The organism is Fusibacter tunisiensis (assembly GCF_016908355.1).
Lineage (GTDB): Bacteria > Bacillota > Clostridia > Peptostreptococcales > Acidaminobacteraceae > Fusibacter_D > Fusibacter_D tunisiensis.
This window is the reverse complement of the sequence record NZ_JAFBDT010000006.1, coordinates 56,981-114,651: the sequence shown is the minus strand read 5'-3', so window position 1 is coordinate 114,651 and position 57,671 is coordinate 56,981. Positions and strand designations below refer to the sequence as shown.

The 57,671-nt window shown below is 38.7% G+C and carries 56 protein-coding genes and 1 riboswitch (1 of these 57 cut by a window edge); of the genes, 53 read left to right on the top strand and 3 right to left on the bottom strand.

Translation table 11 applies throughout. From position 1 onward, the window contains the following. A protein-coding gene (locus JOC49_RS05855; protein WP_204663359.1) for an L-lactate MFS transporter crosses the window boundary here: on the bottom strand, positions 1–229 show its beginning. Its footprint begins 986 nt before the window's first position; 229 of the gene's 1,215 nt are visible here — the first part of the coding sequence; its start codon is at positions 227–229; the stop codon falls past the left edge of the window. A 149-nt stretch (positions 230–378) separates the two neighbouring features. On the opposite strand from JOC49_RS05855, the gene JOC49_RS05850 reads away from it, so the two are divergent. Next, positions 379–630: a hypothetical protein gene (locus tag JOC49_RS05850; protein WP_204663357.1), complete on the top strand. Its 252-nt coding sequence runs from the start codon at positions 379–381 to the stop codon at positions 628–630. A gap of 78 nt (positions 631–708) precedes the next feature. On the opposite strand, the gene JOC49_RS05845 is transcribed toward JOC49_RS05850, so the two are convergent. Then, complete coding sequence (locus JOC49_RS05845; protein ID WP_204663355.1) at positions 709–1,410, bottom strand: coenzyme F420-0:L-glutamate ligase; 702 nt, start codon at positions 1,408–1,410, stop codon at positions 709–711. A gap of 172 nt (positions 1,411–1,582) precedes the next feature. Next, positions 1,583–1,690, top strand: a riboswitch (glycine riboswitch). 66 nt (positions 1,691–1,756) lie between these two features. Between JOC49_RS05845 and JOC49_RS05840 the strand changes: the two genes are divergently transcribed. The 12 genes from JOC49_RS05840 to JOC49_RS05785 all read left to right on the top strand — a co-directional run bounded on the left by JOC49_RS05840 (position 1,757) and on the right by JOC49_RS05785 (position 14,528). Continuing rightward, positions 1,757–2,122, top strand: coding sequence for a GrdX family protein (locus JOC49_RS05840; RefSeq protein ID WP_204663353.1), 366 nt, complete (start codon positions 1,757–1,759; stop codon positions 2,120–2,122). 47 nt (positions 2,123–2,169) lie between these two features. After that, positions 2,170–2,487: a thioredoxin TrxA gene (gene trxA / locus JOC49_RS05835; protein WP_204663351.1), complete on the top strand. Its 318-nt coding sequence runs from the start codon at positions 2,170–2,172 to the stop codon at positions 2,485–2,487. A gap of 27 nt (positions 2,488–2,514) precedes the next feature. Continuing rightward, positions 2,515–3,801 (top strand): glycine/sarcosine/betaine reductase component B subunit, encoded by a 1,287-nt coding sequence (locus JOC49_RS05830; protein ID WP_204663349.1) that lies wholly within the window; start codon positions 2,515–2,517, stop codon positions 3,799–3,801. A gap of 27 nt (positions 3,802–3,828) precedes the next feature. Then, a complete protein-coding gene (gene grdA / locus JOC49_RS05825) occupies positions 3,829–4,305 on the top strand; it encodes a glycine/sarcosine/betaine reductase complex selenoprotein A (protein WP_204663347.1) in 477 nt (158 codons plus the stop codon). 21 nt (positions 4,306–4,326) lie between these two features. Then, positions 4,327–5,637, top strand: a complete 1,311-nt coding sequence (gene grdB / locus JOC49_RS05820) for a glycine reductase complex selenoprotein B (RefSeq protein ID WP_204663345.1) — start codon at positions 4,327–4,329, stop codon at positions 5,635–5,637. A gap of 74 nt (positions 5,638–5,711) precedes the next feature. Further along, complete coding sequence (grdC, locus tag JOC49_RS05815; RefSeq protein WP_204663343.1) at positions 5,712–7,250, top strand: glycine/sarcosine/betaine reductase complex component C subunit beta; 1,539 nt, start codon at positions 5,712–5,714, stop codon at positions 7,248–7,250. Positions 7,251–7,265: 15 nt separating this feature from the next. Beyond that, positions 7,266–8,438: a glycine/sarcosine/betaine reductase complex component C subunit alpha gene (grdD, locus tag JOC49_RS05810; protein WP_204663341.1), complete on the top strand. Its 1,173-nt coding sequence runs from the start codon at positions 7,266–7,268 to the stop codon at positions 8,436–8,438. A 136-nt stretch (positions 8,439–8,574) separates the two neighbouring features. After that, positions 8,575–8,850, top strand: a complete 276-nt coding sequence (locus JOC49_RS05805) for a DUF5320 domain-containing protein (protein ID WP_204663339.1) — start codon at positions 8,575–8,577, stop codon at positions 8,848–8,850. An 88-nt stretch (positions 8,851–8,938) separates the two neighbouring features. Further along, complete coding sequence (locus JOC49_RS05800) at positions 8,939–9,715, top strand: ABC transporter ATP-binding protein (RefSeq protein WP_204663337.1); 777 nt, start codon at positions 8,939–8,941, stop codon at positions 9,713–9,715. Positions 9,716–9,725: 10 nt separating this feature from the next. After that, on the top strand, positions 9,726–10,931 hold the full coding sequence (locus JOC49_RS05795; protein ID WP_204663336.1) for an ABC transporter permease: 1,206 nt from the start codon (positions 9,726–9,728) through the stop codon (positions 10,929–10,931). 45 nt (positions 10,932–10,976) lie between these two features. Continuing rightward, positions 10,977–12,407 (top strand): extracellular solute-binding protein, encoded by a 1,431-nt coding sequence (locus JOC49_RS05790; protein ID WP_204663334.1) that lies wholly within the window; start codon positions 10,977–10,979, stop codon positions 12,405–12,407. A 15-nt stretch (positions 12,408–12,422) separates the two neighbouring features. After that, positions 12,423–14,528, top strand: a complete 2,106-nt coding sequence (locus JOC49_RS05785; RefSeq protein ID WP_204663332.1) for a sensor domain-containing diguanylate cyclase — start codon at positions 12,423–12,425, stop codon at positions 14,526–14,528. A 52-nt stretch (positions 14,529–14,580) separates the two neighbouring features. Here JOC49_RS05785 and JOC49_RS05780 read toward each other — a convergent pair whose 3' ends face one another. After that, positions 14,581–15,144 (bottom strand): nitroreductase family protein, encoded by a 564-nt coding sequence (locus tag JOC49_RS05780; RefSeq protein WP_204663331.1) that lies wholly within the window; start codon positions 15,142–15,144, stop codon positions 14,581–14,583. A gap of 243 nt (positions 15,145–15,387) precedes the next feature. On the opposite strand from JOC49_RS05780, the gene fliB reads away from it, so the two are divergent. From fliB to orr, 40 genes are all read left to right on the top strand, one after another. Further along, a complete protein-coding gene (gene fliB, locus JOC49_RS05775; RefSeq protein WP_204663329.1) occupies positions 15,388–16,476 on the top strand; it encodes a flagellin lysine-N-methylase in 1,089 nt (362 codons plus the stop codon). A gap of 4 nt (positions 16,477–16,480) precedes the next feature. After that, the gene (locus JOC49_RS05770) at positions 16,481–17,197 is read left to right on the top strand and encodes a lysophospholipid acyltransferase family protein (protein ID WP_204663327.1); all 717 of its coding nucleotides are present in this window, start codon (positions 16,481–16,483) and stop codon (positions 17,195–17,197) included. Next, on the top strand, positions 17,181–18,482 hold the full coding sequence (locus JOC49_RS05765) for an amidohydrolase (protein WP_204663325.1): 1,302 nt from the start codon (positions 17,181–17,183) through the stop codon (positions 18,480–18,482). The genes JOC49_RS05770 and JOC49_RS05765 overlap by 17 nt, the downstream gene beginning before the upstream one ends. 14 nt (positions 18,483–18,496) lie before the next feature. Next, positions 18,497–19,543 carry an S-methyl-5-thioribose-1-phosphate isomerase gene (gene mtnA / locus JOC49_RS05760; RefSeq protein ID WP_204663323.1) on the top strand — a complete coding sequence of 349 codons (1,047 nt, stop codon included), beginning with the start codon at positions 18,497–18,499 and terminating at the stop codon, positions 19,541–19,543. A 3-nt stretch (positions 19,544–19,546) separates the two neighbouring features. Next, positions 19,547–20,317: an S-methyl-5'-thioinosine phosphorylase gene (locus JOC49_RS05755; RefSeq protein ID WP_204663321.1), complete on the top strand. Its 771-nt coding sequence runs from the start codon at positions 19,547–19,549 to the stop codon at positions 20,315–20,317. A 14-nt stretch (positions 20,318–20,331) separates the two neighbouring features. Beyond that, positions 20,332–20,985: a class II aldolase/adducin family protein gene (locus JOC49_RS05750; RefSeq protein ID WP_204663319.1), complete on the top strand. Its 654-nt coding sequence runs from the start codon at positions 20,332–20,334 to the stop codon at positions 20,983–20,985. A gap of 4 nt (positions 20,986–20,989) precedes the next feature. Beyond that, a complete protein-coding gene (locus JOC49_RS05745) occupies positions 20,990–22,183 on the top strand; it encodes a trans-sulfuration enzyme family protein (protein ID WP_204663317.1) in 1,194 nt (397 codons plus the stop codon). A gap of 375 nt (positions 22,184–22,558) precedes the next feature. Further along, complete coding sequence (locus JOC49_RS05740; RefSeq protein ID WP_204663315.1) at positions 22,559–24,301, top strand: ABC transporter ATP-binding protein; 1,743 nt, start codon at positions 22,559–22,561, stop codon at positions 24,299–24,301. A gap of 19 nt (positions 24,302–24,320) precedes the next feature. Continuing rightward, entirely contained in the window at positions 24,321–26,171 is a 1,851-nt protein-coding gene (locus JOC49_RS05735) for an ABC transporter ATP-binding protein (protein WP_204663313.1), read from the top strand. Between the two features lie 111 nt (positions 26,172–26,282). Beyond that, positions 26,283–26,531: a PspC domain-containing protein gene (locus JOC49_RS05730; protein ID WP_204663403.1), complete on the top strand. Its 249-nt coding sequence runs from the start codon at positions 26,283–26,285 to the stop codon at positions 26,529–26,531. Between the two features lie 88 nt (positions 26,532–26,619). Continuing rightward, positions 26,620–27,222 carry a Holliday junction branch migration protein RuvA gene (gene ruvA / locus JOC49_RS05725; RefSeq protein WP_204663311.1) on the top strand — a complete coding sequence of 201 codons (603 nt, stop codon included), beginning with the start codon at positions 26,620–26,622 and terminating at the stop codon, positions 27,220–27,222. Between the two features lie 16 nt (positions 27,223–27,238). Beyond that, complete coding sequence (gene ruvB / locus JOC49_RS05720) at positions 27,239–28,276, top strand: Holliday junction branch migration DNA helicase RuvB (protein ID WP_204663309.1); 1,038 nt, start codon at positions 27,239–27,241, stop codon at positions 28,274–28,276. Next, a complete protein-coding gene (locus tag JOC49_RS05715) occupies positions 28,276–29,967 on the top strand; it encodes a SpoIID/LytB domain-containing protein (protein ID WP_204663307.1) in 1,692 nt (563 codons plus the stop codon). The genes ruvB and JOC49_RS05715 overlap by 1 nt, the downstream gene beginning before the upstream one ends. An 11-nt stretch (positions 29,968–29,978) precedes the next feature. Next, positions 29,979–31,001: a tRNA preQ1(34) S-adenosylmethionine ribosyltransferase-isomerase QueA gene (queA, locus tag JOC49_RS05710; RefSeq protein ID WP_204663305.1), complete on the top strand. Its 1,023-nt coding sequence runs from the start codon at positions 29,979–29,981 to the stop codon at positions 30,999–31,001. 17 nt (positions 31,002–31,018) lie between these two features. Continuing rightward, positions 31,019–32,143, top strand: a complete 1,125-nt coding sequence (gene tgt / locus JOC49_RS05705) for a tRNA guanosine(34) transglycosylase Tgt (protein WP_207754690.1) — start codon at positions 31,019–31,021, stop codon at positions 32,141–32,143. 65 nt (positions 32,144–32,208) lie between these two features. Next, positions 32,209–32,508: a preprotein translocase subunit YajC gene (yajC, locus tag JOC49_RS05700; RefSeq protein WP_204663303.1), complete on the top strand. Its 300-nt coding sequence runs from the start codon at positions 32,209–32,211 to the stop codon at positions 32,506–32,508. Positions 32,509–32,621: 113 nt separating this feature from the next. Continuing rightward, entirely contained in the window at positions 32,622–32,762 is a 141-nt protein-coding gene (scfA, locus tag JOC49_RS05695; RefSeq protein WP_204663301.1) for a six-cysteine ranthipeptide SCIFF, read from the top strand. Between the two features lie 57 nt (positions 32,763–32,819). Then, the gene (gene scfB, locus JOC49_RS05690) at positions 32,820–34,172 is read left to right on the top strand and encodes a thioether cross-link-forming SCIFF peptide maturase (RefSeq protein ID WP_204663299.1); all 1,353 of its coding nucleotides are present in this window, start codon (positions 32,820–32,822) and stop codon (positions 34,170–34,172) included. A gap of 15 nt (positions 34,173–34,187) precedes the next feature. Next, a complete protein-coding gene (locus JOC49_RS05685) occupies positions 34,188–34,688 on the top strand; it encodes a gamma carbonic anhydrase family protein (RefSeq protein WP_204663297.1) in 501 nt (166 codons plus the stop codon). A gap of 21 nt (positions 34,689–34,709) precedes the next feature. Further along, positions 34,710–36,005, top strand: coding sequence for a protein translocase subunit SecD (gene secD / locus JOC49_RS05680; RefSeq protein WP_204663295.1), 1,296 nt, complete (start codon positions 34,710–34,712; stop codon positions 36,003–36,005). A 6-nt stretch (positions 36,006–36,011) separates the two neighbouring features. Continuing rightward, a complete protein-coding gene (gene secF, locus JOC49_RS05675; RefSeq protein WP_204663293.1) occupies positions 36,012–36,899 on the top strand; it encodes a protein translocase subunit SecF in 888 nt (295 codons plus the stop codon). A 75-nt stretch (positions 36,900–36,974) separates the two neighbouring features. Beyond that, positions 36,975–37,382, top strand: coding sequence for a LapA family protein (locus JOC49_RS05670; protein WP_204663291.1), 408 nt, complete (start codon positions 36,975–36,977; stop codon positions 37,380–37,382). Beyond that, the gene (gene recJ / locus JOC49_RS05665) at positions 37,379–39,712 is read left to right on the top strand and encodes a single-stranded-DNA-specific exonuclease RecJ (protein WP_204663289.1); all 2,334 of its coding nucleotides are present in this window, start codon (positions 37,379–37,381) and stop codon (positions 39,710–39,712) included. Before JOC49_RS05670 ends, recJ begins: the two co-directional genes overlap by 4 nt. A gap of 1 nt (position 39,713) precedes the next feature. Beyond that, complete coding sequence (locus JOC49_RS05660) at positions 39,714–40,232, top strand: adenine phosphoribosyltransferase (protein WP_204663287.1); 519 nt, start codon at positions 39,714–39,716, stop codon at positions 40,230–40,232. 109 nt (positions 40,233–40,341) lie between these two features. Next, positions 40,342–42,516 carry a RelA/SpoT family protein gene (locus JOC49_RS05655; RefSeq protein WP_204663285.1) on the top strand — a complete coding sequence of 725 codons (2,175 nt, stop codon included), beginning with the start codon at positions 40,342–40,344 and terminating at the stop codon, positions 42,514–42,516. Between the two features lie 10 nt (positions 42,517–42,526). After that, complete coding sequence (dtd, locus tag JOC49_RS05650) at positions 42,527–42,976, top strand: D-aminoacyl-tRNA deacylase (RefSeq protein WP_204663283.1); 450 nt, start codon at positions 42,527–42,529, stop codon at positions 42,974–42,976. A 14-nt stretch (positions 42,977–42,990) separates the two neighbouring features. After that, entirely contained in the window at positions 42,991–43,620 is a 630-nt protein-coding gene (locus JOC49_RS05645) for an MBL fold metallo-hydrolase (protein WP_204663281.1), read from the top strand. Positions 43,621–43,622: 2 nt separating this feature from the next. Next, the gene (gene hemZ, locus JOC49_RS05640; protein ID WP_204663279.1) at positions 43,623–45,083 is read left to right on the top strand and encodes a coproporphyrinogen dehydrogenase HemZ; all 1,461 of its coding nucleotides are present in this window, start codon (positions 43,623–43,625) and stop codon (positions 45,081–45,083) included. Positions 45,084–45,095: 12 nt separating this feature from the next. Continuing rightward, the gene (gene aspS, locus JOC49_RS05635) at positions 45,096–46,901 is read left to right on the top strand and encodes an aspartate--tRNA ligase (protein ID WP_204663277.1); all 1,806 of its coding nucleotides are present in this window, start codon (positions 45,096–45,098) and stop codon (positions 46,899–46,901) included. After that, entirely contained in the window at positions 46,894–47,340 is a 447-nt protein-coding gene (locus JOC49_RS05630) for a SoxR reducing system RseC family protein (RefSeq protein ID WP_204663275.1), read from the top strand. Before aspS ends, JOC49_RS05630 begins: the two co-directional genes overlap by 8 nt. A gap of 14 nt (positions 47,341–47,354) precedes the next feature. Beyond that, positions 47,355–48,755 carry a sigma-54 interaction domain-containing protein gene (locus JOC49_RS05625; protein ID WP_243423614.1) on the top strand — a complete coding sequence of 467 codons (1,401 nt, stop codon included), beginning with the start codon at positions 47,355–47,357 and terminating at the stop codon, positions 48,753–48,755. 110 nt (positions 48,756–48,865) lie between these two features. Further along, positions 48,866–49,081, top strand: coding sequence for a hypothetical protein (locus tag JOC49_RS05620; protein WP_204663273.1), 216 nt, complete (start codon positions 48,866–48,868; stop codon positions 49,079–49,081). Further along, positions 49,053–49,514, top strand: coding sequence for an EAL domain-containing protein (locus JOC49_RS05615; RefSeq protein WP_204663272.1), 462 nt, complete (start codon positions 49,053–49,055; stop codon positions 49,512–49,514). Before JOC49_RS05620 ends, JOC49_RS05615 begins: the two co-directional genes overlap by 29 nt. 236 nt (positions 49,515–49,750) lie before the next feature. Beyond that, the gene (gene ord / locus JOC49_RS05610; protein WP_204663270.1) at positions 49,751–50,803 is read left to right on the top strand and encodes a 2,4-diaminopentanoate dehydrogenase; all 1,053 of its coding nucleotides are present in this window, start codon (positions 49,751–49,753) and stop codon (positions 50,801–50,803) included. Positions 50,804–50,824: 21 nt separating this feature from the next. Continuing rightward, complete coding sequence (ortA, locus tag JOC49_RS05605; RefSeq protein WP_207754689.1) at positions 50,825–51,136, top strand: 2-amino-4-oxopentanoate thiolase subunit OrtA; 312 nt, start codon at positions 50,825–50,827, stop codon at positions 51,134–51,136. Further along, positions 51,126–52,544: a 2-amino-4-oxopentanoate thiolase subunit OrtB gene (gene ortB, locus JOC49_RS05600; RefSeq protein ID WP_204663268.1), complete on the top strand. Its 1,419-nt coding sequence runs from the start codon at positions 51,126–51,128 to the stop codon at positions 52,542–52,544. The genes ortA and ortB overlap by 11 nt, the downstream gene beginning before the upstream one ends. A gap of 16 nt (positions 52,545–52,560) precedes the next feature. Further along, a complete protein-coding gene (locus tag JOC49_RS05595; protein ID WP_204663266.1) occupies positions 52,561–52,938 on the top strand; it encodes an ornithine aminomutase subunit alpha in 378 nt (125 codons plus the stop codon). Next, complete coding sequence (gene oraE / locus JOC49_RS05590) at positions 52,938–55,154, top strand: D-ornithine 4,5-aminomutase subunit OraE (RefSeq protein ID WP_204663264.1); 2,217 nt, start codon at positions 52,938–52,940, stop codon at positions 55,152–55,154. The genes JOC49_RS05595 and oraE overlap by 1 nt, the downstream gene beginning before the upstream one ends. A 53-nt stretch (positions 55,155–55,207) precedes the next feature. Beyond that, the gene (locus JOC49_RS05585) at positions 55,208–56,587 is read left to right on the top strand and encodes a GlmL-related ornithine degradation protein (protein WP_204663262.1); all 1,380 of its coding nucleotides are present in this window, start codon (positions 55,208–55,210) and stop codon (positions 56,585–56,587) included. 9 nt (positions 56,588–56,596) lie between these two features. Beyond that, positions 56,597–57,655: an ornithine racemase Orr gene (gene orr / locus JOC49_RS05580; protein WP_204663260.1), complete on the top strand. Its 1,059-nt coding sequence runs from the start codon at positions 56,597–56,599 to the stop codon at positions 57,653–57,655. Positions 57,656–57,671: the final 16 nt, after the last annotated feature.

Here is a 57,671-nt window from a genome sequence, read left to right as displayed (position 1 = left end):
TTACAACCCATCTTGGCCCGATACGATCCTGAAGTCTGCCAGCAGGAACCATCATAATTGTGAACATAATAATTGCTACGGTGTATGGAATTGAAGACTCTGTTTTACTCCAACCCAAGGTTTCTTGAAGTTTTGCCCCAAAAATACTCCATGCATACAGCACACCGAAAGCCAAGTTGATTCCAGCACCTGCTAAAACCACAACCCATCCTTTTTTGTTTGAATTCAAAATATTTCCCCCTTATTAAAGTTTGTAAAATTGCTCAACGATTCATTATAACTTTTATTTTTTTGAGACTCAAGAAAATCATATCCTCAAAAATAGACAAAAAAGTAATAATTTTTAAGATGATTGTTCCACTGATTCTTCTATATACCGTGAACTTTGCTATTAGTACATTTGTTGCAACAAAATGGTTCAACTATGAAGACGGTGTTGCCTTAATATATGGGACAGTAATGCGAAATCTCTCTGTATGTTTGGCAGTTGCAATGACGGCATTTGGAGATAAGGGGGCTGAAGCTGTGATTATCATCTCTCTTGCATATGTTATTCAGGTGCAAGCAGCAGCTTGGTATGTTAAATACAGCAATCGTAAAAATGGGATTTTTATAACAGAGAATGCTTGATAAGCGGACATGAAAAAACGTGACTTCTATGGAAAATGAGGTCACGTTTTTTGCTTTACTATAATGAAAAATGAAATATCACTTAATTTCTCGTACAATACCAAGTGGGGTTTGTTCATGATTTTGGCCAAGTGGGTTGTCTTTTAAAATGGCAACCAGCAAGTTTTTATCAATGGTATTATGAGATACGCCGAGAATATCACCATCTAAATCATTGATATCCACTACGGCTACTTTTGCCCCTCCAAGCGCCTCGCTAATTTCTTTTGCAACTTCATTTGGTCGATTAGGTCCTAAAACGACATAGCGGTTGTAGGGGGGGATTGTATTTCCAGTGGGTCCGTCTATAGATTTTGCCTTATAACCTGCAAGGTCATAAAAAACACCTTTTTTTCCAAAAAGTTTTGTAACTGCACTTGCAGCTGCAGCAAATAAGATGCGTGGAATGCCACATTCTTGTAATGCCATTTCCATAGTCTCAGGCATGCCAAGACCAATTCCAGCGGGTGTTTTTGTCACAAATTTTGACAGCAGATAGGCCAGTTTTCTAGGTGAAATTTCTTCAAGTGGAATGGCACGCCCTTGTGTAATCGCTACAACTTTTTCAGTGACAAAGAGAATATCATCCGATTGGAGTGTATCTTTTGAATAGTTCAGAATCGTATCTATTAAAGGATCGTCTTTCATAATTAAATGGGTCTTAATGGGAATTCTTAGGTAGGTTGTGCCATCTATTTGTATTTCTGGATGTTTTTTTCTTTGAGTGTTATTTGTACGCATACTTGCCTCCATCATTGACTTTACAAGGTAACACCTTGTGATTTTCATCTCATTATAACACTTTGGAGCGGGGACACAAAATATTAATTTATATTAATATTATTTGAGAAACCAAGGGTTGAAATTTCGTTAAACTTTAGATAAACTAAACGTATAAATAACGAACTTCTGAATGAAAAGCTGCTGAGAGTACTCAGATAATTTCTGAGTCGCCGAAGGGACAAGTTTGAACATGCCGTGTTTAAACGAAATTTTCAGGCAAAAGGAAGTAGCTTTGACAGAACTCTGGATTAAACAGGGGAACAGGCATATGTTCTTCTGTTTTTTTTGAAAAGGTGAGACTTTTATGATTGTAATAACCAATAACCCAAAGGTACGTGCGTATTTTAACACGTGTGATGTTCAATTTGTCGATGGAAATTACGAAGCGGTTTTAATTAAGACGCGAGATCTTGTCCATCAAAATTATAAACTTTTGACACACCCATTGTCTGGGAGTGTTAAGCCTAATGAAACACCTTATAAATCAATTGCTTTGGAAGTTTCAAACGCACTTGATGTGGCAGGGCTTTTATTAATTGAAAATGCAATAGAAGTCTATGGTAAACTCCAGAAAGATGCGCGAACCCCAAACTGGACTGAACGTATTCTCTTGGATTTTATGGTTATTGATTTTGATTTGTTTAAAAATGCTGTGGTCAAAGCAATCTGATTTTTTTGAGATTGATTGATAATAAAATAACAAAAGGAGGAGGGCGCATGCTGGCAGTTGATAAAGAAACTTTTGAAAATGAAGTTTTAAAAAGTGAAACGCCTGTGTTGGTTGATTTTTGGAGTGAAGGGTGTGAACCATGTAAGGCACTTATGCCTGATATTGAAGCTTTGGAAACACAGTACGGTGAAACAATTAAGTTTGTAAAATTGGATACTACTAAAGCAAGACGTCTTGCAATTAAAGAACGCGTGTTGGGACTTCCAACAATTGCAATTTACAAAAATGGTGAAAAATCGGATGAAGTTACAAAGGAAAATGCAACAAAAGAAAACGTTGAAAAAATGATTCAAAAATATATCTAACGAAATCGTTGGAGAGGAGGTGTTTCCATGCGTCTGGAAATCGGGAACATTATGATTAAGGATATTCAATTTGCCAGTAAAACAGAAGTAAAGGCATCGACTTTATACATTGATAAAGACGCCCTAATTTCTGCTGTTTCTGGAGATGATCGTCTAAAATCTATTGATGTAGAACTTGTGAGACCAGGGGAAAGTGTTCGAATTACACCAGTTAAAGATGTTGTTGAACCGCGTGTTAAAGTTAGCGGTGGTGGTGGAATTTTCCCAGGATTCTTAAGCAAAGTTGATACAGTTGGAGAAGGCCGAACACATGTCTTGAAAGGCGCTGCAGTTGTAACAACGGGTAAAATCGTTGGCTTTCAAGAAGGTATTGTGGATATGACAGGCCCAGGTGCAGACTACACACCATTTTCAAAAACGTTGAATGTGGTTGTTATTGCTGAACCGAAAGAAGGTATCAAGCAACATGAACATGAAGAAGCAGTTCGTATGGTTGGTTTTAAAGCAGCTAAATATTTAGGTGAAGCGGGTAGAGATGTAGAGCCAGATTCAGTTGACGTTTATGAGACAAAACCAATCTTTGAATCCGCGCAAACTTATCCAAATCTACCCAAGGTTGCATATGTTTATATGTTACAAACACAAGGACTTCTTCATGACACGTATGTGTATGGTGTGGATGCAAAAAAAATTATACCGACACTATTGTATCCAACAGAAGTGATGGACGGCGCTGTTGTGTCTGGAAATTGTGTTTCTGCTTGTGATAAAAACCCAACATATGTACATTTAAACAATCCAGTTATTCATGATTTATACAAGTTACATGGGGTTGAATATAATTTTGTAGGTGTGATTATCACAAATGAAAATGTCTATTTGGCAGATAAAGAAAGATCATCAAATTGGACTGCAAAGTTGGCAGAGTATCTTGGCCTTGACGGTGTAATCATTTCAGAAGAAGGTTTTGGTAATCCAGATACTGACCTGATTATGAACTGTAAAAAAATAACAGCAAAAGGGATTAAGACAGTTATTTTAACAGATGAATACGCGGGAAGAGACGGAGCATCCCAATCGCTAGCAGATTCAGATCCTTCTGGAGATGCTTGTGTTACAGGTGGAAATGCCAATATGACAATTGTACTTCCAAAACTCGATCGATTAATTGGTCATGTGGAAGTGGTAGATGTTATAGCAGGTGGTTTTGATGGCTCACTTAGAGCCGATGGGTCCATTGAAGTTGAAATTCAAGCCATAACTGGCGCGACCAGTGAGGTTGGTTTCAATAAAATGACAGCAAAAACGTATTAAATATAAAATTAAAATGAGGAGGACACTATGAGCCGATACACAGGTAAAAAAATCGTAATTATTGGCGATCGTGATGGTATCCCAGGACCAGCAATCCAGGAATGCCTTAAGCCATTGGATTGTGAAGTAATTTTTTCATCAACAGAATGCTTCGTCTGAACTGCCGCAGGGGCTATGGACCTAGAAAATCAAAAACGCGTTAAAGATGCTGCCGAAAAATTTGGTGCAGAAAACGTTGTTGTGATTATAGGTGCCGCAGAAGCCGAAGCTGCTGGTCTAGCAGCTGAAACTGTAACAGCAGGCGATCCAACATTTGCCGGTCCGTTAGCGGGCGTAGAGTTGGGACTTAGAGTATATCATGCATGTGAACCTGAATTTAAGGACGAAGTCAGTGCAGATATCTATGAAGAACAAATAGGTATGATGGAAATGGTATTAAGTGTAGACGAAATCATCGAAGAAATGCAAAGCATCCGAAATGATTTTTGCAAATTTAACGACTAATTGACTGAGGAGGGATGTACCATGGCAAAAGCTAGGGTTGTCCACTATATCAACCAATTCTTTGCTGGAATCGGCGGAGAAGAAAAAGCGGACATTAAACCGCAAGTATTAAGTGACTTACCACCCATCTCTGTTCAACTGAATAAGTTATTGGGAGAAGATGCTGAAATTGTTTCCTGTGTTGTTTGTGGGGATTCATATTTTAATGAAAATCTAGATCAAGCTAAGACAGAGGTTTTGGCGTTGATAAAAACTACAAATCCAGAATTTGTAATTGCAGGTCCTGCATTTAATGCGGGGAGATATGGCATGGCATGTGGAACAGTGGTACAAATGGTAGAAAAAGAATTGTCCATAAAAGCAATAACAGCAATGTATGAAGAAAATCCTGGTGTAGATGTCTTCAAAAAAGATATTTTAATTGTTCGAACAAGTGATTCGGCAGCGGGAATGCGCAAGGCTTTGCCTGCAGTGGCAAAATTTGCATTAAAGTGTATTGCTGGTGAAACACTTTTAGAGCCAGATGTTGAGGGATATATTCCAAGAGGACTTCGGGTAAATGCTTTTACAGAAGAACGTGGGTCAATGCGTGCTGTAAGAATGCTGGTACAAAAACTTAAAGGAGAGACTTTTAAGACTGAATATCCAATGCCTGCATTTGATAGAGTTCCTGCTAACCCAGCTGTGGCGGATATTACGAAAGCCAAAATTGCTATTGTTACCTCTGGTGGAATTGTACCAAAGCATAACCCGGATCGAATTGAGTCTTCATCTGCTTCAAAATATGGTAAATACTCAATTGCAGGTTTTGATGCAATTAGTGAAGCGGATCATGAAACGGCACATGGTGGCTATGATCCTGTCTATGCAAATCTAGATCCAAATCGTGTAATTCCAGTTGATGTACTTCGCGATATGGAAAAGTCAGGTGAAATTGGTAGTTTGTTTGATTATTTTTACACAACAGTTGGGAATGGGACTTCAGTCGCCAATTCTGTTAAATATGCAGCTGAGATTGCGAAAGATTTACTTGCTAACAATGTGGATGCTGTTATATTAACTTCAACCTGAGGCACCTGTACACGTTGCGGTGCAACGATGGTTAAAGAAATTGAAAGAGCGGGAATTCCAGTTGTGCATATGTGTACTGTTGTTCCAATTTCACTTACAGTAGGTGCAAATCGTATTATTCCAACAGTTGCAATACCTTATCCGTTAGGTAATCCAGCACTTGAGGCTTCTGAAGAAAAAACAATTCGTAGAAAATTAGTTGTAAGTGCACTTAAGGCACTTGAAACAGAAGTGGATGGCCAAACTGTTTTTGAAGATTGAAACTGAATTAGATGGGGCATTCCCCATCTAATTTATATTTGACGATAGAGTTATTAATATGGAGGTCTTTTGATATGACAAATCCAGTAATCAAAAATGCTGGTTATATCTTGGTACACACACCAGATATGATCTTGCATAATGGCACAACAGCTACGGTTGAAAAGGCATCAAATCCGAATTCAGAGTATATCAGCCATTTATCAGAGTCGTTTAGGCGTTATGAAGAGGTAGTGAATTATGCGCCAAATCAGGTCTTTATCGGAAATCAAAAACCTGAGACACTTATTGATTTAGAAATGCCTTGGCATACTCAAAAAGTAAGTGGCGAACGTTATGGACGCTTTGGTGAAATTATGCCTCAAGAAGAATTTATTGCTATGATCAAAATGGCAGACGCTTTTGATTTGGTACGACTTACAGATGATTTTACTGCAATGGTTAAGGAAAAACTCTCAGAAAGTTCTTATTTTACCGAGTCAGAGATTGAATTGCTTAAAGAAGGTGACTCTAAAGATGTGATCATAGACATTTTGAATGACCATCATGGAGAAGGTATTTTTCATAAGGGTACGCTTGTTGGTTGCGTTAAAAGAGCTCATGATTTAGACACAAACCTAAATGCACACGTGATGCTTGAAAACCTTGTTGTCAAGGCATCTGGTGTTTTGGCTGTTAAACATTTGATGCGACAAACTGAAGTCGCACCAGAAGCAATTGAATATGTGATTGAGTGCTCAGAAGAGGCTTGCGGAGACATGAATCAACGTGGTGGTGGTAACTTTGCAAAATCTATTGCTGAAGCAATGAACTTTGTAAATGCAACAGGTTCTGATACAAGAGGTTTTTGTGCCGGCCCGACACATGCACTTATTAATGCAGCGGCACTTGTTAAATCCGGCGTCTATAAAAATGTCGTGGTTGTTGGCGGTGGCGCTACTGCAAAGTTAGGAATGAACGGTAAAGACCACGTTAAAAAGGGCATGCCAATTTTAGAGGATTGTTTGGGTGGATTTGCAGTTTTGGTTTCAGAAGATGATGGCATATCACCTGTTATAAATACAAATCTTATTGGACGACACACTGTTGGAACGGGTTCTTCACCTCAGGCTGTTATTACGTCACTTATAACACAACCTCTTGATAAGGGAGGCTTAAAAATAACGGATGTTGATAAGTACAGCGTAGAGATGCAAAATCCAGATATCACAAAACCTGCTGGTGCTGGTGATGTTCCTGAATCTAATTATAAGATGATTGCAGCACTTGGCGTAAAACGAGGGGAACTCGAAAAATCACAGTTAATGGATTTTGTTAAAACCCATGGTATGCCTGGATTTGCACCAACACAAGGCCATATTCCATCTGGAGTGCCTTATATTGGATTTGCCGTTGATGCCATTAAAGCAGGGACACTTAATAGAGTTATGATTGTGGGAAAAGGCAGTTTGTTCTTAGCGCGAATGACCAATCAATTTGATGGCGTTTCTTTTGTGATTGAGGCCAATTCTGGAATTAGCGCTTGTGCTGAAGATTCAGGTTATGATGAAAAAGAAGTTAAGAAGTTAATTGCTGAGGCAATGCGAAAATTGGCAGAAAGCCTGACCGAATAGAAAGGGGGGCTTAGGGTGTCTATTAATAAGGTAATTAGTGAAACATTTCTTGAAATTGCCAGTGCACTTGAAACGGGCAAATTTGGTAAAAAAAGATCGGTTGGATTGACAGTTTTAGGAAGTGAGCACGGAACAGATACACTCATCAAAGGTGCAAAGGAAGCACTTAGAATGGACCCAGATTTAGAAATTATATTAATTGGGCCATCTAATGAGAGTGGGATTGAGACCATAGTTGCAGAGACTGAAGATGACGCGCATAGGGCAATGGAAGAAGCGCTTGATTCAGGAAAGATTCAAGCGGCTGTCACCATGCATTATAATTTCCCAATTGGCGTTTCAACTGTTGGTAGAGTGATTGCACCAGGTACAGGTAGAGAAATATTTCTTGCAACGACCACTGGAACTTCAGCTTTAAATCGTGTTGAAGCAATGGTGAAAAATGCAGTGTATGGGATCATTGCAGCTCAGGCGTGTGGTATTGAAAAGCCAACGGTTGGAATTCTCAATGTTGATGGTGCCAGAACTGTCGAAAAGATTTTAATGGCTCTACAAAGTAAGGGGTTCCCAATTCGTTTTGGTGAATCTGTGAGGCGTGATGGGGGTTGTGTGCTTAGGGGCAACGACCTGCTTCAAGGCACTGTTGATGTGGTTGTAACAGATACTTTAACGGGAAATATTCTAATGAAAACACTATCGGCATTTACCAGTGGTGGCAGTTATGAAAGTGTTGGCTATGGGTATGGCCCTGGGATAGGTGAAGGGTATCACCGCAATATACTTATTCTTTCTAGAGCTTCTGGCGTTCCAGTTGTGAAAGGGGCACTAAAATACGCAGATGACTTGATAAGAAATAATATGAAAGAAATATCAGATGATATTTTTGAAAAGTTGAACCGTATTAGGTGGAAACAATTAATAGAAGAAACATTAGGGAAAAATGTTTCTAAAGAGACGTCAAGCGAGAGTGTTGCGCCTGAAAAAGTTGTTGTAACTGGTACAATAGCCGGTATTGATATTATGGAGTTAGAGGACGCTGTTAATGCGCTTTGGCGAAAGGGTATCTATGCAGAGAGCGGTATGGGCTGTACCGGTCCAATTGTAATGGTGCCGGAGTCAAAATTGAAAGTGTGTGTTGACATTCTATCTGAAGCTGGATTTTCTGGATCAAGTGGCGATATTTGTTAGAAAAAAGCTGATACAAGACCTTATGATGGGTTTGTATCAGCTTTTTTTACAAAAGTTATTGACATATGTTTAATAGAGTGTATAATCAAAGTATAAATAACATATGTTCAATACTAGAGTTTGAAAGGAGACAATTATGCCACGTAGAGATGGATTAGGTCCAATGGGACAGGGAGCAATGACAGGTAGAGGTTTAGGAACATGCGGAAAGGGAACTGGTGTAACAGGCTATGGGTTAGGCTCAGGCAGAGGTTTTGGCTGTTTTAGAGGTTTTGGAAGGGGGAACCGTCGAGGTCTATCAAGATGGAACGCGGGGTTTTCGGATCAGGAACTTTTGGAAGAGGAAAAAATCTTATTGAAAAATAGATTGGCTGAAATCGAAAATGCGCTTAACACAACAGAAAATAAATAAAAACTTAAATCTCTATTAAAAAAGATTGGGAATGACCTTCATTCCCAATTTTTTTTGTATAATAAAAGAAAAATACATAGGAGGCATTATGATTCGTATTAAGGGCTTGAAAAAAACATTTAAATTATCAAGCAAGCAAATGAAATCAAATAAAGAAAAAACAAAGTATAAGCATGCGGTTAATGGGATTGATTTTGAAGTGAAAGACAACGAAATTTTTGGACTTCTAGGACCAAATGGTGCTGGAAAAACCACAACTTTAAGGTGTCTTGCAACACTAATTCAACCAAGTGAAGGTCAGATAAACGTAAATGGGTATGATGCTGCAACGGAAGGTGAGGCTGTTCGTAAAGAATTAGCATTTCTCACAAATGAACTGAAAATGGATGCGCATTTTAGTCCAGATTACACCGCTCGGTTTTTTGGAAGACTGCATGGGTTGACGGAAAAAAAGATAGAAGAACGGGTGAGACATTTATTTGACGTTTTTGGGATAACCCCTTATCAGTTTACAAAAATAGGAGACTTGTCTACAGGTATGAAACAAAAACTGGCCATTGCAGTAAGTCTTGTCCATGACCCAAATGTTATTATTTTTGATGAACCAACAAATGGATTGGATATTATTACAGCAAAAACAGTAACGGACTATCTTGGGAATTTGAAGGCACAAGGAAAAACAGTTGTGGTTTCCACACATATGATGCATGTTGCTGAAAAACTATGTGATCGGGTGGCTATTATTATGGATGGTCGAATTAAGACGGTTGGAACACTAGCAGAAATATGTCAAATCACAGGAACAGACAATTTAGATGATGCTTTTTTTAAGTTGTATGAAGAAACTTATGGAGACCAAGTATAGGAGGCTGACAATGTGGCATGCATTATGGATTATTACAAAAAAAGAATTAAGACGGGTTTTTACAGATCGAAGGCTAGTTCTGACGAGTTTTGTTTTACCAATGGTTAGTATTGCATTAATCTACTCCCTAATGGGCCTTATGATTGGAAGAACTCAAGAAGATATTGAATCGCATGAGTCAAAGATTATTGGCAGTCATATTCCGGCTGGCGTTCTGACGTTAATCGAAGAAGATGCGACGATGACACTGGTACTTGAAACGGATGATTATGAATGGGCGCAGGCAAAGATTTTAGAAGGCGAATATGAGTATTATCTCGTATTCCCAGAAAATTATGAAACAATGCTAACGTCATTTGAAAATGGAGACCTGCCTATGATTGAAGCCTATTATTCACCGAAAAGTGACTACTCTATAGAAAGCAATTATAAAATGGGCGCTCTTTTAGAAGCATATAGGCAAATGATTTTAGCAGAAAGATTTGGAGATGCATCTTACCTAGAAGTTTTTAATTTGGATGTCCAGACGGTAAATATTCCAGATGCGAATAAGGGGATTGATCGAGGAATCGCAAATATTATTCCAATGCTGGTTTCTATTTTTATATTTGCAGGTGCCATGGGAATTGGTATGGACTCTATTGCGGGTGAAAAAGAGAGAGGTACTATTGCGTCAATGCTTTTGACGCCTGTTGATAGAGGCGTAATCATTGGTGGGAAAATTTTGAGTTTGATGTGTGTTGCACTTATATCCATGGTTTCTTCTTTTGTAGGTGTTTTGTTATCGATCCCTTTCTCCGCTAAATTTTTATCCGTTAGTGGTGAGTTTGACTTGTCACAAATGGCATTTGGCAGTGGGGATTTTGTGCTTTTCTTTGTCAGTATGATTGGTCTTGTCGGGGTTTATGTGACGCTGATTTCCGTCCTTTCTATGATGGCAAATACGGTTAAAGAAGCAGGTGCATACATAACACCGGCTTACATGGGGGTTATGATTGCAGGTTTTATGACGATGTTTGGTTCTGGCGATGTGAGTTCAACGAGCTATTACATTCCAATTTACAATAACATTGTCAATATGCATCAAGTTCTCTTGGGCAATGGAAAGTGGGGGTACGCACTTATTTCACTGGCGACATCTTTGATATTAACTTTGGCTTTAGTCTTTTTATCAAGACATTTGATGCACAGGGAAAAAGTTATGTTTCCATCGTAATTGGGTATAAAACTGAAAAACACATAGACAAGGGGAAATATAGACATGAAAAGATGGTCTTTAATAGGAATTGCTGTTATTATGAGTATGGTGTTGTTTTCAGCCTGTTCATCCAGTGGAAGATCTGATGGGCCTTTAGACCCGGATCGTCCAATTACGGTGTCGGTATGGCACTACTATAATGGCAATATAAAGGACAAATTTGATGCTCTGGTTACCGAATTTAATGAAGGAAGGGGTGTTGAGTTGGGAATTGTAGTAGACGCTCAAAGTCAAGGCGATGTTGGGCAACTTGCTACTGCTGTGTTTGAATCTGCAACAAAATCTATTGGCTCTCAACCAATGCCTGATATTTTTGCGGCTTATCCAGACAATGCTTTTCGGATTCATGATGTTGTGGATTTGGTCCATTTGAAAACATATTTTACAGATGAAGAACTGGGTGCATATAGGGCAGAGTTTTTGGAAGAGGGACGATTCCTTACGGATGGTCAATATTATATCTTGCCAATAGCCAAATCCTCAGAAAATTTGTATGTCAATGGCACATTTTGGCAAGACTTTTCTCGGGTGCATGGGTTTTCAAATGCTGATCTTGGAACTTGGGAAGGATTGGCACGTGTGGCAGAAACGTATTACTTAGAAACTGGAAAAGGGTTTTTCGGCATAGATGCCAATGCCAATTATATGCTTCAAGCAGGTATGCAATTGGGGAACGAAATTTTTGAGTTTAGTAAGGATGGAACGGCAACATTTTCCATGAATCGTGAAACCGCTTTACAAATTTGGACCTATTATTACACCCCTTATATCAAAGGTCATTTTGTTAAGACTGGACGTTTTAGCTCAGATGATGCAAAAACTGGAACGGTTATGGCCTATACAGGTTCTACTGCAGGAGCTTCCTATGTTCCAACTGAAGTAACTTTCAGTGAAACTCAAATTGAAGATTTTGGTCCGTTAGTTTTGCCGTACCCAGTATTTGAAAAGGGTGCTCTTTTTGCGATGCAACAAGGAGCAGGCATGTGTATTACCAAAAGTGATGAAGCACATGAATATGCAGCAGCAGAGTTTTTAAAATGGTTTACAGAGAATGATCAAAATATTGAATTTTCCATTTCAACGGGCTATTTTCCTGTTAAAAATAGTGCCCTCAATGAATCAGAGCTATTAAAGGCCGCTGAGCAGGCACAAGTATCTAATCCTGCAATTGTATCTTCAATAAAGTCTTCACTGATTATGTTTGATACTTATACGCTGTACAACAATCCACCTTTTGAGGGCAGTTATGAAATCAGAAATCTACTGGAAACCCACTTGTTTGATAAAGTTGTCTCAGATTTGGAAGAGTTGGCACTTAAAGTGGCTGGAGGGGCCAATCGTGACACCGTTATTGAGGCATTAACATCTGAAACGGCTTTTGAAGTTTGGTATGAAGATCTTAAAAAAGAAGCACAGTTAGTTCTGAACCCATAATTTGAAAGGTTAATTATGAAAAATCAAAGTAAGTCGATTGCTTTTAGATTAACGACATTCATTATAGGTGTCATCTTATTGCAGGCTCTTCTGATGGCAGGTTCTTTAATGGGCGGTGGCGTTCTAAAGCAAGCAAAAGAAAATGCGTTTAAGTCTCTTTCAAGTGTCGTTTCCAGTCGACGCAATTTTTTAGAACTGGAGATGCGAAACCGATGGACTAATATTGATACCTTTGCCGTTCAGATTTCTGAACTTGTTGGGGATTTATCACCTGAAGATACCTTGAATTTTGATATGTCGAGTTTATCCGATGACTTGATTGCTATGCTAAGAACATCCAAGGCAACAGGTGCATACGTTATATTAACAGGGACAGGAGAACATGGTCAACCGGCGCTTTATTTTAGAGACTATGATCCTGTAATGACATCTTACAGCAATAATGATTTGTATATGATTATGGGCTCTTCTGAAGTGGCACGAGACTTAAAAATTCCACTAGATCAAAGTTGGCGGTTTATGTTTGAGCCAGATCTTACAAAACATGAGTTTTATTTTAAACCATATAACAATTCATCTTTGTCAAATAACACGTCACTTTTGGGCTATTGGTCAAAACCATTTAAACTTTTTGAAAATGATATGGAAATTATGACGTATTCCATGCCACTTCTAAATTCAGATAATGAACCAATTGGAATTGTTGGAATCGAATTGACACTTAACTATTTGACGCAGTTTTTGCCGGCGACAGACTTACAAGCGAAGGACTCGCTCGGGTATATGATTGTGCGCAAAGATCAAGAAATTGGCGCCTTGATGCCTGTTTTTAGTGGTGGTGCCCTTCAAAAAAGATTAATTGATGTGTCTAAACCACTGGAACTTTTATCTGTCGCTGAAAGTTATAATGTTTCTAAAGTTTCCAATGTGGTGACGGATGAGAAGGTATTTGCTTCTATTGATCGTTTGAACTTGTATGCTTACAATACACCATTTGAAAATGAGACGTGGTATTTGATTGGCCTCATGCGAGAAAGCGATTTGTTTTCATATGTAAATAGAATTCAGAACATTTTATGGTTGTCATTAGGTCTCGCTGTAGTGGTTGGTATTATTGGTGGTATCTTTTTTAGTTATCGATTTTCTAAACCTATCATTTCACTTTCAAAGGAAGTGGCAGCCGCGCCAGCAAACTTAAAAATTAAAATGACAGAAACAGGCATATTAGAGGTAGATGATCTTGCTAGGGCAATGGAGAAAGCCAACAACAATATGATTGATTCTGCGTCCAGATTGTCTCGTGTTATTGATATGTTTGAGGTGCCTATAGGTGCTTTTGAAATGAAACCCGATTCTGATTTGGTGTACGTAACGCCGCTTTTGTCATCCCTTTTGGAAATAGAGCAAACACTGGACGGCTATATTGGGAAAAAAGAATTTCTCGAACATTTAAGCACGGTAATGGCTGAGTTTGAGACAGAAGATTCTGGAACTTATCGTATTAACCCTGGAAAAGACAAATGGGTAAAAATTCGTACAACAAGGACAGATGCATCCATTATAGGTGTTGTTATGGATGTAACCGAAGATGTTCTTGAAAAAAATCAGATTAAAAAGGATCGTGATTTAGACCCTTTGACAAAGTTGTTAAATCGAAAAGCCTTTCAAATTAGGTATGAAAAATGGTTTGGCACTAGAAAGCCAGATACGGTTGCAGCGCTTTTAATGTTTGACTTGGACCATTTAAAGCGTGTAAACGATACGTATGGCCACAAATGGGGTGACGGTTATATCTTAAAAGCTGTTGACTTGATAAAATCTCTAGGCAATGCGGAGAATGTAGTGGTTGGAAGACGGTCGGGCGATGAATTTGTAGTCCTAATGCGGAATTATAAAGAAAAAACAGCAATTGTAAATGCACTTGAGGGGCTTTTTGAAAGCATGAAACTTTCGACTTTGATTTACGAAGATGGGACAAATATTCAAATTTCAATGTCTTGTGGAATTTGTTATTTAGATCAAACGGACTTATCCTATGAAGATTATCTTCAACACGCAGATGATGCTCTATACAAAGCGAAACACAATGGAAAAGGTGGTTGGTCACAAGCTCAAATTTAAAAAAATGCAGAAAACAAGTTGCTTGTTTTCTGCATTTTAAGTGGTGCAGGCGTTAAAATTTGATACGGATTTCATCTAAAGCCATTCTAGGAGAGGGCTTTTCTTTTGCCTTATAAGTGTCAGACAAGTTTTCTTTAGAACCATAATAGCCAAGTGCAATAAGGGCAATAATGGTGAAATCATCTGGAACGTTAAATGCTTCTCGAATGGTTTCCACATTGAATCCACCCATGGCATGGGTTATAAGTCCTCTTCGTTGAGCCTCTAATTGAAGATATCCCCATGAAGTTCCTGCGTCAAATAAGTGCCAGCGGTTATCCTTTTCGCCTCTTGTAAATTGTTTTTTGGAAAGAATAACCATGAGAACGGGAGCATTTGGCGCCCACTCTTTATTGCCTGGTGTCATGCTTGATATGATTTGTGCCCGTTCATTTGGGGTTTCAGCAATAATAAAACGCCAAGGTTGTTCGTTAAAACAAGAAGGGGCATATCGAGCGGCTTCTAAAATGGCATTAAGCTCTGTTTCGGGTACTTTTTTATTTGGATTAAAAGCCCGTGGCGACCAGTGTGTTTTTATTTCAGTCATAACATCATAATCAAAGTTTCTGTTTTCCATTTGTAACCTCCTGTTTATTTATGTGTAATTCATATACCCAAAGTTATAGGGAACCAAAACATATCAGGATGCTTTTGTTGTGTTTAGACCCTAAAAAGAGTAAAATGTAGACAGAAAAAACCTCGATGTTATTCAAACATCGAGATTAGAGGAAGGGTTAGAGAGGAATTATCATATGGATGAAAATCTCATACCCTTATTTTATAAATCTAACCACTAAAATACAAAATGGAGACTGATAATTTGAAACTTTATATGCCTAAATATGCCCTTGATTTTCAGTGTATTGCCGATAAATGTGAGGATAGCTGTTGCAAGGGCTGGTCCGTTGATTTGGATATTGAAACATACAAACACTATCAAAAGATTGAAGATGGCCCTTTGAAAAAAATTGTTGCGGAAAATATCTATTTGAATCCAGAGTGTGTAGACCAATCTGTGGATTATGCCAAAGTCACTTTAACGCCCAAGAAACGTTGTCCTTTTCTCTCAAAAGAAAATTTGTGTAACATTCAAGCTCAATATGGTGAAGACTTGTTATCCAATGTATGTGCAACTTATCCAAGAATTTATAATCGGGTTAATGGAAAAATTGAATTGTCTATGTCTACATCCTGTCCTGAAGTTATGCGGCTTATTTTACAGGACCAAGATAGCCTCAATGAAGTTGAAGTTGACGTCGATGACTTTCCCAAAATTATAACTTATGATTTGGAGAAATATCCAGAAATACGAGAAAAAGTTTTTTGGCTAATGACAAGGAACATGCCTGTAGAAACAAAACTTGCTGAAATCGGGCGTTTGTTAGCCGATTATTTGGATTTAGAAGCACCTGTATTTGAAATTTATAAGACCCAAGCGCTTCATTCCAAGATGAAACCATTTGTTTTTGCAAAAACCATTGTGGATCAAATGCGGCCATATGATTCTGAAGCCTACATGCAATCTGCTGAGATGTCAAAAAAAATAACGGACGCTGGAATTGAACGGTTTAATGATTTTGAAACTGATTTTCAATTTGCAGTGACACAGTTTTTCTTGAATTATTTTCGCAGGACTCTATTTCCTTACACAGAAGTTGAAAGTATGTTTGATGCTTATCGACTTTTGGTTGTTCGGTTTTTGATAATTAGAACTCAGACAGTGGGCGCTTTTTCAGCGGGTCTGACTATGAACTTAGAGACTTTTGGCCGGTATCTTCAAACTTTTTCAAAAGTATTTGATCACCATCATACCTTCTCGTATGAGGTGTTAAAAATGTTAGATCACAGCAATGTTACAACAGTCATTGAACTGGAAAATTTACTTTTTGCTAAAGGAAGGTGGGCTTAGTTATATGATTCGTACAGGTGTGTGGTTTTTATTTTTTTGGATTTATTTGTTGGGGACACTCCCCAAACTTGTGCTGGTGAATAAAAGAAAAGACGCTGGTGAAATTGCAGATCAAATTGCCCGAAAATGGTCGGGTAATCTTTTGCGATTGGCTGGCGCAGATGTAGAGGTTGTGGGAGAAGCGAATGTTCCCTTAGACCAATCTGTTGTTTTTGTAAGCAATCATCAAAGTAATTTTGACATCCCACTTATGATTGCTAAAGTTCCGGGAACAAAGGGCTTTGTCGCCAAAGTAGAAACGCTGAAAATACCTATCGTACGGACATGGATGCGGCATATGAAATGCGTTTTTATAGACCGTACTGACATACGCCAGCAGGTACGCACAATTATTGAAGGTGTACAAAACATAAAATCAGGCCAGTCAATGGTCGTTTTTCCCGAAGGCACAAGAAGTCCGGATGGTAGTCTTGGTGAGTTTAAGGCCGGAAGTTTAAAACTTGCAACCAAATCAGGGGCTTCGGTTGTTCCTGTTGCAATTATAAATTCAAGGGGATTGATGCCGAAAGGCGCGTGGAAGATTAAACCTGCGAAAGTGAAAATGATCATTGGCACCCCTATTGAAATCTCAGAAACCCATGTTAAAGAGACAGTTGCCTTGTCAAATTTAGTTAAAGAAAGGATACAGGAGGCGTTTGAAAAATATGAAACGATTAATTGAGAATTTGAGTATTGTTACGATGGAAAAATCAGATCAACCAGTGATAACAGGGTCAATAGCGATAGAGAATGATGTCTTGGTTGGTGTTGGAAGTGTTCCAGATGGATTTGAGCCAGATGAGATTATAAATGGTAGTGGACAATTGGCATTGCCAGGCCTTATAAATGCACATACGCACATGGCCATGTCACTTTTGCGAAATTATGCGGATGATATGCCACTTATGTCTTGGTTAAGTGATAAAATTTGGCCTGTTGAAGCGGGACTTACGCCAAATGATGTTTATTTGGGGACGATGTTGTCCATTGCTGAAATGATCCGCACGGGATGTACAACTTTTAATGACATGTATTTTGAAATGGAAGAAGTTGCAAAAGCTGTTGAACAGTCAGGTGTTAGAGCGACTTTGGGTCGTGGAATGATTGGAAATGACCGAGAGGGCTTGGAAAAACTTGCAAACACAAGGACACTTTTTAAAGACTGGCATGGAAAAGCAGATGGACGTATTCGCGTTTCCGTTGCACCACATGCACCCTATACGTGTTCTGATGGCTTTATTTTAAAATCTATTGACTTGGCTAAAGAACTTGGAACAGAAATTCACATTCATCTTTCAGAAAGTATAGATGAAGTCAGTGAATCGCTTGAAAAATATAAAATGACACCTATTCAAAAAATGGAACAGCTGGGAATGTTCAAACTTAAAACAAATGCAGCCCATTGTGTGCATTTGTATGATCAGGATTTTGAAATTTTAAAAGCACATGATGTCAGTGTTTTATATAACCCAAGCAGCAATATGAAACTTGGGAATGGATTTGCAAGTATCAAGCGAATGCTTGATCAAGGCATAAACGTAGCGCTTGGAACGGATGGAGCGTCCTCTAATAACAATATAAATATGTTTGAAGAGATGCATTTGTGTGCTTTAGTGAATAAGGGCATCACAGGTGATCCAACAGCACTTCCAGCATATAAGGCTTTGGAAATTGCCACCATTAATGGTGCAAAGGCACTTGGAATAGATGATCTGACAGGGTCTTTAAAAATCGGAAAAAAAGCAGACTTGATTTTAATGGATTTAAATAAGCCCCATCTTTGTCCACAATATGACCTTATTGCAATGCTTGTGTATTCTGCTGCTGCAAGTGATGTTAAGAGTGTAATGGTGGATGGTCGTTTTTTGATGCGGGATTATGTGATTGAAACATTTGATGAAAAAAACATTATGGAAAGCGCCAATAAAGCGGCACATGCGCTTATTAACAGAACTCAAAAAGGTTGAGAATGGAGGTTTAGATGCATACTTTTAAAGCAATTGAATTTTCAAAGAATCAGCTAACGCTTATTGATCAAAGAGCATTGCCATTAGAAGAGACATACCTAACGTGTAAAACTTTGGAGGATGTGACTTTCGCCATAAAAGATATGGTTGTAAGAGGTGCTCCGGCGATTGGGGCAACAGCGGCCTATGGAATGGTTATAGGTGCTGTTCAAAACTCTGATATGACTTTAGATGCGCTTCGAGAACATATGGATAAAATTAAAGTGGCACTAGATCAGTCTAGGCCAACTGCTGTTAATCTTCAATGGGCAACTGAGCGAATGGTGAAACATGGCCAGCAATATAAAGGCAATCAACTCTCTGAATTTATTGAATTTTTAAAGGGTGAAGCAGATGCAATTTATTATGAGGACGCTGAGTTTTGTAAGGCAATTGGAGAACACGGAAACACCTTAATTGAATCAAACGATGTGATTTTAACACATTGTAATACGGGCGCCTTAGCGACTGTTGCTTATGGAACAGCTTTGGGCGTAATCCGTGAAGCCCATAAAACCGGAAAAAACATATCTGTATATGCAGATGAAACGCGACCAAGACAACAAGGGGCTAAACTTACAGCATGGGAGCTAATGAAAGAAGAGATTCCGGCGACTTTAATTGTTGACAGCGCCGCAGCAACCTTGATACGAGATGGTAAAATCAATAAAATTATTGTGGGTGCAGATCGGATTGCATCCAATGGAGATACAGCAAATAAAATCGGTACTTTTATGCTATCGGTTATTGCCAAACAGTATGATGTGCCTTTTTATGTGGCAGCACCAACCTCAACCATAGACTATGAAATTCAAAATGGTGATGCAATTGAAATTGAACTTAGGTCAGAAGATGAAGTCACGCTTATTGGTGAGGAAAGGATTGCACCGAAAGGTATAGCGGTTTACAACCCGGCATTTGATGTGACACCTTGTGAAAATATTACCGCCATAGTGACAGAACGTGGCGTTGTATATCCGCCATTTGGAAAAAATTTAAAGAGAATCAGACCAGAGGAGTGATGGATGAGAAAAGCAATTATTGGTGGCACTGGTGTTTATCAGTTGGAAGAAGCGCGTGAAACGCAAACAATATTAACGGCTTTTGGATCTGTTTCATATGACATAATGTCCATAGAGGGACAAGAAATTGTTTTTTTAGCAAGACATGGATCAAAGCATGCGCTGCCACCACATAAAATAAATTATAGGGCCAACATGATGGCGTTAAAAATGCTTGAAGTAGATGAAATACTAGCGACATGTGCTGTTGGATCGATGAATGATGCCTTTGCACCTGGAGACATCGTTGTGATACGTGATTTTATTGACTTCACAAAAAATAGGCCCCAAAGTTTTTATGAAGGGGATGACACTAAAGTTGTGCATGTTGAAATGACAGATCCTTATTGTTCAAATTTAAGAAGTCGTTTTTTGCAGCGGGCGGGCATGCTTGAAATCATGGTCCAAGGTGAGGCGGTTTACGTGTGTACAGAAGGACCGCGGTTTGAAACGGCTTCAGAAATTAGAATGTACCGCCAGTTAGGTGGTGATGTTGTTGGGATGACCAATGTTCCAGAAGTAGTTTTGGCCAAAGAATTGGGAATGTGCTATGCAGCTGTAGGGATAATAACCAATTGGTGTACCGGTATAGAAGGCAATAGTATTGAAGGCCATCAAATTGACCAAAGCATGGCGCTCAGGAAAAATCAAGTGACAAAAGCATTTGTGGATGTACTTACAAATGACCCTCTTGAAAAATCATGCGCTTGTAGTCGTTCATTAATTGTTTTGTAAAAGGAGTATAAGATATGTCGCTGAAACATCAAATTGCAAGGAAAGAAATTATTGAAGCTGGACGTCAAATTTTAGAATCTGCTTTAGTTATTGGAACTTGGGGGAATATTAGCGTTAGAGTACCCGAAGATGAACTGATTGCGATTACACCAAGTGGTGTAGACTACAATCGATTAATTCCTGAAAACATTCCGATAATGGACTTTGAAGGCAACCTAATAGATGGGAACATGACGCCTTCTATTGAACTTGCCATGCATCTTGAAATATATAAAAATAGACCTGACATTAACGCAATCGTGCATACGCATTCAACTTACTGTACTGCAATGGCAATTGCGCGCCAACCGATTCCAGCGGCTTGTGAAGATTTGATTCAAATCGTAGGTGGTGCGGTGCGTGTAGCAGAATATAAGTTGCCCGGAACATTGGAATTAGGCAAAGCAGCCGTTTTAGCTCTAGAAGATCGAAACGCAGTTTTGCTGGCAAATCATGGTTTGTTGGCGGCGGGTAAAGATTTGAAAGAAACCCTTAAAATTGCCCACATTTGCGAAAAGTCTGCACATGCCACATTATTGGCTGCAAATATTGGCGGTGCTGTCTCCTTGTCAAAAGAAGATTGTGCCATCATGCGTGACTTTTACTTGAACAAATATGGACAAAGGTGAGAATATGAAGGATCAGTTGAAAGAATTTAGATTTGAAACGAAAGCAATTCATAGTGGCAGTCATCCCAATCATGCTTTAAATCCACCTATTTTTCAAACCTCTACATTTACCTTTGACAGCATTGCACATGCTTCAGCAGTTATGAATTTTGAGAGTTCGGATTATGTGTACACACGGGGGAACAACCCCACTTTAAGAGTGCTGGAAGAAAAAATGGCTGAACTTGAAAATGGTGTGGGGGCGGTTGCTTTTGCTTCTGGCATGGCAGCTGTAAGTTCAGTACTTTTGTCTTTATTGGCACCAGGAGAGTGTGTACTGCATCATAATGTTCTTTATGGATCGGCGTATTCATTTGTCACAAAATTTTTGGAAAAGTATAAAATTGACGCTAAAGGAATTGATTTTACTGACATAAGTGTGCTGGAAAACAAGATTCATACCCTTCGGCCCAAAGTGATTTATTTTGAAACACCTGCTAATCCAAATTTAGATATTATTGATTTGGAGTCTGTTGCTTACTTGGCAAAATCAGTGGGGGCAAAAGTGGTTGTAGACAATACTTTTTCTTCACCGTATCTGCAAAGACCGCTAACCTTGGGAGCAGATGTGGTACTCCATAGTGCCACTAAATATTTAGGGGGTCATGGTGATGTGGTTGCAGGAATTGCAGTGGCCCGAGATATGGATTATATCAATTCACTCAAATTTGAGTACATGTGTGAATTAGGTGGTGCAATGAGTCCTTTTAATGCCTGGCTGATTTTAAGAGGTCTCAAGACACTTGCGGTTCGCATGGACCGGCACTGTGAAAATGCTATGCGTCTTGCGGCGTATCTTGATAAACATCCAAGCATTTCTCATGTAATGTATCCTGGACTTGATACGCATAAGAACCATGAAGTTGCAAAAAAACAAATGGCACAGTTTGGCGGCATCGTGAGTTTTGAAATTAAAGGATCACATGAAGCCGCAATAGAGGTGATTAACCGGTTCAAACTTGCAAAGATTGCAGTGAGTTTAGGTGACACTGAAACACTTGTGCAGCTTCCTGCGGCGATGACGCATATTGGGTACAGCGACTCTGAACTAAAGGCCATTGGGCTGTCTAAGTCTCTCATTAGAATTTCAGTTGGCTTAGAGTCTATTGATGATATTTTAGAGGATGTGGCGCAAGCACTTAATATTACAAACTTATGACAAGTTAAAAAAAAGCATTGCGCAAGTGAAAACTATCCGCTAAAATAATTTTAGATGAGTTAAAAAATTTAAAGAAGGAGGTTATAAACATGAACACACTAACAAATCAAATCATTACAATTCAAAATGCAGTGACTTTTGGAATCAAAGGGATACTTGTGTCCAAAAATCAAATTAGCATGTTTATGACCTGCGGATGTCTTTAGAGACGCTTTAACAGATAAATGTTAAATGACCACAGGCCATGACGCCTGTGGTTTTTTATGTGCAGAATTTTTCGGAATATTCATAGAATTTCGAAAATAACTTTGTCTAAAACCACGCTTGCGTGGTTTTTTTTATAAATAGAATTTACCAAGAAGGGGGTAGTTCAAAATGAAAAATGTAATTAAGTACATGAAAGGATATCGTCTGGTTTTTGGATTAGCGATTCTTTCAATCGTCGCAGCAACTGTTATGCAACTGGCAACACCCATTTTGATTCAATATACGATTGACTCTATTATTGGGACGGAGCCTGCAGGGGATCTCCAATTTTTAATGGATCGATTTGGTCGAAACATCATGAGTATTGTGGGGTTGGTTCTGGGGATAGCACTGATTCGTGCGGTATTTTTGTTCCTAAAAGGGTATTTTTCAAGCTATGCAGCAGAAAACATTGCTCAGAATTTGAGAGACAAACTTTATAAGCAAATTCAGTACATGTCTTATGAATACCATACCAAAAGAGAAACTGGAGATTTGATTCAACGGTGTACATCTGATGTTGAGACCATACGAAGGTTTCTAGGTGTACAAATTGTAGATCTAGGACGAATTTTATTGATGGTAACGCTTTCAGTTATTATTATGGTCAGAATGAGTCCTAAATTAACAGTTTATGCAGTTTTAATGATTCCGGTGTTGTTTGCTTTTTCATTTATTTTCTTCACAAAAGTTCAGAAGAACTTTAAGAAAGCAGATGAAGCAGAGGCTCAGATGACGACAGTTATACAGGAAAATTTATCAGGTGTTCGCGTGGTGCGCGCATTTGGCCGCGAAAAATATGAAATTGATAAATTTGAAACTGTCAATCACGGCTACAAAGAAAAGGTCTATAAGCTTATTGAAATACTGGCAGGATTTTGGTCTTCATCAGATTTTTTGACTCTGGTCCAAAGTGGTATTGTACTTGTTGTAGGCGCTCGGATGGTTATTACAGGTGAAATCACAATAGGAATTCTTGTTGCATTTATCACTTACGAATCCATGCTTTTGTGGCCGGTTAAGCAGTTGGGTCGACTTCTAAGTGAGTTTGGGAAGACAACAGTTTCTATCAACAGGATTGAGGAAATTCTTTCTGAACCTATTGAGCAGGTTATGCCTTATGAAACCAGACCAGAAATTAAGGGTGAAATCATTTTTGAGCACGTGAATTTTAGTTACCCAGATGGAAAGCAAGTGCTCAAAGATATTAATTTTAAAATTGAACCAGGAGAGACATTGGGAATATTGGGATCTACAGGTTCTGGCAAGTCAACATTGGTACACTTGTTGCAACGTTTGTACGAGTACGAGGGCACAATTAAGATTGACGGGCAAGAACTTAAGACGATTGAAAAACAATGGACTCGTCAAAAAATTGGTCTGGTTCTTCAAGAACCGTATTTATATGCCAAAACTGTTAAACAAAATATTGGCATTCTTAGAAATGATTTTGAGGAGGCTGAGATTTACGAGGCAGCAAAAACAGCTTCAATCCATGACAATATTTTAACGTTCAGAGATGGATACGAGACTGTTATTGGTGAAAAGGGCGTGTCTCTTTCAGGAGGTCAAAAGCAACGCGTTGCAATCTCAAGAACAATAATTGATTCAGACAAACGTATTTTAGTTTTTGATGATTCGCTCAGTGCTGTTGATACCGAAACAGATATGAAAATTAGAAAAGCGCTTAAAAAACGGAGTAAGGATGTAACGACTTTGATTATTAGTCATAGGATATCCACCTTGGCTGAAGCAGACACAATTATTGTCCTGGACCAAGGGCGTATTATTCAAAAGGGATCTCATGAAGCTTTGTTGGAAGAAGAAGGTTTATACAAACGCATCTGGGATTTGCAGAAAATGGTGGTCTAATAGGGACCGGGAGGAACACATGGAAGAAAAAAACAAAGAAATGAAGCTTAAATACGATAAAAACATATGGAAAGAAATGTTCCTTTACTTAAAAGGGTTCAAGAAAGATTTTTATAGACTTTGTGCATTTATGATTTCGCTGGCAGTTTTGGACGTTACGTTTCCCTTGCTGACACAATATGCCATTGATCATTTTGTTGTTCCTAGAGATTTAGAGGGACTCTGGCGTGTTGCTGTGGCGTATTTTGGGATGACCCTACTAATGGGCGGGATTGTATTCTTTTTCATCCGCCTTGCGGGAAAAATTGAAACCAGTATCGTCTATAAGATGCGAAAAGATGCTTTTGAGAAATTGCAAAAGTTATCGTTTAGTTATTATGACAAAAATGCAGTGGGATGGATGATTGCAAGAACCACATCAGACACGACAAAAATTTCTGAGACTTTAGCATGGGGCGTGGTTGATCTTGTTTGGGGCCTGGCGATGATGCTGTTTATTTCCATCGTCATGTTAATCGTCAATTGGAAACTCGCGCTTGTAACATTGATTACTGTGCCATTATTGGCCGTAATCAGTGTGTTGTTTGAAAAAAAGATGCTAGTGGCTTATCGAAATGTTCGTAAAATCAATTCTAAGATTACGGGTCTTTTTAACGACGGCATAGTTGGCGCAAAAACAACAAAAACTTTGGTGCGTGAAGAATTAAATCGGGATGAGTTTGGCCTAGTAACGCATGATATGAAGCGGACATCTATACGTGCGGCCCTATTTTCAGCAGGGTATTTACCGGTTGCTTTATTTATATCGGCACTGGGGATGGTTTTAACCTTGTACTTTGGAAGTATCTTTATCTTAAACACGAGCATCACATATGGGACATTGGTACTCTTCATCACATACGCACGGCAGTTTTTCGATCCTGTTTTGGAATTGGCTAGGATATATACAGAAATGATTAGTGCACAAGCGGCAGCTGAGCGGGTTATGTCATTGATTAATGAACAAGAAGAAATTGTTGAATCCAGTGCAGTGCTTCAAAAATATGGCGATCATTATACACAACGCATTGAAAATTGGGAAAAAATCCAAGGAAATGTAACCTTTAATCATGTTGGTTTCTACTACAAAGAAGGCGAATACATCTTAAAGGATTTCAATCTAGATGTTAAAAAAGGACAGACAGTGGCCTTGGTCGGTGAGACGGGATCAGGTAAGAGCACAATTGTCAATTTGGCATGTCGTTTTTACGAACCAACAGAAGGTGAAATTTTAATTGATGGCAAAGAGTACAGGTCAAGATCTCAAAGCTGGCTTCATGCTAACATTGGATATGTTCTACAAGCCCCACACCTTTTTAGTGGGACGATTAAAGAAAACATCCGATATGGGAAATTAGATGCAACAGATTCAGAAATTGTGGAAGCCGCTAAGACCGTCAATGCCCATGATTTTATTATGAAATTGGAAAAGGGATATGACACAGAAGTTGGCGAAGGCGGAGGCCTCTTATCTACGGGTGAAAAACAATTAATTTCATTTGCACGTGCCATTATCTCAAAGCCAGCGTTGTTCTTTCTGGATGAGGCGACTTCGTCAATTGACACAGAGACTGAAGCTAAAATTCAGCAAGCAATTGACCGTGTTCTTAAAAATAGAACAAGTTTTATTGTGGCGCATAGACTCTCTACAATCCGAAATGCAGATGTGATTTTAGTGATCGATAAGGGTGTTATTATTGAGTCCGGCAATCATGCTGAACTGATGGCGCTTAAAGGGCATTATTATGAACTTTATACCACTCAATTTGTCGAGGAAGGCGAGATGGATCTTTTGAATCAAAATACCCAGACGTCTCTTCAAAGTGCTTAGATTTGAATTTGGTTAAAGAGCTGTTAGAATGTTTGTATTCGACTTGTAACCCATTGAATTTTGTCGTATGATTAAAAAAAAGATGGGAGGCAAAATAATGGCAGGAAAAAAATATGTAAAATAGAAAAAGAAGAAAAACTTGCCGGTGTCTGTGCGGGGTTGGCATATTACTTTAACATTGATGTCACTTTGGTGCGTTTGATATGGGCGCTAGCAGTTATATTTGGTGTTGGATCACCCATTTTAATCTATATTGTTTTGGCAATTGTTTTACCAAACTGTGACCCGGATGAAGTTGAGTTTGAAGAAGTTCATGAGGAAGAATATGATCCTTATGATGATTCTGACAGGTATGAGTGATTTAAGGCGCATCTGCAACCGTCTAACGGTTTGTAGGTGCGTTTTTTTGCATTTTAAGGTATAATAAAAATAAAAAACGGAGTCTTTCATGTTTGATTATATAAAAGGGAAATTGATTCATGTGGATTTAGACAGCATAGTTGTGGAGAATCAGGGAATTGGGTTTAAAGTATTTACATCTGCACCGTCTATATCTGATTTTAGTGTGCCTGGAGAAGAAGTTATTTTATTTACAGAAATGATTGTTAGGGAAGATCTGATTATGCTTGTTGGGTTTTCAACACGAGAAGAACTTAGAATGTTTCATTTGTTGACATCTGTAAGTGGTGTTGGAACAAAAGTTGCGATGGGCATCTTATCGTCCTTGCCCTATGGCCATTTGGCAGCTAGTATTGCGTCAAAAGATATTAAAAGTTTGACCTCTGCACAAGGCGTTGGTAAGAAAACTGCGGAGCGTATTGTCCTTGAGTTAAAAGATAAAGTAGGAGGATTTGCTGGTTTTGAAAACCCTCAGCCCCTCTCTCCTGAAAGGGTTGGCAAAGCCACCAGTCAGAGTGATGCACTTGAAGCACTGTTGACACTTGGCTATACACGGAGCGAAGCGCAGGGGGTCCTTAAAAATATGGATCTTGAAGATATGACAGTAGAACAAGTGATAAAGGCAGCTTTGTTAAAGATGATGAACAGTTAAGGCATTGGGAGGATTCATGGAAAGATTTGTTACACCAAAGCATATAGAAGAAGATCATGATTCGGAAAAATCAATTAGACCGGATCATTTGGATGACTATATAGGTCAAGAAAAAACAAAAGAAAAATTACAAATTTTCATGAAAGCGGCAAGGTTAAGAGGTGAATCTTTGGATCATGTGCTCTTGTATGGACCGCCAGGATTGGGAAAGACAACGCTTTCTTGTATCATTGCCAATGAAATGAATGTTGGCATCAAGATTACTTCTGGTCCTGCAATTGAACGTCCAGGTGATCTTGCTGCAATACTTACAGCTATGAAAGATGGGGATGTTCTTTTTATTGATGAGATTCATCGATTGAGTCGGCATGTGGAAGAGGTTCTTTACCCTGCAATGGAAGACTATGCAATTGATATCGTAATTGGAAAAGGCCCAGGGGCAAGGTCTGTGAGACTTGATTTGCCTAAATTTACTTTGGTTGGCGCAACAACGCGTGCAGGTCAGTTGACGGCGCCTCTACGCGATCGGTTTGGTGTGATTTGCAAACTGGATTTGTATGATCATGAAGAATTGGGACGCATCATAAAACGTTCTGCCGATGTTTTGCAGATTCCCATTGATGATGAAGCAACTTTTGAAATGGCCATGCGGAGTAGAGGAACCCCTCGTATTGTAAACCGCCTGTTGAAGCGGGTTAGAGATTATGCGCAAGTGAAAGGAACGGGGACCATTACAAGAGCAATTGCTAAAGAAGCTTTAGATTTATTGGAAATTGACCCAATCGGTTTGGATGCAGTGGATCGAAAAATAATTGAAAGCATTGTTGATTTCTTTGATGGTGGACCGGTAGGTGTGGATACCTTAGCAGCAGCAACTGGAGAAGAGACCACGACCATTGAAGATGTTTATGAGCCTTATTTGATGCAGATAGGATTTCTTCAGAGAACCCCACGTGGCCGAGTCGTTACAAATAAAGGACGCATCCACTTGGGATATGCGCCCATTTCATCAGGGGAACAATTGGCTTTTGATGCACTCGGGGAGGTGCTGTAATGCGGTTAAAAAATTTGACGATTTTATTTTTGCTGGGACTTTTTTTTGCTGTCCCCTCATTTGCCAGTATAGAGCCTATGATTGATGTGGGATTAATTTTCGGGAAAAATAATGAGTACCCTATTGGGATTAACACTGAGTCTGGGATTATACTAGAAATTGAGGGTGGACAAGCGGTTGTAGATTTTCAAGCAGTAGATACGTTTAGAATTATGAAACTGGGTTTTTACACATATACAGGTGACCAATCGGCATATGTGGATTCAAATTCAGATGTTTATAAGTCTAACCGGGTAAAAGGCGGTTATAGTGTCGATTCGGGCTTGTCTTTTGAAACATTTGAATTGGCCCAAAATGAGGTTGAAAAACGTGATGGTAATTTTTATGTTTTTTATGATGGCATCTACCGTCTTTTAATCGGGCATTTCGTAACAGAAGAATCGGCTAGAACTGAGATGCTGGGCCTTCAAAGTAAATATCCTGAATTGACCTTTACGGCGATGCATCTTTCTGAACGTTCACTTGCAATAGAAGCAAATGGCCGAACTATTTTTGCCTATGACTCTGAGCGTGATGTGTTCTTTAGAACTGAGCTTTTCGAAGTTGGCAGTTTAAACTATCGATATGGGTTTAAAGTTAAACGGTTACCAGGGAGTGATTTTACCCTGATTAATCGGTTGCCCATGTCATTTTATCTATATGGGGTTTTGCCAAAAGAAATGAGTGGAAAATGGCCAATTGAAGCGTTAAAGGCTCAGGCGGTTGCAGCTAGAAGTTTTGCCTTAAAAAGTATAGGCGGCTATCCAGAATACGAGTTTGATGTCTGTACAACAGTGAACAGTCAAGCTTATGGCGGGTATAACGTAGAGGCGCCCAACTCAAATTTAGCGGTAGACCTTACAAGGGGTATGGTCTTAACCTATGAAGATGAAATTGCAGATTGCTTTTACCATTCTCATTCAGGAGGGTTTACAGATGATGCGGGTTTGATATGGCATTCGAGAATTCCGTACATCTCGCCGGTTGAAGATGTTTTTTCTGTGGTATCAGGATCACCAAATACAGATTGGACATTAGAACTTTCAGATCGTGATATTGAAGGCGCATTATTGCAAGCCGGCTATAATATTGGACGGCTGTCAAAAATTCGCATACTGGAACGGACAAAGAGTGGACGTGTGGTTTCTATGGAATTTGAAGGCTCATTTAGCACGGCCACACTTACAGGTGAAGCACCTCGATTTGCTTTAGGAACAACAGTATTAAAAAGTATGTTGTTTGGATTTGACGCTGGGAAAGCTGTGACAGAAATTCCAAATCAACTGCCAATGCCGGGAGTTGTTATGAGTCCTACGACGCTTTTAAGTAGTGAAGGTGTTTATGGGACCCTCTTAGAAAATCAAGTGGTCCGACAGGAAACCAGCAGAGGGCGTTTGGAAATGCGGTTAAATTTATTTAATCCACTTAACCCGCCACTATTATCCCGTGATACTGTGTCTGTTTATGAAGAAATATCTGTTCGCACTGGCAAAGTTGTCATATATGGACATGGATATGGACATGGACTTGGCATGAGTCAATGGGGTGCAAAAAAAATGGCAGAACTTGGCTATGATTATGCGTCTATTTTGGAACATTATTACAAAGACACAGAATTAGTGGCAGATTATAATGGAAGATATTCGAATTAAAGGGGTAATGGATGAAGACTAAAGATTTTTATTTTGATCTTCCACAGCATTTGATTGCACAAACGCCGTTGGAAGATCGTTCTCAATCTAGATTGATGCATCTAAATCGAGAAACAGGTGATTTGACACACGAAAAATTCAAAGACATAACACAGTATTTGAAAAAAGGGGACTGTCTTGTACTTAATAATACAAAAGTTATCCCTGCGCGTCTTTTTGGTGTAAAAGACACAGGCGCAAGTGTTGAGTTTCTCTTACTGAAGCGGTTAAGCGATACAAGATGGGAAACGCTTGTTAAGCCGGGAAAAAAAGCTAGAATAGGTGCTGAGTTTTCCTTTGGAGACGGAAAAATGTCATGCAAAGTGGTTGGCATAGGGGATGAAGGAACGCGTATTATTGAGTTTGCTTTTGAGGGAATTTTTGAAGAAATATTAGATGAACTTGGAACAATGCCATTGCCACCTTACATCACTGAAACTTTAGAAGATGCTAAACGGTATAATACGGTATATGCCAAGCATGATGGGTCTGCAGCTGCACCCACAGCAGGATTACATTTTACCGAAGATCTTTTGGAGGATTTGCGTTTAAAGGGAGTTGAAGTGGCTTTTGTTACGTTGCACGTAGGACTAGGGACTTTTAGACCGGTAAAAGTAGATGATGTTAATTCTCATAAAATGCATTCTGAGTTCTATGAGTTGAGTGCAGACAATGCAGCCCTAATTAATCGGGTTAAAAAATCAGGTGGACGGGTTATATCCGTTGGAACAACAACAACGCGAACACTAGAAACCATAGCGGATAATTCTGGACAATTGGAAGCTAAAAATGGGTGGACGGATATTTTTATTTACCCTGGTTATGAGTTTAAGTGTATCGATGGGTTGATTACTAATTTTCATTTGCCGGAATCAACACTCATTATGCTTGTCAGTGCGCTTATGACACGTGAGCAAATATTAAATGCCTATAGGGTTGCAGTAGAAGAATCTTACAGGTTTTTTAGTTTTGGCGATGCCATGTTGATTTTATAAAACTGAGAGGAGAAATTATGGCGATTCGTTATGAATTGATTAAAGAATGTAAACAGACAGGGGCGCGACTTGGACGGCTTCATACACCACATGGTGTTATTGAAACGCCTATTTTTATGCCTGTTGGAACACAAGCAACTGTAAAGGCAATGACGCCAGAAGAATTAAAAGACATGGCGGCGCAAATCATATTATCCAACACCTATCATTTGTATTTGAGACCAGGACATGAATTGGTGAAGGAAGCCGGTGGTCTTCATAAATTTATGAATTGGGACCGTCCTATATTAACAGACAGCGGCGGATTTCAAGTCTTTAGTCTTGGCGATTTAAGAAAAATAAGTGAAGAGGGTGTTGAATTTCAATCCCACTTAGATGGAAGCCGTCATTTTTTATCACCAGAGCGTGTTATGGAAATTGAAACAGCTCTAGGTGCAGATATTATAATGGCATTTGATGAATGTGCACCCTATCCAGCGGACTATGATTATGTAAAAAAATCTATGGAACGCACCACAAGGTGGGCAAAAAGATGTAAGGATTCATTTGAAAATACAGAAAATCAAGCCTTGTTTGGTATCGTTCAGGGTGGAATGTTTAGAGACTTAAGAGAGCAAAGTGCTAAAGAATTGGTTGAGCTTGATTTCCCTGGATACAGTATTGGTGGTTTAAGTGTTGGCGAATCAAAAGATCTTATGTATGAAGTGCTAGACTATACAACTCCCTTACTTCCAAAAAATAAACCGAGATATTTGATGGGTGTTGGCAGTCCAGATGCATTGATTGAAGGCGTCATAAGGGGTGTGGATATGTTTGATTGTGTTTTGCCAACCCGAATTGCCCGCAATGGAACTGCTATGACATCAGAAGGTAGAATTGCAATAAAAAATGCCAAATACACCCGTGATTTTACACCACTAGATCCTAATTGTACGTGCTATACGTGCAAAAATTATACACGTGCTTATCTGCGACATTTATACAAGGCAGATGAAATTTTATCATCGAGATTGATGTCAACACATAACCTCTATTTTTTAATTCATTTAATGAAACAAGTCCGAGAAGCAATTATGGAAGATCGGTTGATGGATTTCAGAAATGAATTTTTTGCAAAATATTATGGTGAAACCCTTTTGTAAATAATTTTATTTCTGTTATAATGAAGAAAGAGTACGCATAAGCGAAAATAATAAGGAGTGTAGTTATGGAGAGTACTTTTGGATTGATTCTGTATATGGGTTTTTTCTTTGCCCTAATGTATTTTTTATTGGTTAGACCTCAAAAAAAGAAAACAAAACAACTCAATGAACTTAGAAGCAGTGTGCGTTCAGGTGATACTGTTGTTACAATTGGTGGTATTGTCGGAAAAGTGCTAAATGTTAAGGAAGATGACTTTGTTTTGGAAGTTGGTGCTGCTAGAACAAAATTGACATTTAAAAAATGGGCAATTTCTGCAGTAGAAAAATCTGAAACTGAAGTGGTTGATCCTGCAGTAGCAGAGTAATTTGATTAAAACCAGAAAAGACTTGTCTGATTAGATAAGTCTTTTTTAATTTTAATGGATATGGTATAATATCTTGTATTTAATTTGATTACATGATTAATGGGAGGTTTATAATGAAGCACATAAAAACAATAAATAGAGGATCGTTAAAAAGTTCAGCTGCACATGGCGGATGTGGGGAATGTCAAACGTCGTGTCAATCGGCTTGCAAGACATCTTGTACAGTCGGCAATCAAAAGTGTGAAAATAAATAAGTAACGATGTGAAAAGCAGAGTGAACTCTGCTTTTCTTGTTGAAATTGGAGGAACGTATGATTCATAAGTTTAAGCAGGGAGACATGTATTTTGTTTTAGATGTGAACAGTGGTGCTGTTCATGTAATTGACAAAATTGTATTTGATGTCTTGGATTATTATCCAGAAAAGTCACCTGTGGAAGTGATTAGAGCCTTAAAAGACTCTTATTCTGAAGAAGAAGTTAGGGAAGCTTTGAGTGATGTGGATTATTTAATTGAAGAGGACATGTTGTTCACAGATGATAAATATGTCAATTCAATTGAATTTCAAAATAGAAGTCCTATTGTAAAGGCTATGTGCCTTCACATTGCACATGATTGTAATTTGAGATGTGCGTATTGCTTTGCATCCCAAGGAGACTTTCAAGGGACTCGTTCCATGATGTCTTATGAAGTCGGGAAAAAAGCCTTGGATATGTTGGTGGCAAATTCAGGAAACCGTCGCAACTTAGAAGTGGATTTTTTTGGTGGTGAACCCCTGATGAATTTTGAAGTTGTAAAACAGTTGGTTTCCTATGGTAGATCTTTGGAAAAAACACATAATAAGAATTTTAGATTCACACTTACAACAAATGGCGTTTTGCTCAGTGATGAGATTATTGACTATCTTAACGATAATATGTATAACGTTGTTTTAAGTTTGGATGGAAGACGTGACGTCAATGATAAAATGCGTTATACCATTAGTGGTGGTGGGTCATACGATGTGATTGTACCAAAGATTCAAAAGCTTGTAGAAAGTCGAAAAGGCAAAGCTTATTATGTTCGAGGGACTTTTACAAAAAACAACTTAGATTTTTCACAAGATGTGCTTCACATGGCGGACTTAGGGTTTAAAAGCACATCTATCGAACCTGTGGTTGCAGCACCAGGCGATGCGTATGCTTTGGACGAATCAGATCTTGATGTTGTGAAAGAGCAGTATGATCTATTGGCAGAAGAATTAATAAAACGGCACAATACAGATAAAGAATTTTCCTTTTTTCATTTTGCCATTGATATGGGCCAAGGGCCATGTGTTATAAAAAGATTATCAGGTTGTGGTGCTGGTTCAGAGTATTTGGCAATTACACCTGAAGGGGATATTTTCCCGTGTCATCAATTTGTGGGCAATGACCATTTTAAAATGGGTAATGTGATGGCAGGTGTTATTGACTTTGGTTTAACCAGTGAGTTTAAGAACGCTCATGTTTATAATAAAGAAAAATGCAGAACGTGCTGGGCGAAATTTTATTGTAGTGGTGGGTGTCATGCAAATGCGTATAATTTCAACAATGACATTTATACCCCTTATGCATTAGGTTGCGAGATGGAAAAAAAGCGTATTGAAAATTCCATTTATATTTATGCGAAACTAAACCAAGACTAGTGACTGGAGGAAAACATGCTTCACAAGTTTAAAGATAAAGGGCCAGAGGTGGGAGAATCATGCTTTGTTGCAGATTCTGCCGATGTAATTGGACAAGTTGTTCTAGAAGACTATGTGAACATTTGGTATAATACTGTAGTCAGAGGTGATATAGAACCAATTCAAATTGGAAGTGGGACAAATATTCAAGATTTGTGTATGGTTCACACCAGTACAGATTTTCCAGTTAAAATTGGAAAAAATGTTACAATAGGACACCGTGCCATTATTCATGGTGCGGTGATTGAATCTAATGTACTGATTGGCATGGGTGCTATACTTTTGGATGGCGCTTATGTGGAAAAAAATGTTCTGGTGGCTGCAGGCTCTTTGATACCACCGGGCAAAAGAATTCCATCGGGCTCGCTTGTTATGGGGGCACCTGCGAAAGTGGTGCGCGCTTTAACGGAAGAAGAAATCGAATCTATTAAGATATCAGCCTTAAAATATGTGGAATTATCGAAATACTATATTTAGAAATTAAGGGGGCACTTAATCATGAAAGGAAAAGAGACGCTTTTATTTTTCCTGATTGTTGCAGTAATTGCAGGCGCAGTTTTTGTAGCAACAAACGGTGTGTCGTTGGGCGCATTTGAACTTAAGTCAGCAGGTGAGATGCTTAATCTTGGACTGGATATTGAAGGTGGCGTGGTTGTGGTTTATGAAGCCAAGACCGAAGAAACTGGAACAGACCTTGAAAGAACCATGGAGCAAACCAAACAGGTTATTGGTAAGCGTGTTAATGAGCTTGGCTTAACTGAACCAATTATTACACTTCAAGGCGAAAATCGAATTCGGATTGAACTCCCTGGTGTTGAGAACCCAGAGGATGCCATTGATGTTATTGGACAAACGGCCTTGTTGCAATTTGTTTTGGTTACAGGAGACCTCCCAGCTATGGAAGGTATGGACATTGCGGCTATTGAATATGAGCCGATTTTAACAGGAACTAATGTGGCAGATGCCTTTGTTTCCCAGGGTCAATATAATGAGCCGGTTGTTTCTTTAAAATTTGATGCCATTGGTAAAGAATTGTTTTTTGAGGGGACTTCAAAAGCGATCGATAATCCAGAAAAAAAAGGACAAATTGCAATTGTTTTGGATCAAGAAATTATATCTGCACCTTATACTGAAATTGTGATTTCAGATGGGGAAGCTTATATACAAGGTAGTTTCACATTTGATTCGGCAAATGAGTTGGCTTTATTAATTAGAGGCGGTGCGCTCCCTGTTGAATTAGAAGAAATTCAAACATCTGTTATCGGACCGACACTTGGAATTGATTCGCTTAATTCTGCTATAAATGCTGCGCTTGTTGGTTTGGCTTTACTGGTTGTCTATATGTTGATTTATTATAGAATTCCAGGTTTTATTGCAACCATTGCTCTTGGTCTTTATGGTTTAATTGTAATTTATGCAATGATTGGGTTTAATGCCACCTTAACTTTGCCAGGCGTTGCTGGTATTGTGCTGTCACTTGGTATGGCAGTGGATGCAAATGTTATAATATTTGAACGTTTAAAAGAGGAAATTCACACTGGAAAGTCTCTTAGGGCTTCTATCAATAGCGGATTTCACAGAGGCATGCGTACAATTATAGATTCAAATGTTACAACTTTTATAGCGGCTATTATACTTTTTGCTTTTGGAGAAGGGCCAATTAAGGGATTTGCAGTGACTTTGATGATTGGTATTGTATCCAGTATGTTTACAGCAGTTGTTGTGACTAAATCATTGTTGAAACTTTCACTTGGATTCTCAGACAGAAAAAAACACTATGGATCAAGGGGGTAAAAAACAATGAAAACAGTAACTATTGCGAAAAAATATAAACTTTGGTTTGCAATTTCCACAGCAGTAATTGTGCTGGGTATTGTGCTCTTTATAATGAATGGCCTAAATTTAGGAATTGAATTTACTGGCGGGACGTTAATGCAAATTGATTTGCAACAGACTGTACCGGTAGATGAAATTAAAGAGTTGCTATCGACTTATGAACTTGATCCTGAAGTGGTTCATGCGGGCACAGAGCAAAATGAAATTATCATTAAGACAAAACAATCGCTTGCCAATGAAGAAAGATTGGCAATCTACCAAGAGTTGATGACATCTTATGGGGTTGATGAAAATGCTATTAGAGGCACCGAACAAGTTGGTCCATCTGTTGGCGCTGAAATTAGAAATCGGGCACTGTTGGCAGTTGCAATTGCTGCGATTGCTATGCTCTTATACGTTTCGGTGCGTTTTGAAACTGTGTTTGGTTTAGCTGCAATTATCGCTTTGATCCATGACGTGTTGATTCTTTTATCACTTTATGCCATTTTTAGGATTACAGTTAATTCTTCCTTTATTGCAGCTGTATTAACCATTGTGGGCTATTCGATTAATGATACTATTGTTGTTTTTGACCGAATTAGAGAAAATGTAAAGCGGGAAAAAGGGACACATTTTGAAATTGCGGATATTTCCATCGGGCAGACTATTTCAAGAACCATCAATACGTCGTTGACCACACTCTTTGTAATTGGGTCCTTGTACTTCTTGGGCGTTTCTACAATTAAAGAATTCGCACTCCCTCTGCTGATTGGTGTTTTAGTGGGAACTTATTCTTCAATTTTTATTGCAAGCCCAGTGTGGGCTTTGCTCAGACACAAGATCAAATCAAAAGACGCGTATTCATCAAAATAGAGGGTATGAATTAAATGCGCAATGGGTTGTCATTGCGCATTTAAGCCCTTATACATACGAATTTGGAGGTGCTTTATGCAATTGTATGTTGTATTGACTTTGATTTTTGCTATTTTAATTACATTATTTGCAATCTTCAACGCTGAAGTGATACTGGTTAACTTTTTGTTCGCAGAAGTGGACATGCCATTGGCTTTGGTAATTATTGGTTCGGCTTTGGTTGGCGCAATTGCGATGTTAATTTTTGATACCTTTAGACGTATTAAAAGTGGTAAAAACATTAAAGACTTGAAAAAACAACTTGATAGCCATCAAAAAATAATGCAGGAAAAAGATGGGAAAATTACTCAAGTTGAAAATGCGTTAAACCAATGTGAAACAACAGTTAAGAATCAACAAGACTTAATTGATGCCTTAAAAGCTGAAAAGACTGAAAAAATAGAACCTGAAACAACAAATACAAGTGAAATGGTGACTGAATGATTTTTCAAAATGCAATTTGGCAATACCCGGAATACGTTGAAAATTCAATAACTGAGTTGGCAAAGTCTTTGGACTGCAGCAATGTGATGGCAAAACTGTATTATGATCGGAATTTGCTTACGCAGGAAGCTGTTAATCGTTTTTTGAATCCGAGTTTAGAGGGTTTGCATGATCCAATGTTGCTTATAGATATGGATTTGGCCAAAGCTCGAATCGAACAGGCAGTTGAAAAGCGTGAATCTATATGGATTTACGGAGATTATGATGTGGATGGGATTACCAGTATTGTTATTTTGAGTAAATATTTTGAGTATATTGGGCATCAGGCTTTTCATTATATTCCAAGTCGTCAAGATGAAGGCTATGGGATTAGCGAAATGGGAATTGATGCAATCAAGGCGCAAGGCGGTCAGCTTATTATCACAGTGGATTGTGGCATTACTGCAGTAGAGCAAGCGGCCTATGCTAAATCTCAAGGGATAGACTTAATTATAACCGATCATCACGAATGCCAGGAAGAATTACCAGACGCCATTGCAGTGGTTAATCCTAAAAGAGGTGGGTATCCATTTCAAATGTTAGCAGGATGTGGTGTGGCTTTAAAGTTGGCACAAGCTATGCTGGGTGATGCTTTTGAAAAGTTTTATACCCAAATCATTGACATTGCAGCTTTAGGAACTGTTGCTGACATTGTACCACTCGTGGATGAAAACCGAATTATTACAAAAATTGGACTCGAACATATGAATCACACTTCAAATCCAGGTGTTCAAGCCCTATTGGCCGAGGCAAATTTAACGGATCGTGAAGTAACGGCAGGCCATATTGGATTCGTGATTGCGCCTCGAATTAATGCTTCAGGTAGAATTGGAAACCCAACCATTGCGGTTGACATGTTGCTTGAAAAGGACTATTTTAAAGCGCTTGAAATTGCAAAAAGTTTAAGTGTTTTAAACGCTGAACGACAGGCCCAAGAAAGAGCAATTATGGAGGAAGCCGATTATTATATTAGGCATCACATTGATCTTGAAAATGAACGCATACTACTGGTTGTTGGCGAAAATTGGCATACCGGTATTATAGGTATTGTTGCTTCAAAGCTTACTGAAAAATATGAACGACCTGCCATCGTATTAAATGTTGAAGATGGTATGGCAAAAGGCTCTGCTAGAAGTGTTACTGGAATTAGCATTTTTGAAGTCTTGAGTACGTTCAAACACTATTTTGAAAAATTTGGTGGCCATGAGCAGGCAGCAGGATTGAGTTTTAAAGCTGAAAACATTTCTGCCTTAAAGGCTGCTCTATATCAGTATGGTTTGGACAATATTCCGAAATATAAGTTGGCAACGACAAGAAATGTAAATGGTCTTTTAAAACCGCAAATGATTACACATGATTTGGTTGAAGCAATTGAACACTTAAAGCCTTTTGGCATTGGCAATCCAAAACCTCAGTTTGTTTTTGAAAATCTGAAGATAGACGATTACCGTATCATTGGGAAAACACAAAATCATTTAAAACTTATTGTCAATGATGGTTTTCGTGTTTATGATGCCATCGCTTTCAATAAAGTGGAATGGATTGAAGCCATTCGAAAATCAGATCCTGTACATCTTTTGATTAATCTTGAGAAGAACCACTTTATGGGTGTTGAAACCATACAGTTTTTAATCCAAGATTTAATTAAGGATAAATTGCCTGTAAAGCCCGCTTTAGAGTTTGGGTTTCAGAAAGCATTTTATAACTATTATAGCCTAGATAGACATTTGTCTTTTAATTATGATAAAATTTTACCGCAAGATTTAACCAAACTTATAGAGTCAGAAGATAAAGACGTGTTAATTGTTGATACTTATAGAGGGCTTCTGGCATTTAGAGATTTTGTCATGGGCCGAAATTTTTATCGCTATACACTACATTTTGGAAATTTGGATCGATTAGAATCTCGCGAGGGTTATCTTGATGTTGTTTTTATGCCATTGACTCTCGATTCAACCCCTGTAGAATTCAAGTTACACAGACTAGATGAGGATGAACCCCTCAATACGTTTATACCGAACCGTGAAGATCTGGTTTACTTTTATAAGCAAGTTTTTCAGCTTAATAAAACCAATCTGGATGAGGTTTCAAAAAAAGTGCGTATGTCACTTGCAAAAGTTTTATTTTGTTTGGATTTGCTTAGTGAAATGAAATTGTTATCTTACACACTTTTTAACAAGGAACTTGAACTCAAATTTTTACCAAAACCGGAACAAAAAATCAATTTAGATGAGGTGCCACTTTTTAAGGATCTAAAAGATGCATTAAGTGGGGCTGCAAGGAGGAAATAGTATGGATATTAAATCTAAAATTCGGGTCATTGAAGATTTCCCTAAACCGGGAATTAGTTTTAAGGACATTACAACATTACTTTTAGATGGGAATGCCTATAAAGAAGCGATTCAAACTTGTATCGATCAACTTGAAGGTGTTGACTATAATGTAATTGTAGGTCCAGAAGCGAGAGGTTTTTTGATGGGAGCGCCTATGTCAGTTATGACCGGAAAAGGATTTGTGCCCATTCGTAAACCTGGCAAATTGCCTGGAGAAACACTTCAACATGAATATGAGTTGGAATATGGTAAAGATGTTTTAGAAGTTCATAAAGATGCAATTAAACCAGGGGACCGAGTTCTAGTTGTTGATGATTTACTTGCAACTGGGGGGACAGCTAAGGCTGTTTGTGAGCTCATTGAAAAACTGGGTGGGGAAGTTGCAGGATTGGCTTTTTTGATTGAACTTAACTTTTTGAATGGACGAGAAGTGCTTGAAGGGTATAATGTATACACAGTAGTCGGTTATGATTCATAAAAAACTGTTGTCAGAGTGCTCTTAAAACTGTAAAATAAAGGTTAGATAGTCCGTTCAATTATTTTTGGACGGACTATTATTAATACTTAGAAAGTTTTCAGGTGTTTGAATGAATAAAGAAGGCTACTTGGAAGAACTGAATAAATACGCACCTTATGTCGACTTAACCAATGTATCCAAGGCATATGATTTTGGTGATAGGGCACATACAGGGCAACTCAGAAAAGACGGGACTCCGTTTTTTAATCATCCTGCCAATGTCTCCTTGATATTGGCAGAACTTGAAATGGATGAAGAGACGATTATTGCGGCCCTACTACACGACACGGTTGAAGATACGGCGGTAACTCTAGAGGATGTAACACGTGAATTTGGAAGCGATGTTGCGGCTTTGGTTGATGGTGTCACAAAACTTGCCATTATCAATTATGAAACCAAGCAAGAACAACAGGTTGAAAACTTGAGAAAAATGTTTCTTGCCATGTCCAGTGATATTCGGGTTATTCTTATTAAATTAGCGGACCGGTTACACAATATCAGAACACTTGGTGCTATGTCGCTTGAAAAACAAAAGGAAAAAGCTGAAGAAACCTTGGAAATTTTCGCGCCCATTGCCCATCGTTTGGGAATATCAAAAATCAAATGGGAACTTGAAGACTTAAGTTTAAAATATCTAGATCCTGAAGGGTATCGAGATTTGGTGAGAAAAGTTGACCGTAAACGGACTGAACGTGAATCTATTATCAACGATTACATTCACCAAATTCGAAAATCACTTACAGCCCTTCATTTAGACTTTGAAATCTATGGCCGACCAAAGAACTTTTATAGTATCTATAAAAAAATGAAATATCAACACAAAGAGTTTGATGAAATATATGATTTGACAGCGATTCGAATTGTATGTCGTGATATAAAAGACTGTTATAGTGCTTTAGGGGCAGTTCACACACTTTGGAAGCCGATTCCAGGTCGGTTTAAAGACTATATTGCTATGCCAAAACCCAATCTTTACCAATCTTTGCATACAACGCTTATGGGGAATGGAGAACCATTTGAAATACAAATAAGAACTCAGGAAATGCATGAAATTGCAGAATTTGGTATTGCGGCACATTGGAAATATAAAGAAGGCAGCAGTGACAAACATACTGAGATGGAAAATAAAATTTCATCTTTACGTCAAATGATGGAGTGGCAAAGCGATTTAAAAGATCCAGGCGAATTTATGAACTCATTGAAGTTGGATCTTTTTAGTACAGAAGTGTTTGTATTTACACCAAATGGTGAAGTTATGGATTTGCCACTGGGTTCGACACCTGTAGATTTCGCTTATAAGATACATTCAGAAGTAGGAAACAAATGTATTGGGGCGAAAGTGAACGGCAGGATTGTGCCCTTAAATTATCAACTCCAAAATGGTCAACGGATTGAAATTATGACGAGCAAATCTGCAAATGGACCCTCTAGAGATTGGTTGAAATTTGTTAAAAGTACACAGGCCAAACAAAAAATCAAGCAGTGGTTTAAAAAAGAGCGTCGTGATGAAAATGTTGAAAAAGGCCAGGAAATACTTGTAGGTGAAATTCGCAAACAGAATCTACCTGTTAAACAGGTGCTTTCAACAGACTACTTGGAGCCAATTCTTAAACGACTTAGTTTGAAATCCCTTGAAGATTTGTATAACGCTATTGGATATGGTGGCATACTAACCAATCAAGTCGTTCCAAAGCTTAAGGAACGTTACCATAGAGAGCAAAAAGAAGAACAATTGAGAAATAAGCCAATTCCAGAAAAGTCTGATGACCATCAGAAGCGGAAACGATCTGGGAAGAATGACACTGGCGTTGTTGTAAAGGGCATTGATGATATTTTAGTTCGCTTTGCAAAATGTTGTTCCCCGGTTCCAGGAGATGACATTATTGGCTATGTAACACGGGGTCGTGGTGTAACCATTCATAGAAGTGATTGTCAAAATTTTGAAAAGACTGAAGATGCTGAAAATCGATTCATAGAAGTGGAATGGGCATCCAATACTGAAACTGCTTATGCTACAAATATTCAAATTGTTTCTTCAGATCGAAAAGGTTTGCTTTCTGATATAACCATTATGGTGCAGGAAATGGAAATGGCCATGACGGGAATTAATGCTAAAATTGATAAAAATGGAATTGCAATTGTTAATCTTGAAATTGAAATTTCAGATATAGAAGAACTCAACAAATTGATGCGACGTTTGAAATCATTAGAAGAAATCATTGAAGTTAAACGTGTAAGTTCATAGAGGAGGCAGAATGCGTGCAGTTGTGCAACGGGTCAATTACTCATCCGTTAAAGTAGATGGAGAAGTAGTTGGCTCAATTGAACAAGGATTTAATGTTTTACTTGGCGTTGAAGAGAACGATTTGGAAAAAGATGCGCTTTATCTTGCTGAAAAAATCGTAAATCTAAGAGTATTTGAGGATTCTGAAGGGAAAATGAATTTATCCTTGTTGGATGTTGGTGGTGCAATGCTTTGTATTTCTCAGTTTACCTTGTTGGGAGATTGTCGAAAGGGTAGACGCCCGAGTTTTATAAAGGCGGCAAGACCTGAAGAAGCGAATTCACTTTATGGATTTTTTGTCGATGCGGTTGAGAAAATGGGTGTGAAAGTCGAAACAGGACAATTTCAGGCGCATATGGTAGTAGACATTCAGAATGATGGTCCGGTTACACTTTTGGTGGACAGTCAGAAAGCGTTTTAGATTGGAGGCGAGGCATGTTACTTGAAAAATTGGCAGTTGGATCTTACGCTGCAAATTGCTATATATTGGCTGATGAAATTTCTAAAGAAGCCATAGTGGTAGATCCAGGTGCTGAGCCGGATCGTATTTTATCGAAATTAAAGAAGCACGATTTTAAAACTGTTGCAATTGTGTTGACACATGCGCATGGTGATCATATAGGGGCTGTGCCAGAACTAAAAAAAGCTACTGGCGCGGATGTTATTTTGCACCATGATGAGGCGTATATGCTAAAAGACGCATCAAAAAATCTTTCTGCTGGAATACACGGCAAACCTGTTGAGATTAAAGCAGACCGTACAATTGGTGATGGGGATGTGCTCAAGGTAGGCTCTATAGAAATTAAGATTTTGCATACACCAGGACATACTTTTGGTGGCATTTGCTTATATGTTCCAGCAGAGAAAGTTCTTATTACTGGCGATACTTTGTTTTATGGTTCTGTAGGACGTTCGGACCTCGAAGGTGGGAATCATAAGCAATTGATACGTGGTATTCTTGAAAAAATAATGGTCTTGGATGATACAGTTTCTATTTATCCAGGACATGGTGCCAGTAGTTCTGTGGGGTTTGAGCGTCGTAAGAACCCATTTATTCAGGGGTAGCCATGATTATTTATTTTAATGGGGTATCCAACGAATACGATTTAAGAACAATTATTGAGATTTTTATGCCTAAAAATCAAATACAGGTTGTGGATACAAAAAATCTGTTTCTAGAGAAATTGCGGGATTTTAAATATGGTCTTGAAATTGTTGAGGAACCCCATCAACGCTCAATGATTTTATATAGGGGTACTGATCATAAGGTTCTTGTTGAAAGGACCTTGTTTGCAGTTGATGGTGGGTCAAAAACAGCACTTAAGAGAACACTTTATGAAGTACTTGAAACAGTATATGCGCCAATTGGCAAATGGGGAATCCTTGTAGGAATACGTCCAGTAAAAATTGTGCATGAGTTTTTGGATCAAGGTAAGACAGTTGATGAAATTAAAAATGTGATGGCAAGTACGTATTTGGTTCATCCAGATAAAATTGATTTGTTAATTGAAACGGCATTAAGGGAACGTCCGCATCTATATCCTCTGGATCAATCTGCTGTTTCATTGTACCTGTGTATTCCGTTTTGCCCAACAAGATGCCTTTATTGTTCTTTTCCATCAAATGAAATTTCAAAGAAGGGCAAGTTATTGCCCACTTATTTGGATTTGATGATTCAAGAACTTATATTTGCAGTATCGGAAATTAAACGCAGTGGAAAACACATTGATTGTGTTTATATTGGTGGCGGAACGCCAACAACACTTGACGTCAAACAACTTGAACGCTTGCTTGAAGAAATCGTTCAACAGGTTCCAATTAATCAAATTAAGGAATTTTCTGTTGAAGCTGGGCGACCAGATACAATTTCAATGGAAAAACTTGACGTTATGAAATCTTTTGGTGTAAATCGAATTTGTATCAATCCACAAACAATGCGTGATGACACCTTGACTCGAGTAGGACGGTCACATGATTCAGGCACAATTGTAGATATTATGAAAATGGCGCGAAAAGTGGGCTTTGAAACGATCAATATGGATGTGATTATGGGTCTTCCAGGTGAAACGGTAACAGATACCAATGAAACCTTGAAAAAGTTGATTGAACTTAAACCAGAGAACTTAACGGTACATACACTTGCGGTGAAGCGCGCTTCTAACTTAAATGCTTCAATTGATGAAATCGAGTTGGCGCATGACGGAGAAGTAGAACGCATGTTAAGTGATGGAGATGCTTTGGTGAGACAGTTTGGATATACACCTTACTACATGTATCGGCAAAAGAAAATGATTGGTCATTTGGAAAATATAGGGTACGCTTTGTCAGGGCATGCTTCCCTTTATAACATGCGGATTATGGAAGAACGGCATACCATAGTGGCTATAGGCGCGGGGGCCGTATCTAAAATCTGTTTCCCAGATGACAACCGTCATGAAAGAGTGGCGAATTTTAAAGGTCTTGAAGATTATATCAGTCGATTTGATGAGATATTAGAAAAGAAAAAAGCGATTAATGAATTAAAATAAATGGAGGTCGACATGGGAGAAGCATTGAATGGTATGAAACGGACACACTATTGTGGCGACGTTAGAGAATCACATATTGATACTGAAGTTGTATTGATGGGCTGGGTTCAAAAAAGAAGAAATTTGGGCAGTTTGATTTTTGTGGATTTGAGAGACCGCACTGGTATTTGCCAGGTTGTCTTCGATACAGCTGTATCAGAGGAGGCCTTTGAAAAAGCCTCAACAGTTCGCGGTGAATATGTTTTGGCGATTCGTGGAACCGTTAAAAAGCGCGAGTCGATTAATCCCAATATTCCCACCGGGATGATTGAAATTTTTGTGAGTGAACTTAAAATTTTGTGTACATCAGATGTCCCACCAATTCATATTGACGACCAAGATGAAGCAAACGAGCGGTTAAGACTCAAGTACAGATATTTGGATCTTAGAAAAGGGAAAATGCAGCGCAATTTAATGATGCGACATCAAATTGCTTCTGCTGCAAGACGGTTTTATGATGAAAATGGATTTATTGAAGTTGAAACGCCTGTGCTTACAAAACCAACGCCAGAAGGCGCGCGTGACTATTTGGTTCCAAGTCGGGTTAATCCAAATAAATTTTACGCCTTACCGCAATCGCCTCAGTTGTTTAAGCAATTGCTCATGGTTTCCGGTATGGACCGTTATTATCAGATCACAAAATGTTTTAGAGATGAAGACTTAAGAGCAGATAGACAACCAGAATTTACACAAATAGACGTGGAAATGTCGTTTGTAGATGAAGATGATGTTATTGCAATTAATGAAAAAATGCTCGCTTCAGTGTATTCCAATGTCGTGGGTATTGATGTAAAGATCCCTTTCCAGAGATTGACGTACCAGGAAGCGATGGAACGGTACGGTTCTGATAAGCCAGATACGAGATTTGGATTTGAACTTAAAAAATTGAACACAGCAATTGAAAATTCAGAATTTAAAGTTTTTAGTGGTGCCATAGGTAATGGTGGCGACGTACGCGCGATAAATGTAAAGGGATATGCAGATCGCTTTTCTAGAAAAGACATCACAAATCTTGAGACCTTCTGTAAAACATATGGCGCCAAAGGCCTTGCGTGGATGAAGATTCAGGATAATGAAATTCAATCCCCAATAGCCAAGTTTCTATCTGAAAAGGAACTTGCTGACATTCAAACGATTGTCGATGCAGAGCCTAATGATTTGATACTGATTGTTGCAGATCAGCCAGATGTTGTTTTTGACGCACTTGGTGCTTTGAGAGTTGAACTAGCAAAACAATTAAATTTGTTAGACCCTAAAATCTATCACTTTTTATGGGTTACTGATTTTCCTCTTTTTGAATACGATGATGAAGCGAAACGTTATGTTGCTAAGCATCATCCATTTACTGCGCCAAAAGATGAGGATCTTGAAAAGTTAAATAGCAATCCTGGGGCTTGTCGCGCGAAAGCGTATGACATCGTTCTTAATGGATACGAAATCGGTGGTGGCTCAATTCGAATTCATGATTCTTCAGTTCAGGAAAGAATGTTTGAAGCGCTTGGGTTTACTGAAGAGGAAGCCAATGAAAAATTTGGTTTCTTCATAGATGCGTTTAAGTATGGTGCACCACCACATGGGGGGATTGCATATGGCTTGGACCGTATGGTTATGTTGGCTGTGGGAACAGATAATATTCGCGATGTCATCGCATTTCCTAAAACTCAAGATGCTAAGTGTCTTATGACAAATGCGCCAAGTGTTGCTGAAGACCAACAACTTGAAGAATTGTATTTAAAATTAAAACCCTTTGAGAAACAGAAAGGAGAAATAAATGGATAGAACAGGTGTGGTCATTGAAGAGTTAGGCCAATTCTCCAAGGTGAAACTCCTTAGACATACAGCATGTGGGAATTGTGGTGCCTGCCAAGTGGGAGATGACTCCAAAGATGTTCATTTAATGGCTAAAAATTCTGTGAATGCCCATATAGGGGACATGGTTGAAGTGTCTATGAACACAGATAGTGTTTTAAGTGCTGCCTTTATCATGTATGTTATCCCTTTAGTTGCTTTATTTGCTGGATTGGGAATTGGACATGTGCTTTTTAAGACACTTGTAAATGGGGAACTGTATTCGGGTATTTTTGGGTTAGCAGTTATGGTATTGGCTTTTGTTGTGATTAAAATGAATGACAAGCACTTTATGAAAAGTGATAAGTATACGGCTCAAATTTTAAAAATTATACAAACAGAAAACGACACAATTGTTCCATTGCAATAATTGTAGGAGGTTGTATGAAATTGGATGAGATGCTGATGTTGGCTGGAAAAGAAATTTTGGATACACTTGAAGAAGGGGTTCACGTGGTGGATCGCTTAGGTGTTACAGTAATTTATAACAAGGCCATGGCATCCATTGAAGGCCTACCAAGAGATAAAGTAATTGGCAAACCTCTTTTGGATATATTTCCAAATTGGACTCGGGAAAATAGTACGCTCTTAACCGTTTTATCAACAGGAGACTCTATTGTGGATCGGGAGCAGTCCTACTTAAATTTTAAAGGCAAAAAAATCCGGACGATTAATACAACTTTACCAATTTTTCAAAATGGTCAACTGGTGGGTGCTGTGGAGGTTTCTAGAAATTTAACTGCAGTAACGGACATGACCAAGCAAATTATTGAACTTCAGCAAAAATTAATTGAACCTGTATTGAGAAAAAAAGGGATTAAACACTATCACTTTGATGAGTTAATTGGTAGAAACGATCGGTATCTCGAAGCGATTAAAATTGCCAAGCGGGCATCAAAGTCTACCTCAAGTGTCTTGATTTACGGCGATACAGGAACGGGAAAAGAGTTGTTTGCTCAAAGCATTCATTATGGCAGTGACAGGCAAAATATGCCTTTTATTGCACAGAATTGTGCGGCAATTCCTGAAAATTTACTAGAAGGTTTGCTCTTTGGAACTTCAAAAGGTTCTTTTACAGGTGCTGAAGATCGCCCCGGTCTTTTTGAACAGGCTGAAGGGGGAACCCTTCTTTTAGATGAAATCAACAGTATGAGTCATGGCCTTCAAGCTAAAATTTTAAGAGTATTACAGGAAAACTATGTTCGGCGTGTTGGTGGAACTAAAGATATTCCAATTAACGTTCGCATTATTGCAGCGACAAATGAATTGCCAGATAAACTTATAGAATCCGGTCAACTGCGAAAAGATTTATTTTACCGTTTAAATGTTATTAACATTAAGATTCCGGGACTAAATGAACGTGTTGAAGATATTCCCTTGCTTGTGGATTATTTTTTAAGAGAATACAATGAAAAATTAGGCAAGGATGTTTGGATGGTGTCAGATGAGATTATGGAAGCGTTCAAACGGTATAATTGGGCTGGTAACATTAGAGAACTTAAAAATTTCATTGAATCTGCTATGAATCTTATTACAGATGAACATGTCATTGGGAAGGAGCATTTGCCGTCTCATGTTCTAGAATTGCTTCACAACAAAGAGCGGCTAATAGAAGACGCGCGATATGAAGTTGTTGATGATTTAAATGCACATATAGAGCAGATTGAAAAAGAAATATTGAAACGTGTCATTGAAATGACAGGCGGAAATATTAGCCGTGCGGCAGATCAACTGAATCTTTCAAGACAAAATCTACAATATAAATTAAAAAAATATTTTGGTTAGGATAAGCCCTCTGTGCCTTTTGGCAAAGAGGGCTTTACATGTTTTTTATGTAATATTGATTTTGTCTTAATATAAGTGCTCTATAATGGGTTTTGGAGGAAAAAACTTTTATGGATGAACTTTGTGGAGAACTGGAAAATATACTGAAATCTGAAGCGATAGAAACCCTTTTTCAACCTATTGTAGATTTAAAAACAGCAGAGATTATTGGGTATGAGGCTTTGTCTCGAGGGCATGTTGGAAGTGACTTGTATTCGCCAGTCGAGTTGATTCGAGTGCGCATCAGTGTGACCGTATTTGGACAAACTTGCTATTTCAGAAAATAAAATTGTATTTGAAATTACAGAAAGAACTGCCATCAATGATATGGTTTCTTTCAAGGAAATTCTTGACAATTATCGTTCACAAGGCTATATGGTTGCTATAGATGATGCAGGTGCAGGTTATTCTGGCTTAAAGACAATTCATGAAGTCCGACCTCATTTTATTAAGATCGATATGGATCTAATCCGAAATATAGACAAAGATTCTTTTAAGCAGTCGTTAATTAAAGCGTTAATTGATGTGGCATCAACGACCAATATCAAGATTATTGCAGAGGGAATTGAAACAAAAGATGAACTAAAAACTTTAATTTTACTTGGTGTTCACGCGGGGCAAGGCTATTATTTGCGTAAACCAGATAAGTCTTTTCCAATATTAGATGAAGATTTAATAAAAAAAGACGAAATTGGCAGGGAAAAGTGCTTATTGTATTGAAAAAATAGATGCAAAATAATTTGCATCTACCACTCTAAAAGCAAAATATTTTGCATACAAAATGCAAAATATTTTGCTTTTTTTATTTTTATATATCTGAATTTTGTGTTTATTCATAAGGTGTATATGCTGAAAGGCTTTAAAAAACTATATATCAGGTGTTTGTATTATTTTTTATGCATTTTGGCACGTGTCTTGCATTATAAAAGCATAACACATTAAATGGGAGGTTTATTATGAGACAAGAAACAGTAAAAGTAGCAATTTGGGGTTTTGGTGCAATGGGATCGGGAATGGCTAAAATGCTTCTCGACAAAAAAGGCGTTGAGATTGTAGGCGTTTGTGACCGAAACGAAAGCCGTGTTGGCAAAGACATTCATGAGATTCTTGGTGTTGAGCGCAAAAACCATCAACCTGTAATTGTGAATGCAGACATTGATGCCGTATTAGATGGTAAAAAAATTGATGTTTGTCTATGTGCGACCGATTCTTTTACAGAAAAAGCATTCCCAAGATTGAAACATGTTTTGGAAAAGAAAATCAATGTGATTTCAACGGCAGAGGAAATGGCTTATCCACAAGCTCAAAACCCAAATCTTGCTGCTGAGCTGGACCAAATTGCAAAGGAAAATGGTGTTTCCATACTTGGCACAGGCATTAATCCAGGTTTAATTATGGATCTTCTTGTTGTTGTTTTGACAGGGTGTATGACAGATGTAACACATGTAGAAGCAAAACGTGTTAACAGTTTATCACCATTTGGTCACGCAGTAATGGAAGAGCAAGGCGTTGGGATAACAGTTGATGCGTTTAACAAAGGTGTTGAAGATGGCAGCTTGGCTGGTCATGTAGGTTTTGCTGAATCGATTCGAATGATTGGGGATGCAATAGGTTGGAACGTTGGTGACATTAAAACTCAAATGGCGCCAATTGTTACGTCTGTTGATAGAAAATCGCCACATGGATTTGCAGCAGCTGGAAATGTTGCAGGTGTTAGCATGACTGGTCAAGGGTATGTGGACGGTGAAGTGAAAATTGATATGATTCATCCACAACAGATTGAGCCTGAAATGGAAGGCACTTATACAGGCGATTATATTACATTAAAAGGAACACCTGAAGTTAATATGAGCATTAAACCAGAAGTTGAGGGTGGTCTTGGGACAATCGCAATGTGCGTGAATATGATTCCACAAATTATTAATGCAGATCCAGGCTTAAAAACAATGTTGGATTTACCAGTGCCAAGGGCAATTATGGGTGATATGAGAAATTTCATTAAAGCATAGAACGAGAAAGTAGGTGTAGTTATGATAATTCAAAAAGGTGAATGGGTTCGGATTCATAGAGTGATTTTAAATCCGGAGCAACGTGCACCACAAGTGCCAGACGACACCAAAAATGTACCGCTTGAAATGTGGGTTAAGGGGTTCCTACAGGAAGAGGCTTCGATAGGAGACGCTGTGACGATAAAAACCATTACGGGACGTCTTGAAAAAGGCACGCTGTTGGAAGTCAATCCAACTTACACACATTCATTTGGTAAATATGTACCGGAATTGCTTCAGATTGGCCTTGACTTAAAAGAAATTTTATTTGGAGGTGATTCTGATGAAAGATAATTCGTATGCTTCAGTTATGGGGCGTAAAAATGAAATCATGAAAAATGCCATTGGTATTGACTATACAGATTTTGAGAAAGATGGCATTAGCTTTGATTATGAGCGCATGATGCGTGAGACTGGCTATACACTTGAAGAAATGCAACGTATTCAAGGACAGACCAGTGTTGGAAATACGCCGATTTTTGAAATGAAAAATTTAACCGCTCTGGCTAGGAAATATGCCGATCCAGGAAAAGGTGCAAGAATTTTTATTAAGGATGAAGGTGGAAATCCATCTGGTAGCTTTAAAGCGAGACGTGCAGCAAATGCTGTATATCATGCAAAGAAACTTGGTTATAAAGGTGTTATTGCAGCTACAAGTGGGAATTATGGGGCAGCAGTAGCGTCTCAGGCCGCAATGCAAGGTTTAAAATGTATCATTGTTCAAGAAACTTTTGATTCAAAAGGGGTTGGACAACCTGAAATAATAGAGAAGGCGAGGAAGTGTGAAGCCTATGGTGCTGAAGTGATTCAGCTTACGGTTGGTCCAGAACTGTTTTATGAGTTCTTGTTGCTCCTTGAAGAAACTGGTTATTTCAATGCTTCGCTTTATACGCCTTTTGGAATTGCGGGTGTCGAGACGCTTGGCTACGAACTTTCAATGCAGATGCGTGAAAAGTTTGGTAAAGATCCAGAGGTTGTTGTTTGCACAAATGCTGGAGGCGGCAATTTAACCGGAACGGCAAGGGGGTTAATTAAAGCTGGTGCACTTGAGACGCAAGTCGTTGGCGCGTCTGTAGATTTAGCTGGTCTCCATATGGCCAGTGATTCTCAATTTAACAAAAAGTCATTTACAACTGGTCATACTGGTTTTGGCTTGCCATTTTCAACATTTCCTGACCGTTCAGATGTACCGCGTTCTGCTGCACGACCTATGCGGTATATGGATCGCTATGTAACTGTAACCCAAGGGGAAGTCTTCTATATGACAGAGGCGTTGGCTCAATTAGAAGGTATTGAAAGAGGACCAGCTGGCAATACAGCATTGGCTGCAGCTTTTAGCATCGCAAGAGAAATGGACCAAGATCAGATGATTGTTGTGCAGGAAACTGAGTACACTGGCGCTGGAAAGCATCATCAACCACAGTTGTCTTTTGCTAGGGAAAATGGCATTGAGATTATGTTTGGCGATCCTAAAACACAAAAGCCTGGTGAAACAATTGTTTTTCCAAAACATCCTGGGTTGATACAGGCGATTGATTTGGATATGAATAAGATTCGCACATCCGTTATAAAAAATGCGACTGTGAATCAAGGTGTAAAGCGAGTGAACTCAGAGGATATTGACTATCTCATTCTTGAAACAAGAATGAACCGGGAATTTGTAATTGGTGTTCTTAATGATTTGGGTGTAGAACACACTTAAGAGAAGGAGGAGTTTGATGAAAGGTTTTGTAAAAAGAGACGATGATTTTCAAGAACGCCGTAAGCATCTTGTAGATTTATCAGATGATCAATTAAAAGATAAGTTTTGGGCCTTGGTGGAAGAAATTGTTGATCCGCTTTTGGAGTTGGCTGAAAAAAACACCTCTCCCTCAATTGAAAGATCTGTCTTATTGCGTATGGGTTTTTCCAGTTTGGAAGCAAAGCCACTTGTTGATGGTGCAGTTGATAGAGGCTTGATGGGACATGGTGTTGGACATGTTGTTTATAAAGTAGCAAAGGAAAAGAATTTAGATGTTCGCACTGCCGGACTTGAACTTATAGAAGGAAAGCATTGGGATGATGCTGTTAAGATGTTCAAAGGAGGTGCGAAGTAATGTTGGATATCAATAAAAAACTTGATGTAAAAGAAATTTTGAAAGATTTGGAGCATTACACGCCTAAGAGACACGGATGGACTTGGCGTGAAAAAAGTGACAAACAGGTATATGGGCCATTTGAATACACAGACATGTCAACACCACTTAAGCAATCCATTGGCATACCAGCTGCTCAATATTTTGGTGGTATAGACCCACAACCCAATAATACCATTACAACCGAAATTGCTTCTGGTCGATTTGAAGATGACATTAGACGGATGCGAATGGCTGCATGGCATGGGGCTGACCACATTATGGTTATTCGTACGGCGGGTCAATCTCACTTTGATGGTCTTATTGAAGGAACGCCTCAAGGAACAGGTGGTGTTCCAATTTCAAGAAAGCAAGTCCGTGCACATAGAAAAGCCTTAGATTTGATTGAGGAAGAAGTAGGACGCCCAATTAATTACCACTCATATGTATCAGGTGTTGCGGGCCCAGATGTTGCCGTTATGCTAGCTGAAGAAGGTGTAAACGGTGCCCACCAAGACCCTCAATATAATGTTCTTTATAGAAATATCAATATGGTTCGGTCTTTTGTAGATGCAGCTGAGTCTAAAAAAGTGATGACTTGGGCTGATATGGTTCAGATTGACGGGGCACACAATGCAAATGCAACGGCTAGAGAAGCGTGGAAAGTAATGCCTGAACTCATGGTACAGCATGGCATCAATTCTCTTTATTCACATAAAGTGGGTATGCCAAAAGCAAATATTGCACTTTCAACTGTACCACCAACATCTGCACCTGCACCAAATATGAAGTTGGACCTACCTTATGCAGTCGCTTTAAGAGAAATCTTTTCTGAATATAAAATGCGTGCACAAATGAATACAAAGTATATTACATCTTCTTCAAGAGAAGCAACTGTAACACACGTTATGAATATGCTGATTTCTAGATTAACATCTGCAGACATTCAATCTACAATCACACCTGATGAAGGCCGAAATGTACCATGGCACATGTACAACATTGAAGCATGTGACACAGCAAAACAAACCTTGGCTGGATTTGATGGGTTAATGGACATGGTTGAATTGAAATCTGAAGGCTATTTACGAGATATGTCAAGAGAACTCAAAGAACGGGCCGTTCTTTATCTTGAAGAAATCATTAAAGTAGGTGGTTATTTCAATGCAGTTGAACAAGGGTTTTTCGTAGATTCTGGTATGTATCCAGAGCGCAATGGCGATGGCATTGGCCGTAAAATTGACGGCGGTGTTGGCGCAGGCATGATCTATGAAAGAGAATCAGATTATTTTGCGCCTGTTACTGCACATTATGGCTATAATAATGTGGCACAATATGATCCAAATGCAGTGGATAATCCATCTCAACTCATCGATGGGTGTACGCTTGAAAAACCAGAGAAGATTATTTTTATTGACGAGTTGGATGAAAATGACAATGTAAACACGCGTATGGCTGAATCTGAGAAATACAGAGGCGACCATGGTGACTCTCCATTTGTTAAGCCAGAAGTTCAGTGGCTTGGTGATGGGGTTGTTCAAGTTGAAATATTGCTTCCTATCGGTTTACGTGCTGCTCAATTTGCAGCAATTGAATTTGGTAAAAAAATGAACTTGAAAGATGTGGAAGTTATCCATATTGAAGCAATGCATCCTTCAGAAGGAACGCGTGTTCAACTCAAAGGGGTGCTGGATTTTGATCTTGACATGAGAAATGTAGTTATTCCGCCAGAGCCAGTTGTTATGAGTGATGATGAAATTCGGGAAGAATTTGATAAGTATCCTGTAAAAATTGTGGCTGCAACAGTTGGTGAAGATGAGCACTCTGTTGGTTTGAGAGAAATCATTGACATCAAACATGGTGGTATTGAAAAGTATGGGTGTGAAGTTGAGTACCTTGGTACTTCTGTACCAATTGAAAAACTTGTGGATGCTGCAATTGAACTTAATGCCAATGTTATTTTGGCATCTACTATTATTTCGCACGATGATGTACATTATAAGAATATGAAACGCATCCATGAATACGCAATTGAAAAAGGCGTTCGGGATAAGTTCGTTATCTGTGCAGGTGGCACTCAAGTTACACCTGAAGTGGCGAGACAAAATGGAATGGACGAAGGTTTTGGACGATATGACCGCGGTGTGAATGTGGCAACCTACATTGTAAATAGACGTCGTGAACTTAGAGGCGAATAAATGAAATGGGGTGCTTAGGCACCCTTTTTTCAATAAATTGCGAGGGTGATTTTATGAAAGTGGATATATTGGTCGCTGAAATTGGGAGTACAACAACGGTTGTAAACGGTTTCAACGGCATTGATACAGAAAATCCTGTTTTTGTAGGTCAAGGACAGGCGCCGACAACAGTGGTTGAAGGTGATGTTACAGTTGGCCTCCACGCCGCTGTTGATGATTTTAAAAAACGTCAGGACTGGTCTGAAATCACATATGGAAAGTTACTTGCAACAAGTAGTGCAGCTGGTGGGTTGAAAATGACAGTACATGGTCTTGTCTATGATATGACAGCTAAAGCTGCCAAAGAAGCTGCTTTGGGTGCTGGCGCGAATATACACATGGTTACAGCGGGTCGGCTTAGACCCTCAGACCTTAATAAAATCATGACCATCAAGCCCAATATTATTATGATTGCTGGTGGTGTGGATTATGGCGAACGTGATACCGCAATTGATAATGCTGAAAAAATTGCAGCTTTAGACCTTGAAGTGCCCGTACTTTATGCTGGAAATGTAGAAAACAAAGATGATATACGGATGATTTTTGAAGCTGCGGGTAAAAAAGATTCCTTATATATTGTGGACAATGTTTACCCGAAAATTGATTTGTTAAATGTTGAGCCGGCTCGAAAGGTAATTCAAGACATTTTTGAGAAACACATTATTCATGCACCGGGGATGGAACATATTCGCGATATGGTATCGGGGTCTATTATTCCAACCCCAGGTGCCGTAATGGAGGCCTCTAAAATGCTTAAAGCCTATCTTGGTGACTTGATGACGATAGATGTTGGCGGTGCAACAACGGATATTCATTCAGTTACAGAAGGCTCAGAAGATGTCTCTAGAGTATTGATTAGTCCGGAACCAGTTGCAAAGCGTACTGTAGAGGGTGACTTAGGTGTTTACGTAAATATGCGTAATATTGTAAGTTTAATTGGAAGAGACAAGTTGACAACAGATCTTGAATTGCCACATGATGTTGTAGAAGAATTGATTGAAAACCATGTGCCAATACCGTCTGATCATTTGCAGATTAAGTTTGTAGAGCGTTTGGCTAGAGAAGCGATTTCGGTATCTGCCAGTAGGCATGCAGGCGGTTTTAGAACTTTATATGGCGGTGGTGGTAAAAAAACGTATGCAGAGGGGAAAGACCTTACTGGAATCAAATATATTGTTGGAACTGGCGGCGCGTGTACAAGACTTCCAAATCGAATTGATCTAATGCGTGAGATTACCAAAAATGATTTGGGTGATAAATTGCTGCCCAATGATGATGTAGAGATTTTGGTGGACAATGATTACATCATGGCCTCGCTAGGTGTTCTGTCAATAGAACATTTGGATTCTGCACTTAAATTGATGCTGAAATCGCTGGGTCTGGCACTTGAATAAGGGGGATTTATGTATCCAAGAGTGACGATTAATGAAAAAAAATTATATGAGAATGTAAAAACAGTGGTTGAAATGGCTGAAGTTAAGGGAATTAATACCCTTGCAGTGACAAAAGTTTTTTGTGGGATGCCAGAACTGGCACAAGTTTGCTTGAATGCTGGTGTCAAAGGGCTTGCAGAATCACGTGTGGAAAATTTAGTGCGACTGAAAGATATGCATGCTGAAAAAACTTTGTTAAGGCTTCCTATGTTGTCTGAAATTGAAAAAGTGGTTCGGTATGCGGATGTAAGTCTTAACTCTGAATATGAAACGATTAAAGCGCTTAATAAAATTGCCTCTGTAACGGGTAGGCAACATCAAATTGTTTTAATGATAGATCTTGGGGACTTAAGAGAAGGTGTCCTTCCTGAAGATGTAGATGCTATGGTTGAGAAAATTTTGAAGCTTCATGCCGTTAAGTTAAAAGGAATTGGGGTGAATCTCACCTGTTATGGTGGGGTTATTCCAACGCCTGAAAATCTCGGGGAATTGGTAGCCATTGCCAAACACCTTGAAACAAAATTTGGAATTGACCTTGATGTTATTTCTGGCGGAAATTCAAGCAGCCTTTATCTTTTGGAAAAGGGTGAGATGCCAGAGGGAATCAATCAGCTCCGGATAGGTGAAGCATTTGTTTTGGGAAGAGAAACAGCTTATGGAAACGCCATTCAAGGCACACATGACGATGTTTTTGTGCTGGAAGCTCAAATTATTGAACTCAAAGAAAAAGACTCTATGCCAAAAGGGACAATTGGTATGGATGCCTTTGGAAATAAGCCTGTTTTTCAGGATAAGGGACGGATGCAGCGGGCAATTGTTGCCATTGGGCGTCAAGATGTGGATCCTGATGGGCTTACACCATTCGACTTAGCCTTGGAAATCATAGGTGCTTCAAGTGATCATATGATTCTGGATGTAACTCAAAGTGATACCCCTTATAAAGTGGGAGATGTGCTTAAGTTCAAAATGGATTACAGCGCTATGCTAAAACTTTTTACGTCTGCTTATGTGAAGAAGCATATTGAATAAAGAGACATTTAAACCC

Bases quoted from the DNA above. Each gene is read 5' to 3' on its own strand.
- JOC49_RS05845 (WP_204663355.1), bottom strand. From the start codon at position 1,410: ATGCGTACAAATAACACTCAAAGAAAAAAACATCCAGAAATACAAATA.
- JOC49_RS05840 (WP_204663353.1), top strand. From the start codon at position 1,757: ATGATTGTAATAACCAATAACCCAAAGGTACGTGCGTATTTTAACACG.
- trxA (WP_204663351.1), top strand. From the start codon at position 2,170: ATGCTGGCAGTTGATAAAGAAACTTTTGAAAATGAAGTTTTAAAAAGT.
- JOC49_RS05830 (WP_204663349.1), top strand. From the start codon at position 2,515: ATGCGTCTGGAAATCGGGAACATTATGATTAAGGATATTCAATTTGCC.
- grdC (WP_204663343.1), top strand. From the start codon at position 5,712: ATGACAAATCCAGTAATCAAAAATGCTGGTTATATCTTGGTACACACA.
- JOC49_RS05805 (WP_204663339.1), top strand. From the start codon at position 8,575: ATGCCACGTAGAGATGGATTAGGTCCAATGGGACAGGGAGCAATGACA.
- JOC49_RS05800 (WP_204663337.1), top strand. From the start codon at position 8,939: ATGATTCGTATTAAGGGCTTGAAAAAAACATTTAAATTATCAAGCAAG.
- JOC49_RS05795 (WP_204663336.1), top strand. From the start codon at position 9,726: ATGTGGCATGCATTATGGATTATTACAAAAAAAGAATTAAGACGGGTT.
- JOC49_RS05790 (WP_204663334.1), top strand. From the start codon at position 10,977: ATGAAAAGATGGTCTTTAATAGGAATTGCTGTTATTATGAGTATGGTG.
- JOC49_RS05785 (WP_204663332.1), top strand. From the start codon at position 12,423: ATGAAAAATCAAAGTAAGTCGATTGCTTTTAGATTAACGACATTCATT.
- JOC49_RS05780 (WP_204663331.1), bottom strand. From the start codon at position 15,144: ATGGAAAACAGAAACTTTGATTATGATGTTATGACTGAAATAAAAACA.
- JOC49_RS05770 (WP_204663327.1), top strand. From the start codon at position 16,481: ATGATTCGTACAGGTGTGTGGTTTTTATTTTTTTGGATTTATTTGTTG.
- JOC49_RS05765 (WP_204663325.1), top strand. From the start codon at position 17,181: ATGAAACGATTAATTGAGAATTTGAGTATTGTTACGATGGAAAAATCA.
- mtnA (WP_204663323.1), top strand. From the start codon at position 18,497: ATGCATACTTTTAAAGCAATTGAATTTTCAAAGAATCAGCTAACGCTT.
- JOC49_RS05755 (WP_204663321.1), top strand. From the start codon at position 19,547: ATGAGAAAAGCAATTATTGGTGGCACTGGTGTTTATCAGTTGGAAGAA.
- JOC49_RS05750 (WP_204663319.1), top strand. From the start codon at position 20,332: ATGTCGCTGAAACATCAAATTGCAAGGAAAGAAATTATTGAAGCTGGA.
- JOC49_RS05745 (WP_204663317.1), top strand. From the start codon at position 20,990: ATGAAGGATCAGTTGAAAGAATTTAGATTTGAAACGAAAGCAATTCAT.
- JOC49_RS05740 (WP_204663315.1), top strand. From the start codon at position 22,559: ATGAAAAATGTAATTAAGTACATGAAAGGATATCGTCTGGTTTTTGGA.
- JOC49_RS05735 (WP_204663313.1), top strand. From the start codon at position 24,321: ATGGAAGAAAAAAACAAAGAAATGAAGCTTAAATACGATAAAAACATA.
- ruvA (WP_204663311.1), top strand. From the start codon at position 26,620: ATGTTTGATTATATAAAAGGGAAATTGATTCATGTGGATTTAGACAGC.
- ruvB (WP_204663309.1), top strand. From the start codon at position 27,239: ATGGAAAGATTTGTTACACCAAAGCATATAGAAGAAGATCATGATTCG.
- JOC49_RS05715 (WP_204663307.1), top strand. From the start codon at position 28,276: ATGCGGTTAAAAAATTTGACGATTTTATTTTTGCTGGGACTTTTTTTT.
- queA (WP_204663305.1), top strand. From the start codon at position 29,979: ATGAAGACTAAAGATTTTTATTTTGATCTTCCACAGCATTTGATTGCA.
- tgt (WP_207754690.1), top strand. From the start codon at position 31,019: ATGGCGATTCGTTATGAATTGATTAAAGAATGTAAACAGACAGGGGCG.
- yajC (WP_204663303.1), top strand. From the start codon at position 32,209: ATGGAGAGTACTTTTGGATTGATTCTGTATATGGGTTTTTTCTTTGCC.
- scfA (WP_204663301.1), top strand. From the start codon at position 32,622: ATGAAGCACATAAAAACAATAAATAGAGGATCGTTAAAAAGTTCAGCT.
- scfB (WP_204663299.1), top strand. From the start codon at position 32,820: ATGATTCATAAGTTTAAGCAGGGAGACATGTATTTTGTTTTAGATGTG.
- JOC49_RS05685 (WP_204663297.1), top strand. From the start codon at position 34,188: ATGCTTCACAAGTTTAAAGATAAAGGGCCAGAGGTGGGAGAATCATGC.
- secD (WP_204663295.1), top strand. From the start codon at position 34,710: ATGAAAGGAAAAGAGACGCTTTTATTTTTCCTGATTGTTGCAGTAATT.
- secF (WP_204663293.1), top strand. From the start codon at position 36,012: ATGAAAACAGTAACTATTGCGAAAAAATATAAACTTTGGTTTGCAATT.
- JOC49_RS05670 (WP_204663291.1), top strand. From the start codon at position 36,975: ATGCAATTGTATGTTGTATTGACTTTGATTTTTGCTATTTTAATTACA.
- recJ (WP_204663289.1), top strand. From the start codon at position 37,379: ATGATTTTTCAAAATGCAATTTGGCAATACCCGGAATACGTTGAAAAT.
- JOC49_RS05660 (WP_204663287.1), top strand. From the start codon at position 39,714: ATGGATATTAAATCTAAAATTCGGGTCATTGAAGATTTCCCTAAACCG.
- JOC49_RS05655 (WP_204663285.1), top strand. From the start codon at position 40,342: ATGAATAAAGAAGGCTACTTGGAAGAACTGAATAAATACGCACCTTAT.
- dtd (WP_204663283.1), top strand. From the start codon at position 42,527: ATGCGTGCAGTTGTGCAACGGGTCAATTACTCATCCGTTAAAGTAGAT.
- JOC49_RS05645 (WP_204663281.1), top strand. From the start codon at position 42,991: ATGTTACTTGAAAAATTGGCAGTTGGATCTTACGCTGCAAATTGCTAT.
- hemZ (WP_204663279.1), top strand. From the start codon at position 43,623: ATGATTATTTATTTTAATGGGGTATCCAACGAATACGATTTAAGAACA.
- aspS (WP_204663277.1), top strand. From the start codon at position 45,096: ATGGGAGAAGCATTGAATGGTATGAAACGGACACACTATTGTGGCGAC.
- JOC49_RS05630 (WP_204663275.1), top strand. From the start codon at position 46,894: ATGGATAGAACAGGTGTGGTCATTGAAGAGTTAGGCCAATTCTCCAAG.
- JOC49_RS05625 (WP_243423614.1), top strand. From the start codon at position 47,355: ATGAAATTGGATGAGATGCTGATGTTGGCTGGAAAAGAAATTTTGGAT.
- JOC49_RS05620 (WP_204663273.1), top strand. From the start codon at position 48,866: ATGGATGAACTTTGTGGAGAACTGGAAAATATACTGAAATCTGAAGCG.
- ord (WP_204663270.1), top strand. From the start codon at position 49,751: ATGAGACAAGAAACAGTAAAAGTAGCAATTTGGGGTTTTGGTGCAATG.
- ortA (WP_207754689.1), top strand. From the start codon at position 50,825: ATGATAATTCAAAAAGGTGAATGGGTTCGGATTCATAGAGTGATTTTA.
- ortB (WP_204663268.1), top strand. From the start codon at position 51,126: ATGAAAGATAATTCGTATGCTTCAGTTATGGGGCGTAAAAATGAAATC.
- JOC49_RS05595 (WP_204663266.1), top strand. From the start codon at position 52,561: ATGAAAGGTTTTGTAAAAAGAGACGATGATTTTCAAGAACGCCGTAAG.
- oraE (WP_204663264.1), top strand. From the start codon at position 52,938: ATGTTGGATATCAATAAAAAACTTGATGTAAAAGAAATTTTGAAAGAT.
- JOC49_RS05585 (WP_204663262.1), top strand. From the start codon at position 55,208: ATGAAAGTGGATATATTGGTCGCTGAAATTGGGAGTACAACAACGGTT.
- orr (WP_204663260.1), top strand. From the start codon at position 56,597: ATGTATCCAAGAGTGACGATTAATGAAAAAAAATTATATGAGAATGTA.